Source organism: Terribacillus sp. JSM ZJ617 (assembly GCF_044383785.1).
In the GTDB taxonomy this organism is placed as follows: domain Bacteria; phylum Bacillota; class Bacilli; order Bacillales; family Amphibacillaceae; genus Terribacillus.
This window is the reverse complement of record NZ_JBISEQ010000002.1, coordinates 403,201-460,871: the sequence shown is the minus strand read 5'-3', so window position 1 is coordinate 460,871 and position 57,671 is coordinate 403,201. Positions and strand designations below refer to the sequence as shown.

The 57,671-nt window shown below is 43.9% G+C and carries 55 protein-coding genes and 1 other RNA gene (2 of these 56 only partly in view); 39 read left to right on the top strand and 17 right to left on the bottom strand.

The features are described from left to right. From ACH6C1_RS08495 to ACH6C1_RS08460, 8 genes are all read left to right on the top strand, one after another. On the top strand, nucleotides 1-1,273 hold the 3' portion of the coding sequence (locus tag ACH6C1_RS08495; RefSeq protein WP_374076332.1) for a phytoene desaturase family protein. It extends 197 nt beyond the left edge of the window; only the last 1,273 of its 1,470 coding nucleotides appear in the window; the start codon falls outside the window, past its left edge; it ends in the stop codon at nucleotides 1,271-1,273. Nucleotides 1,274-1,296: 23 nt separating this feature from the next. Next, nucleotides 1,297-2,337 (top strand): type 2 isopentenyl-diphosphate Delta-isomerase, encoded by a 1,041-nt coding sequence (gene fni / locus ACH6C1_RS08490; protein ID WP_374076329.1) that lies wholly within the window; start codon nucleotides 1,297-1,299, stop codon nucleotides 2,335-2,337. 80 nt (nucleotides 2,338-2,417) lie between these two features. After that, a complete protein-coding gene (locus ACH6C1_RS08485; protein WP_366249796.1) occupies nucleotides 2,418-2,843 on the top strand; it encodes a CotD family spore coat protein in 426 nt (141 codons plus the stop codon). A gap of 80 nt (nucleotides 2,844-2,923) precedes the next feature. After that, nucleotides 2,924-3,493, top strand: coding sequence for an SLOG family protein (locus ACH6C1_RS08480; protein ID WP_374076327.1), 570 nt, complete (start codon nucleotides 2,924-2,926; stop codon nucleotides 3,491-3,493). Nucleotides 3,494-3,568: 75 nt separating this feature from the next. Continuing rightward, complete coding sequence (gene gpsB / locus ACH6C1_RS08475) at nucleotides 3,569-3,943, top strand: cell division regulator GpsB (protein ID WP_095222700.1); 375 nt, start codon at nucleotides 3,569-3,571, stop codon at nucleotides 3,941-3,943. 62 nt (nucleotides 3,944-4,005) lie between these two features. Then, nucleotides 4,006-4,379: RNase P RNA component class B (gene rnpB, locus ACH6C1_RS08470), an RNA gene on the top strand. A 94-nt stretch (nucleotides 4,380-4,473) separates the two neighbouring features. Then, nucleotides 4,474-5,607, top strand: coding sequence for a THUMP domain-containing class I SAM-dependent RNA methyltransferase (locus tag ACH6C1_RS08465; protein ID WP_095222812.1), 1,134 nt, complete (start codon nucleotides 4,474-4,476; stop codon nucleotides 5,605-5,607). 17 nt (nucleotides 5,608-5,624) lie between these two features. Further along, complete coding sequence (locus ACH6C1_RS08460; protein ID WP_374076324.1) at nucleotides 5,625-7,115, top strand: carboxypeptidase M32; 1,491 nt, start codon at nucleotides 5,625-5,627, stop codon at nucleotides 7,113-7,115. A 32-nt stretch (nucleotides 7,116-7,147) separates the two neighbouring features. Here ACH6C1_RS08460 and ACH6C1_RS08455 read toward each other — a convergent pair whose 3' ends face one another. Beyond that, entirely contained in the window at nucleotides 7,148-7,678 is a 531-nt protein-coding gene (locus tag ACH6C1_RS08455; protein ID WP_095222702.1) for a hypothetical protein, read from the bottom strand. A 191-nt stretch (nucleotides 7,679-7,869) separates the two neighbouring features. Between ACH6C1_RS08455 and ACH6C1_RS08450 the strand changes: the two genes are divergently transcribed. Then, entirely contained in the window at nucleotides 7,870-8,151 is a 282-nt protein-coding gene (locus tag ACH6C1_RS08450) for a DUF6123 family protein (protein WP_095222703.1), read from the top strand. Here ACH6C1_RS08450 and ACH6C1_RS08445 read toward each other — a convergent pair. The 3 genes from ACH6C1_RS08445 to ACH6C1_RS08435 form a co-directional block, all read right to left on the bottom strand. After that, nucleotides 8,145-8,537: a ribonuclease HI family protein gene (locus ACH6C1_RS08445; protein ID WP_366249791.1), complete on the bottom strand. Its 393-nt coding sequence runs from the start codon at nucleotides 8,535-8,537 to the stop codon at nucleotides 8,145-8,147. The two genes, ACH6C1_RS08450 and ACH6C1_RS08445, sit on opposite strands and share 7 nt — an antisense overlap. Nucleotides 8,538-8,549: 12 nt before the next feature. Then, on the bottom strand, nucleotides 8,550-9,233 hold the full coding sequence (locus ACH6C1_RS08440; protein ID WP_095222705.1) for a queuosine precursor transporter: 684 nt from the start codon (nucleotides 9,231-9,233) through the stop codon (nucleotides 8,550-8,552). A gap of 129 nt (nucleotides 9,234-9,362) precedes the next feature. Beyond that, entirely contained in the window at nucleotides 9,363-9,563 is a 201-nt protein-coding gene (locus ACH6C1_RS08435) for a cold-shock protein (RefSeq protein WP_038560820.1), read from the bottom strand. 382 nt (nucleotides 9,564-9,945) lie between these two features. Here ACH6C1_RS08435 and ACH6C1_RS08430 point away from each other — a divergent pair, with 382 nt between their 5' ends. The 9 genes from ACH6C1_RS08430 (at nucleotide 9,946) to ACH6C1_RS08390 (ending at nucleotide 18,986) form a co-directional block, all read left to right on the top strand. Further along, on the top strand, nucleotides 9,946-10,809 hold the full coding sequence (locus tag ACH6C1_RS08430) for a DUF72 domain-containing protein (protein ID WP_374076320.1): 864 nt from the start codon (nucleotides 9,946-9,948) through the stop codon (nucleotides 10,807-10,809). Nucleotides 10,810-10,812: 3 nt separating this feature from the next. Continuing rightward, nucleotides 10,813-11,427 carry an HD domain-containing protein gene (locus ACH6C1_RS08425; RefSeq protein WP_374076318.1) on the top strand — a complete coding sequence of 205 codons (615 nt, stop codon included), beginning with the start codon at nucleotides 10,813-10,815 and terminating at the stop codon, nucleotides 11,425-11,427. 14 nt (nucleotides 11,428-11,441) lie between these two features. Then, nucleotides 11,442-12,398 carry a thymidylate synthase gene (locus ACH6C1_RS08420; RefSeq protein WP_374076316.1) on the top strand — a complete coding sequence of 319 codons (957 nt, stop codon included), beginning with the start codon at nucleotides 11,442-11,444 and terminating at the stop codon, nucleotides 12,396-12,398. A 12-nt stretch (nucleotides 12,399-12,410) separates the two neighbouring features. Next, nucleotides 12,411-12,905: a dihydrofolate reductase gene (locus tag ACH6C1_RS08415; protein ID WP_374076314.1), complete on the top strand. Its 495-nt coding sequence runs from the start codon at nucleotides 12,411-12,413 to the stop codon at nucleotides 12,903-12,905. Between the two features lie 111 nt (nucleotides 12,906-13,016). Then, complete coding sequence (locus tag ACH6C1_RS08410; protein WP_374076312.1) at nucleotides 13,017-13,232, top strand: YozE family protein; 216 nt, start codon at nucleotides 13,017-13,019, stop codon at nucleotides 13,230-13,232. A gap of 130 nt (nucleotides 13,233-13,362) precedes the next feature. Next, nucleotides 13,363-13,959 (top strand): glycerol-3-phosphate 1-O-acyltransferase PlsY, encoded by a 597-nt coding sequence (gene plsY / locus ACH6C1_RS08405; protein WP_374076310.1) that lies wholly within the window; start codon nucleotides 13,363-13,365, stop codon nucleotides 13,957-13,959. Nucleotides 13,960-13,965: 6 nt separating this feature from the next. Then, on the top strand, nucleotides 13,966-15,567 hold the full coding sequence (locus ACH6C1_RS08400; RefSeq protein ID WP_374076308.1) for a GNAT family N-acetyltransferase: 1,602 nt from the start codon (nucleotides 13,966-13,968) through the stop codon (nucleotides 15,565-15,567). After that, entirely contained in the window at nucleotides 15,567-17,399 is a 1,833-nt protein-coding gene (locus ACH6C1_RS08395) for an LTA synthase family protein (protein ID WP_374076306.1), read from the top strand. The genes ACH6C1_RS08400 and ACH6C1_RS08395 overlap by 1 nt, the downstream gene beginning before the upstream one ends. A 186-nt stretch (nucleotides 17,400-17,585) precedes the next feature. After that, entirely contained in the window at nucleotides 17,586-18,986 is a 1,401-nt protein-coding gene (locus ACH6C1_RS08390; protein WP_374076304.1) for an L-cystine transporter, read from the top strand. A 45-nt stretch (nucleotides 18,987-19,031) separates the two neighbouring features. Here the strand turns inward: ACH6C1_RS08390 and ACH6C1_RS08385 are convergent, their stop codons facing one another. After that, nucleotides 19,032-19,364 (bottom strand): YolD-like family protein, encoded by a 333-nt coding sequence (locus ACH6C1_RS08385; protein WP_374076302.1) that lies wholly within the window; start codon nucleotides 19,362-19,364, stop codon nucleotides 19,032-19,034. A 113-nt stretch (nucleotides 19,365-19,477) separates the two neighbouring features. Between ACH6C1_RS08385 and ACH6C1_RS08380 the strand changes: the two genes are divergently transcribed. The 11 genes from ACH6C1_RS08380 to ACH6C1_RS08330 all read left to right on the top strand — a co-directional run bounded on the left by ACH6C1_RS08380 (nucleotide 19,478) and on the right by ACH6C1_RS08330 (nucleotide 29,635). Then, entirely contained in the window at nucleotides 19,478-19,696 is a 219-nt protein-coding gene (locus ACH6C1_RS08380) for a WYL domain-containing protein (protein ID WP_095222715.1), read from the top strand. Nucleotides 19,697-19,769: 73 nt separating this feature from the next. Further along, complete coding sequence (locus ACH6C1_RS08375; RefSeq protein WP_374076300.1) at nucleotides 19,770-20,507, top strand: YqcI/YcgG family protein; 738 nt, start codon at nucleotides 19,770-19,772, stop codon at nucleotides 20,505-20,507. A 71-nt stretch (nucleotides 20,508-20,578) separates the two neighbouring features. Beyond that, complete coding sequence (locus tag ACH6C1_RS08370) at nucleotides 20,579-21,730, top strand: exonuclease SbcCD subunit D (protein WP_374076298.1); 1,152 nt, start codon at nucleotides 20,579-20,581, stop codon at nucleotides 21,728-21,730. Between the two features lies 1 nt (nucleotide 21,731). Beyond that, on the top strand, nucleotides 21,732-24,839 hold the full coding sequence (locus ACH6C1_RS08365) for an AAA family ATPase (RefSeq protein WP_374076296.1): 3,108 nt from the start codon (nucleotides 21,732-21,734) through the stop codon (nucleotides 24,837-24,839). 13 nt (nucleotides 24,840-24,852) lie between these two features. Continuing rightward, nucleotides 24,853-25,101 carry a DUF2584 family protein gene (locus tag ACH6C1_RS08360; RefSeq protein ID WP_095222719.1) on the top strand — a complete coding sequence of 83 codons (249 nt, stop codon included), beginning with the start codon at nucleotides 24,853-24,855 and terminating at the stop codon, nucleotides 25,099-25,101. Nucleotides 25,102-25,269: 168 nt separating this feature from the next. Further along, the gene (gene vrrA / locus ACH6C1_RS08355; protein ID WP_374076294.1) at nucleotides 25,270-25,818 is read left to right on the top strand and encodes a VrrA/YqfQ family protein; all 549 of its coding nucleotides are present in this window, start codon (nucleotides 25,270-25,272) and stop codon (nucleotides 25,816-25,818) included. A gap of 67 nt (nucleotides 25,819-25,885) precedes the next feature. Continuing rightward, nucleotides 25,886-26,839 carry a peptide-methionine (S)-S-oxide reductase MsrA gene (gene msrA / locus ACH6C1_RS08350; protein WP_374076292.1) on the top strand — a complete coding sequence of 318 codons (954 nt, stop codon included), beginning with the start codon at nucleotides 25,886-25,888 and terminating at the stop codon, nucleotides 26,837-26,839. A gap of 76 nt (nucleotides 26,840-26,915) precedes the next feature. Further along, on the top strand, nucleotides 26,916-27,674 hold the full coding sequence (locus tag ACH6C1_RS08345) for a TerC family protein (protein WP_374076290.1): 759 nt from the start codon (nucleotides 26,916-26,918) through the stop codon (nucleotides 27,672-27,674). A 5-nt stretch (nucleotides 27,675-27,679) separates the two neighbouring features. Further along, on the top strand, nucleotides 27,680-28,750 hold the full coding sequence (locus ACH6C1_RS08340; RefSeq protein WP_095222723.1) for an AbrB family transcriptional regulator: 1,071 nt from the start codon (nucleotides 27,680-27,682) through the stop codon (nucleotides 28,748-28,750). Next, nucleotides 28,750-28,953: a DUF6501 family protein gene (locus ACH6C1_RS08335; protein WP_095222724.1), complete on the top strand. Its 204-nt coding sequence runs from the start codon at nucleotides 28,750-28,752 to the stop codon at nucleotides 28,951-28,953. Before ACH6C1_RS08340 ends, ACH6C1_RS08335 begins: the two co-directional genes overlap by 1 nt. 130 nt (nucleotides 28,954-29,083) lie before the next feature. Then, nucleotides 29,084-29,635: a histidine phosphatase family protein gene (locus ACH6C1_RS08330; RefSeq protein ID WP_374076288.1), complete on the top strand. Its 552-nt coding sequence runs from the start codon at nucleotides 29,084-29,086 to the stop codon at nucleotides 29,633-29,635. Here ACH6C1_RS08330 and ACH6C1_RS08325 read toward each other — a convergent pair. Continuing rightward, nucleotides 29,632-30,819, bottom strand: a complete 1,188-nt coding sequence (locus ACH6C1_RS08325) for a M14 family metallopeptidase (RefSeq protein ID WP_374076286.1) — start codon at nucleotides 30,817-30,819, stop codon at nucleotides 29,632-29,634. The two genes, ACH6C1_RS08330 and ACH6C1_RS08325, sit on opposite strands and share 4 nt — an antisense overlap. A 232-nt stretch (nucleotides 30,820-31,051) precedes the next feature. On the opposite strand from ACH6C1_RS08325, the gene ACH6C1_RS08320 reads away from it, so the two are divergent. Together ACH6C1_RS08320 and ACH6C1_RS08315 are read left to right on the top strand one after the other, a co-directional pair. Then, nucleotides 31,052-31,291, top strand: coding sequence for a ferredoxin family protein (locus ACH6C1_RS08320; protein WP_093728423.1), 240 nt, complete (start codon nucleotides 31,052-31,054; stop codon nucleotides 31,289-31,291). 87 nt (nucleotides 31,292-31,378) lie between these two features. Then, on the top strand, nucleotides 31,379-32,890 hold the full coding sequence (locus tag ACH6C1_RS08315; RefSeq protein WP_374076283.1) for an FAD-dependent oxidoreductase: 1,512 nt from the start codon (nucleotides 31,379-31,381) through the stop codon (nucleotides 32,888-32,890). Nucleotides 32,891-32,924: 34 nt separating this feature from the next. Here ACH6C1_RS08315 and ACH6C1_RS08310 read toward each other — a convergent pair whose 3' ends face one another. Beyond that, nucleotides 32,925-33,197, bottom strand: coding sequence for an acylphosphatase (locus ACH6C1_RS08310; RefSeq protein ID WP_176465708.1), 273 nt, complete (start codon nucleotides 33,195-33,197; stop codon nucleotides 32,925-32,927). 114 nt (nucleotides 33,198-33,311) lie between these two features. Between ACH6C1_RS08310 and ACH6C1_RS08305 the strand changes: the two genes are divergently transcribed. The 4 genes from ACH6C1_RS08305 to ACH6C1_RS08290 all read left to right on the top strand — a co-directional run bounded on the left by ACH6C1_RS08305 (nucleotide 33,312) and on the right by ACH6C1_RS08290 (nucleotide 38,436). Further along, nucleotides 33,312-34,829 carry an FAD-dependent oxidoreductase gene (locus ACH6C1_RS08305; protein ID WP_374076281.1) on the top strand — a complete coding sequence of 506 codons (1,518 nt, stop codon included), beginning with the start codon at nucleotides 33,312-33,314 and terminating at the stop codon, nucleotides 34,827-34,829. Nucleotides 34,830-34,949: 120 nt separating this feature from the next. Further along, entirely contained in the window at nucleotides 34,950-36,098 is a 1,149-nt protein-coding gene (locus tag ACH6C1_RS08300) for an NAD-dependent epimerase/dehydratase family protein (protein ID WP_095222730.1), read from the top strand. 9 nt (nucleotides 36,099-36,107) lie between these two features. After that, nucleotides 36,108-37,262, top strand: coding sequence for a glycosyltransferase family 4 protein (locus tag ACH6C1_RS08295; protein ID WP_374076278.1), 1,155 nt, complete (start codon nucleotides 36,108-36,110; stop codon nucleotides 37,260-37,262). 202 nt (nucleotides 37,263-37,464) lie between these two features. Continuing rightward, complete coding sequence (locus ACH6C1_RS08290) at nucleotides 37,465-38,436, top strand: NAD(P)H-quinone oxidoreductase (protein ID WP_374076276.1); 972 nt, start codon at nucleotides 37,465-37,467, stop codon at nucleotides 38,434-38,436. A 532-nt stretch (nucleotides 38,437-38,968) separates the two neighbouring features. On the opposite strand, the gene ACH6C1_RS08285 is transcribed toward ACH6C1_RS08290, so the two are convergent. The 6 genes from ACH6C1_RS08285 to ACH6C1_RS08260 form a co-directional block, all read right to left on the bottom strand. After that, a complete protein-coding gene (locus ACH6C1_RS08285; RefSeq protein ID WP_374077174.1) occupies nucleotides 38,969-40,192 on the bottom strand; it encodes an exo-beta-N-acetylmuramidase NamZ family protein in 1,224 nt (407 codons plus the stop codon). Nucleotides 40,193-40,234: 42 nt separating this feature from the next. Beyond that, a complete protein-coding gene (locus ACH6C1_RS08280; protein WP_374076274.1) occupies nucleotides 40,235-42,154 on the bottom strand; it encodes a glycoside hydrolase family 3 protein in 1,920 nt (639 codons plus the stop codon). Between the two features lie 784 nt (nucleotides 42,155-42,938). After that, nucleotides 42,939-44,573 (bottom strand): ribosomal protection-like ABC-F family protein, encoded by a 1,635-nt coding sequence (gene abc-f, locus ACH6C1_RS08275; protein ID WP_374076272.1) that lies wholly within the window; start codon nucleotides 44,571-44,573, stop codon nucleotides 42,939-42,941. Between the two features lie 267 nt (nucleotides 44,574-44,840). Then, a complete protein-coding gene (locus tag ACH6C1_RS08270; protein ID WP_374076270.1) occupies nucleotides 44,841-46,259 on the bottom strand; it encodes an amidohydrolase in 1,419 nt (472 codons plus the stop codon). Continuing rightward, the gene (locus tag ACH6C1_RS08265; RefSeq protein ID WP_366249761.1) at nucleotides 46,252-46,986 is read right to left on the bottom strand and encodes a small-conductance mechanosensitive channel; all 735 of its coding nucleotides are present in this window, start codon (nucleotides 46,984-46,986) and stop codon (nucleotides 46,252-46,254) included. The genes ACH6C1_RS08270 and ACH6C1_RS08265 overlap by 8 nt, the downstream gene beginning before the upstream one ends. Before the next feature lie 19 nt (nucleotides 46,987-47,005). Continuing rightward, a complete protein-coding gene (locus ACH6C1_RS08260) occupies nucleotides 47,006-47,710 on the bottom strand; it encodes a DUF5058 family protein (protein WP_366249760.1) in 705 nt (234 codons plus the stop codon). A gap of 421 nt (nucleotides 47,711-48,131) precedes the next feature. Here ACH6C1_RS08260 and spoVB point away from each other — a divergent pair, with 421 nt between their 5' ends. Together spoVB and ACH6C1_RS08250 are read left to right on the top strand one after the other, a co-directional pair. Then, nucleotides 48,132-49,658: a stage V sporulation protein B gene (gene spoVB / locus ACH6C1_RS08255; RefSeq protein WP_374076268.1), complete on the top strand. Its 1,527-nt coding sequence runs from the start codon at nucleotides 48,132-48,134 to the stop codon at nucleotides 49,656-49,658. A 66-nt stretch (nucleotides 49,659-49,724) separates the two neighbouring features. Next, nucleotides 49,725-50,945, top strand: coding sequence for a DHH family phosphoesterase (locus ACH6C1_RS08250; protein WP_374076266.1), 1,221 nt, complete (start codon nucleotides 49,725-49,727; stop codon nucleotides 50,943-50,945). Between the two features lie 39 nt (nucleotides 50,946-50,984). On the opposite strand, the gene ACH6C1_RS08245 is transcribed toward ACH6C1_RS08250, so the two are convergent. Continuing rightward, nucleotides 50,985-51,134: a hypothetical protein gene (locus ACH6C1_RS08245; RefSeq protein ID WP_176465710.1), complete on the bottom strand. Its 150-nt coding sequence runs from the start codon at nucleotides 51,132-51,134 to the stop codon at nucleotides 50,985-50,987. Between the two features lie 200 nt (nucleotides 51,135-51,334). Here ACH6C1_RS08245 and brnQ point away from each other — a divergent pair, with 200 nt between their 5' ends. Continuing rightward, on the top strand, nucleotides 51,335-52,684 hold the full coding sequence (gene brnQ, locus ACH6C1_RS08240) for a branched-chain amino acid transport system II carrier protein (RefSeq protein ID WP_374076264.1): 1,350 nt from the start codon (nucleotides 51,335-51,337) through the stop codon (nucleotides 52,682-52,684). Nucleotides 52,685-52,757: 73 nt separating this feature from the next. Here brnQ and ACH6C1_RS08235 read toward each other — a convergent pair whose 3' ends face one another. After that, entirely contained in the window at nucleotides 52,758-53,885 is a 1,128-nt protein-coding gene (locus tag ACH6C1_RS08235; protein ID WP_374076262.1) for an HD domain-containing phosphohydrolase, read from the bottom strand. Nucleotides 53,886-54,124: 239 nt separating this feature from the next. Between ACH6C1_RS08235 and ACH6C1_RS08230 the strand changes: the two genes are divergently transcribed. Continuing rightward, the gene (locus ACH6C1_RS08230) at nucleotides 54,125-54,967 is read left to right on the top strand and encodes an aldo/keto reductase (protein WP_374076260.1); all 843 of its coding nucleotides are present in this window, start codon (nucleotides 54,125-54,127) and stop codon (nucleotides 54,965-54,967) included. Nucleotides 54,968-55,002: 35 nt separating this feature from the next. Here the strand turns inward: ACH6C1_RS08230 and ACH6C1_RS08225 are convergent, their stop codons facing one another. Further along, nucleotides 55,003-57,150 carry a type IA DNA topoisomerase gene (locus ACH6C1_RS08225; RefSeq protein ID WP_374077172.1) on the bottom strand — a complete coding sequence of 716 codons (2,148 nt, stop codon included), beginning with the start codon at nucleotides 57,148-57,150 and terminating at the stop codon, nucleotides 55,003-55,005. A gap of 99 nt (nucleotides 57,151-57,249) precedes the next feature. Continuing rightward, a protein-coding gene (locus ACH6C1_RS08220) for a CBS domain-containing protein (RefSeq protein WP_095222742.1) crosses the window boundary here: on the bottom strand, nucleotides 57,250-57,671 show its 3' portion. It continues 40 nt past the right edge of the window; the window shows 422 of its 462 coding nt (coding positions 41-462); its start codon lies beyond the right edge, outside the window; the stop codon is at nucleotides 57,250-57,252.

Genomic DNA, 57,671 nt, shown 5'->3' with positions numbered 1-57,671 from the left:
ATTCCATGATACAGGACGGGACAGCCGAGATTATTTGTCCTTCTACCCAATCACACCAATTGGGAAGAATTTTTTTCCTGATGGGAGTATTGTCGAGCTGACCGCAGACGTCGAGAAGATGCAGGAACAGCTTGCCGTCTATAGTAAGGCTGACGCAAGGGCTTATCCTGCTTTTCTTGCCGAAAGCAAGAGGCTGTTTCAAATTTCTGAGAGGGCATTTCTTCATAAACCTCTATTTCTACTGAAGGAAAAACTGCAGCCGGAGCTTTTGCGCAATTTTGCTAAAATTCGCCCGATACAATCGTTTCAATCTTTATTAAAACAATACTTCCGGCATCCGAATACATTACGTCTGTTCGGCAGATATGCGACATATGTCGGGTCCTCTCCTAATCAAGCACCATCCATCTTTGCCATGCTGGCATTCCTGGAAGCGGGGGAAGGAGTGTATGGCATTAAAGGCGGCACATACAAACTCGTGGAAGCATTTGAAAAGCTGGCTGTGGAATTAGGTGTTCACATTGAAAAAGAAACCGACGTGACCAGTATACAGACAAGCCGAGGCACCGTGACAGGGGTTACGACTACCAAAGGTGACTATGCTTGTGATACGCTTATCGGAAACGGAGATGCCCTAAGCTTGTACAGCGGACTATTGGATGAGTCTGAGCGGCCGCATTTCCCTGATCATAAAATAAAGAAGTTCGAACCTTCCTTGTCGGGCTTTACGATGCTATTAGGTGTTAAAAAGTGCTACGCTGCATTAGCTCATCATAATGTTTTCTTTCCTTCCGATTATGAGAAAGAATTTTCTTCGATCTTTAAGAAGAAGCAGTATGTCGAAGAGCCAACACTTTATATTTGTTTTTCGGGAGCAAGTGAACCCCAACTGGCACCTGCCAATATGAGCAATTTGTTCATTCTTGCAAATGCACCATATCTTACTGGCATGAACCAGCTGCAAGAGAAAGAATGGTATAAAAAACAGCTTATCCGGCAGCTTGAAGAGAAGGGTCTGATTGCTTTATCGGAAAGTATAATCTTTGAAGAGCTCCAGACACCAGCTGATTTAGCGGTGCGGACTCGCGCTTTTCGGGGGGCTATCTATGGGATGAGTTCGAACAAATTCCAGCAAGCCTTTTTCCGGATACCGAATAAAGATACTCATATTAAAGGTCTTTGGTTTGCTGGTGGTTCGACACATCCTGGAGGCGGTACACCAATGGTCACTTTGAGCGGGAAATTGACAGCACAAGCAATATTACAGGGATAGGTTTTGAGCCAGGGGGAAACAGGATGAAAGAAAGATCAATACATAACCGTAAGGATGAACATATACATATTACGTTGAATGAACAAGTGCAAGGAAAAGGAATTTCAACCGGATTTGAATCTTACCGATTCGAGCATCAAGCTCTTCCTGAAATCAGCTTCAATACTATTGATACTAGCACCACATTTCTTCGAAAACAGGTGAAAGTACCTTTTCTGATCAGCAGTATGACCGGCGGCACGCCCCGTGCACATGAGATAAACCGGAATTTAGCAAGAGCTGCTGAAGAAAAAGGCTGGGCATTAGGGCTTGGTTCCAGTCGAGTGGCGCTGGAAAATAAGACAGCTGCTGAGAGTTTTCAGCTGCGGGAAGAAGCGCCGACCATTCCGATCTTCGCAAATATCGGTGCTGTCCAGCTGAATTACGGCTATGGACCTGAGGAATGCAGTCAAATCGTAAGTTTGACAGGTGCAGATGCTATCGTGCTCCATCTTAATAGCATGCAGGAAATTTTCCAAGATGAAGGGGATACAGACTTCAGCGGTCTTCTGCTAAAAATCGCAAGAGTGGCTGATACATTATCTGTACCAGTCGGCATCAAGGAAGTGGGCTTTGGGATCGCTCCTGATACATGCAGCCTGCTGATTGAATCAGGCGTACAATTCATTGATACAGCGGGAGCAGGAGGGACTTCTTGGATCGAAGTGGAGAAATATCGTTCTCAGAATCCAATAAAGCAAAGAGCTGCGTCAGCATTTCTTGATTGGGGTCTTCCGACGGCTACATGCATCGAGCAGCTGAGCAGATTGCCAAAAGCCCCTGACTGCCTGATTGCAAGCGGAGGAATCACGACTGGCGTTGATGCAGCTAAAGCGATAGCTTTAGGAGCTGATATGGCAGGCTACGGTCGTTCCATCTTACCAGAAGCTGTGGATTCGAAAGAGGCACTGCTGGAACGATTCGAGCAGCTGGAACTTGAGCTTAGGATCAGCATGTTCGGAATCGGGGCTCAAAACTTGGAGTCATTAAGAAATACGGACAGGTTAATCAGTCGAAACGCCTGAAATATAGGTTTTTGTCATAGTACATGTTCTTTCGCCCTTTCATATGTTATAGAGAATCCAATACAGAAAGGGGAAAGAACATGCGTAAAAGACATTGCTGTCCTCCTCCGCGCCCAGTACATTGTGGTCCAGTGCACTGCGGAACGAAGACTATTGTCGATCCTGTCATCAACAATGTACAACACACTTACTCTGAAGAGGTAATTGAGCATATACACCCAGTTCATACTACAGTGGTGAACCATCATAAGGTGAAGAACGTCCATATGTATCCGCATACGACTTCTTTTGCCAATGAAAAATCGATGGAGCAGACACATCTCAGCCCTACTCATAATAGTCCGCCAAGACCGAACCCTTGTCATGACTGTGGTCCAATGCCGATGCCAGCACCTATGCCAATGCCGCAGCAGGTTAGCCCGCAAATGTACCAGCCGCAGCCGCAACCTCAGCAGCAGCCGCAAATGGCACCGAAACCTAAACCAACTCAGAAAAAGTGGTACTAATAGCCGTATTAGAGCTGGCGTCAGCCAGCTCTTTTATGTTTAGATAGAAACAGTGAAAAGAAGAGGAGCGCATGTCCCAGATGAAGAATTTATATGTGACTGGATACAAGCACTACGAAATGGGAATCTTTAAGATGAGTGATCCTCGTGTGCATTATATCAAGCAAACCATACGGGACAAGCTGATCGGTCTGATTGAAACTGGATTGGAATGGGTGCTTCTGTCCGGCCAGACGGGTGTGGAGCTTTGGGCAGCCCAGGTTGTACTTGATCTGAAGGAAGAGGAATATGATATACAGCTTGCTGTCATCCCGCCTTTTGATAATCAGGACGCACGCTGGTCAGAAGATTTGCAGGAAGAGTACCAGGAACTGATCATGCTTGCTGATTTCTATCAGCCGATATATGAAGGTGATTATAAGGGACCTTACCAATTCAAAGCACGAGATAAATGGATGCTGTCCAAAACGGAGGGTGCACTTGTCATGTATGACGAAAATCAGACAGGCAGTATCGACTTCTTCCTCAAAGAAGCACGCAGCTATCAAGAAGCGCATGATTATGAGCTCTACTATATAACTGCGCTGGATTTGCAGGACACACTTGAGAAGGAACAGATGAATGATCCTACATATTGGGATCAGACATGAGAAGAAAATTGACAATCTCAACTGATTTTGAAAGAATGGACTTATATACAATTGTATAAATGAGGTGACTTGTGTATGGCTTTGGCAAACATCCAACTGACACAAAAAGATATCTTTGAAAAGAATTTTAAAACAGGTATGCGTGGTTATAACCAAGATGAAGTCGATGAGTATTTGGACAAAATCATTCAGGATTACGAAACATTCCAAAAAGAAATCGATCGACTGAAAAGCGAAAACGAACGTCTGAGACAGCAGCAGTCCTCAAACGACACTGTGAGATCAACCAGATCTGTACAGCAGCCGAAAGAACAAGCTCCACAGCCGGCTGCTCCAGTACGTGAGCGAGAGACTCAGACAAATCATCAAGTGAATTATGACATCCTTAAACGTCTGTCCAATTTGGAGAAGGCCGTTTTCGGAAAAAAATTCGCTGAGAATGATGTTTGATGCTGGGCGGTCTTGACTATTGACGTCGAACCGCGTACAATAGGTTAGCAACTTAAAAATGAATGTTTGAGTAATCGCTGCAGTGATGCAGAGGAAAGTCCATGCTCACACAGGCTGAGATGCTTGTAGTGTTCGTGCTTGGCGAATTCATAAGCCAAGGTAGCAGCAATGCTAACGGCAGGCAGAAAGCCTAAGTCTTCGGATATGGCTGACATGTCTTGAAAGTGCCACAGTGACGTAGTCAGCTTGGAAACTTGCTGAGTGGAACGAGGTAAACCCCACGAGTGAGCAACCCAAATGTTGGTAGGGGCACCCTTGATTATGGGAATTCAACCTAAAAAGGGACAAGTGATGAGCTTGTAGATAGATGATTACTGCCGTTGTACGAGGCTGACCACCGCTCGCAGTGCATCGGTACAGAACATGGCTTACAGAACATTCATTTGGTCCACTGTATACAACAAACAGCCCTTTCTAACTGGTTTCAGCTAGAGAGGGCTTTTTAATACATAAAAGCGAGGTTTTACATGATGAAAAGGCAAGTGACCCTGATTGCCACTGCGGCGATGGGATTGGAGTCTGTCGTTGCACGCGAAGTGAAGCAGCTGGGCTATGAAGATGTTCAAGTAGACAATGGCAAAGTAATATTCCAGGCAGATCCGTCCGCCATTGCACGCTGCAATCTGTGGCTGCGGACAGCTGATCGTATCAAAGTTCTTGTTGGGGAATTCAAAGCGACTACTTTTGATGAGCTTTTTGAACAGACGAAGGCATTGCCTTGGGAAACGTACATACAGGAAAATGGAGAATTCCCGGTTATCGGAAAAAGCGTCAAATCGACGTTATATAGCGTCCCGGATTGTCAGCGTATCGTAAAGAAGGCTGTTGTAGAGAGGCTGAAGCAAAAGCACGGTATTGCTTCCTGGCTGGAGGAGTCCGGTCCAAGACACCGGATTGAAGTGGCTATCTTGAAGGATACGGTTAGCCTTACACTGGACACTAGCGGGACGGGCTTGCATAAACGTGGCTATCGCGTCGGGCAAGGCGAAGCTCCTATCAAGGAAACACTCGCAGCCGCAATGGTGCTATTGACGAATTGGCGTCCGGAATTCCCGCTTCACGACCCGTTTTGCGGAAGCGGTACGATTGCTATCGAAGCAGCACTGATAGGGCAGAACATTGCACCTGGATTTAACCGTGAATTTGATGCCGAAAACTGGCATTGGGTGAAATCTGACCTTTGGGAAAAGGCACTGGAAGAAGCCGAGGACTTAGCCAATTATGATCAGGAACTCCATATTTCCGGTTCGGATATCGATCATAAAATGGTGGAAATCGCAAAGGCAAACAGTATTGAGTCAGGCCTTGGGGAATTAGTCAACTGGAGACAGATGCAGGTGGCAGATTGGAATCCGAAGCAGGATAATGGCTACATGATAACGAATCCGCCTTATGGGGAAAGAATGGGAGATCGCCCTGAGGTGGAAAAAGCCTACAAAGAGCTCGGCTCTATCATGAAGGATAACCCTTCATGGAGCGGTTATATCTTGACATCCCATGAAGGTTTCGAAACATTCTACGGCAAGCAGGCAACGAAGAAACGCAAGCTTTTCAATGGTTTTATCAAAACCGACTATTATCAGTATTTCGGTAAACATATCTAAATAAGGGAGCGGATAGTATGTCAGATGCAACACAGCAGTATTGGGACTTGATCAAGGAACAAAAAGCGTATGAAGAAGCAATAGCCCTCATGCATTGGGACTTGCGGACAAAAGCACCGAAAGCTGGTATGGAATATCGGGCTGAAGCGATCAGCTATTTATCACAGCAGTCGCATCGTCTATCCACATCTGACAAACTGAAAGAACTGATAGACGAACTGAAGCCGATCGCAGAGGATGAAATACTGGTCAAATCATTAGCTGAGAGTGAAAAAGAATACGATCGAAACAAGAAAATTCCTGAAGCAGAATTTAAAGCGTATATCATGCTTCAGTCCAAAGCCGAATCTGTTTGGGGAGAAGCAAGGGAAAAAGGTGATTTCAATTTGCTTCAGCCATATCTGGAGGAACTGGTTGCCTACAAAAAGAAATTCGCTTCTTATTGGAATGCTGAACAGCATCCTTATGACGTTCTGCTGGATATGTATGAGCCTGGCGTGACAATGGAGACGCTGGATGAAGTGTTCCCAGCATTGCGTAAAGCCCTTACAAATCTGCTTGAACAAATCAAACAGTCAAAGGTGAAACCAGACACTAGTGTGCTGCAGACACATTTCTCGAAGGATCAGCAAAAAGCTTTTACTATTTCTGTTCTGGAAAAAATGGGCTATGACTTTGAAGCCGGAAGACTGGATGATACAATTCATCCATTTGAAATCACATTGAATCCGAAAGATGTCCGTATCACGACGCGTTATGATGAAGAAGATTTCCGGATGGCTGTCTTCGGTACGATTCATGAAGGCGGTCATGCGCTGTACGAACAGAACATAGCGGAAACATTAGCTTCGACACCTTTAGCGAGCGGAACGAGCATGGGAATTCATGAATCTCAGTCTTTATTCTGGGAAAACTTCGTCGCACGCAGCGAGGCATTCTGGAAAGGCCATTTTGAGGAATTCAAAACTTATGCGCCTGCATCACTGCAGGAGATTGATTTTGAGACATTCTATCAGGCAGTGAATGAGGTAAAAGCTTCATTCATCCGGATTGAGGCAGACGAATTGACGTACGCATTGCATATCATGATCCGTTATGAACTGGAGAAAGCACTATTCAAAGATGAGATCGAGGTGAAAGATCTGCCTGAAATCTGGAACAGTAAAATGGAAGAGTACCTTGGTATTGTGCCAGAAAGCGATTCCCAAGGTGTGCTGCAGGATATTCACTGGTCAGGAGGGGATTTCGGTTATTTCCCTTCATACGCATTAGGTTATATGTACGCAGCGCAGTTCCATGCCAAGATGCAGGAGTCTTTGGATACGGACAGACTGATTGAAAAAGGGGACTTCGCTCCGATCAAAGAATGGTTAACGGAACAAATCCATCAATACGGTAAAGCTAAGAAACCTTTGGAATTGCTGCAGGATGTAACGGGTGAAGGATTGAATGCCAATCATCTTGTAAGCTATCTGACTGAGAAATACAGTAAAATCTATCAATTATAAAAAAACGATGCAGAGTGATCTGCATCGTTTTTTTAGCTTAGAGCTGTTGCCATATCCGGCACTTGCAATCCAGCATCTTTATAGAGTTCTTCTAAGTCGGACTGGAAAGTGTCGAATTGTTTCTGAGCTGCATCTAAGTTAGGCTCTGTTTGAGAAGCATCGATTGCTTTACTAACTTCCTCGAAGTATGCTTTCAAAGACTCAAGTGAAGCAGTGAAGGCTTCTTTCTCTTCATCTGGAAGATTGCTTTCCAGCTTGTAATCCGCAAGCTTTGCAGCACCTTCATCAGCTGCTTTTTTAGCAGCTTCAGCAGACGTTTTGATAACATCGTCTGCTGACTCTTCGTCAGCTAGTGCAGTTTGGTAAGCTGCAATCGGTGCATAGTTAGGACTGAAATCTGCTGTGAAATCCATTTGTGTACGCAGAAGTTCCTTTTTGACATCGGTCGTTTCTGTTTTTTCTGAACCGCTGTCTGACTTACTTTGTGAATCAGCATTTGAACAACCTGTTGCAAAGATGGCTACGATAGCCGTTAACGCAAGCAAATACATAAGCTTTTTCACGCTAACATCCCCTTTCTAATTGGCTTTATTAGTTTAATGCTAACTTTTTGAATTGTAAATACTTAGTAGAAATGTTGCGCAAGTTAGAAAAATCTAACAAATCCAATAAAACGGAATTATCATAAAATCATTGAAACCGGAAACAAGAATGCTATAATAATAGTCGGATTCTGATAAAGGGGTTTTGAGAGTTGACGAAACATAGCTTGGCCTATTTTCTGGACGATTTATGGGCAAAAGGATTCAAACTGACTGACGAAGACGTACAATTCATTTATTTTGGCAAAAATTATGCCAATGCTCCTGATTGGAAGGTTATTTTTGCTGTGCAAATGACGTTGCGCTTCCAGCATGCCTTTGACGGCAGCTTCTATCTTAGTGTGCTCGATTTAATAGGGGAAGATAAGATACATACAAAAAAACAAGCAGAAGATCTGCTTGCGAGAAAAGGATTTCAGCTTCAATATCATTGATTCTGCCGAATCGCTTCCCGCGCAAGCTGATCAGCTGCTTTGTTTTGTTTTTCTGGTATCCATTTAATGAAGAAATAAGGAAACTGCCGACTAAGCTGCATGATCTGCTCCAATAGTGGCTGGAATTCCTTGTTCTTCGTATGTTCCTTATCGATTGCTTGTACTGCCGCTTGGGAATCCGAGCGTAAGGAGATGATATCGTCGGGGTAATCGCTCTGACAGATTTCCAGTGCTCTGATGATGGCCCAAAACTCCGCTTGATGATTTGTCATCATACCGAGCGGTACGCTGTAAGTCTGGCGTGTTCCATCATTTATAATTACGATACCTGCACCGCTTTGCCCTGGATTACCACTAGTGGCACCATCCGTATATACCTCGATCAATATCCATTCCCCCTAATCGTTGATTTGCCTGTACATACGTTTTGCGCCGTAAAGAAACGGTGTCGAAATGATGCTGACCACGAATTTCAACAAATACGTCGAGATGAATATCTCCATCCATACCGATCCTTCATATGTCCCTGCAAATGCAATTGTGCAAAAGACGAGCGTATCCAGCAGCTGACTGAGCATCGTACTTCCATTGTTTCGCACCCAAAGAAATTTATCATCTGGCAGCATTCGCTTGAGCAATGCATACAGCCAGACATCAACATATTGGCTGATGCCGTATGCAATCAGGCTCCCAAGTGCGACTCGAGGTAGGAATCCGAAAATCGTGCTGAGAGATGAATGCGCAATGTCGCTTGGCGCCGGGTCGAATACAAGAACAACCTGCATGATGATCGTCATGATGATAAGGGTAGCAAAGCCTAGACCGACAGCTTTTCTGGCTATTTTCTTACCATAATTCTCGTTCAGTATATCTGAAGCCAAGAAGATGGTTCCATATATGATGTTTCCCATTGTTGCTGTTAAACCAAACAGCTCGATTGTCTTCGTCACCTGAATATTTGCCAGTACTGTAGCCATACCGACCCATACGAACAAACCGAGACGTCCGAACAGCCGATACATGATTAACAGCAGGACAAAATTTATAATCGAAAAGACAATCCATAGTAAATCGTTATTCAATGCTGCTCCTCCTAGTGAAAAAACTATAGACAATGGAAGAGTATACGCGCTTTTCCAAACGGATGCAACTTATGGAAGGAAGTGTATACAGAAAAGCGGCAATCCATTGGATTGCCGCTTACGATTATATTAGACTTTTTCTACGTTAGCTGCTTGAGGGCCTCTTTCTCCTTCGATTACTTCAAAGGATACTTCCTGACCTTCTTCAAGATTCTTGAAGCCTTCTTCCTGGATGGCGGAGTAATGTACAAACACATCGTTACCGTCCTCTACTTGAATGAATCCGTAACCTTTTTCAGCGTTGAACCACTTTACAATACCGTTTGGCATATTCCTTATCCTCCTAAAAGACGTTTCACAGAAAACGCATGTAATAATACAAATAAGACGTGCATGAATTGAAAAAGGCAGTCTGTTAGAAGGGCGGAATTTCTTAGCTCTTCTAACAAGCTGCCATCGTTCTTATTCCGCTCATCTTGTTTGCTTGACACAAATATAGCTTATTTTGAAAAATGCGTCAAGTACGGAAAAATGGGGTTATATTGGGAAAGTAATCGCTTTCTGATTTGATTTGAAAGGTTATATTATGTCTTCTTTCGTCAATTTGCGATAGTTAATGTATTTTCATGACAAGGCATTGCTCTTCGTTGATGGCTTGATACGATTACATTACAATATAATAAATCGTATATTGTCGGAAGGAGGAGAAGGTTTGACAATACAAGTCGGTGTGACCGGTTGGGGAGATCACGATAAATTATATCCGGATACGAAAACCAGGCAGCAGAAATTGAAAACATATGCAACCCATTTTGATGTTGTCGAAGTGGATTCTTCCTTTTACGCCATTCAGTCTGTCAGTAATTATACGAAATGGGCAGAAGAAACACCGGATCATTTTTCCTTTATCATAAAAGCGCACCAGGACATGACTGGCCAGAGTCGGAAAAAGATGACACGGGCAGAAGCTGCATCACTATTTGATGATTTTCTGACATCGATCCAGCCCATTATGGAAGCAGATAAGCTAGCTGCGGTCCTTTTCCAGTTTCCTCCGTGGTTCCAAGTGGAAAAGACAAGTATCGATCGGCTCCGGTTTATTCGTGAGCTGATGAAAGGACTGCCAGTAGCGATTGAATTTCGAAATCAGTCTTGGTATGCGGACGAATACAGGGATAGGACACTTCATCTGTTGCGTGAGCTAGAATTCATACATACAGTTTGCGATGAACCACAGGCAGGGAGCGGTTCTGTTCCGGCTGTTTCCGAAGCTACAAATGATCAGCTGACGCTAGTACGTTTTCATGGGCGGAATGTGCATGGCTGGAATCAAAACGGTCGCGAGGACTGGCGAAAGGTCCGCTTTCTTTATCGATACAATCAAGCTGAATTGAAGGAGTGGCGGGATACGGCATTAAAGCTGGAGCATTCCAGTACACGTGTCATCTTATTGTTCAATAATAATTCCGGCGGTGATGCCAGTGATAATGCCAAGGAGATGATGCAGCTCCTTGGTCAGAAGCTGCCGGATCCTCCGCCAGAACAGCTGAACCTATTTGACCAGGAAGGGCGATGAACGATGGAACAGAAAAGACAATTGGAAGAAATGGAGCGTTATGCATATACCATTTTCCGCAAAGATGCGACAGGGCACGACTTTTATCATATGAAGCGGGTAGCTAAGATGGGAAGGAAAATAGCTTTTGAAGAGGGCGCAGATCCGTTCCTGACAGAGGCAATCGGCTGGATGCACGATATTGGGGACCACAAACTGTTTGATGAGCCAGCTGATGCTGTGGCTGAGGCCCAAGGTTTTCTCCGGCGTATCGGATTGGATGAAAACACGATTAAAGATATATTCCAGGCATGCCGCAATATTTCCTTCAGTAAAGGACGTACTCCTGATACATTGGAAGGTAAGATCATTCAGGATGCTGACCGTCTTGATGCTATAGGAGCTATCGGGATCGCCCGTACGTTCGCGTTTGGCGGGGCAGCGAGCCGCCTTATCCATTGGCCGAATGATCCGAAGCATTCGAGCGTTCAGCATTTTTATGATAAACTGTTAAAATTGAAAGAAACACTGCACACGAAAACAGCATTGCATATGGCTGAATCGAGACATGCTTACATGCAGGACTTCCTGAACCGATTTTTTGAGGAATGGGAGATGCCGTGTGATGATATACGATAAAGGAATGATATTATATGACAACCTCTGAACAAGCTTATCTGGATCTATGCCGGTATGTTCTGGAAAATGGCACTAAAAAAGAAGATCGCACAGGCACAGGCACTGTTTCCGTTTTCGGCTACCAGATGCGCTTTGACCTGCAAAAAGGTTTTCCGTTGCTTACAACAAAAAAAGTCCCTTTCCGGCTGATTGCCAGTGAGCTGCTTTGGTTCCTAAAGGGCGATACGAATATCCGCTATTTGTTAGAGCATAACAATAACATCTGGAATGAATGGGCGTTTAAGAATTGGGTGGAAAGTGACGCATATGACGGACCGGATATGGCCGATTTTGGCCGCAGATCTCTGCAGGACGGTGACTTCAGGAAAACATACGAAACGCAAATGGAACAATTCAAACAGCTGATTCTGACTGATGATGCTTTCAGCGAACGATTTGGCCATCTTGGGGACGTATATGGGAAGCAGTGGCGAAACTGGAAGACTTCACAAGGTGAAAGCATCGATCAATTGCAAGACATAATTGAAACGATAAAGAAAAATCCAGACTCAAGAAGATTGATAGTTTCTGCATGGAATCCAGAGGATGTCCCATCGATGGCGCTGCCACCCTGTCATACGATGTTCCAGTTCTATGTAGCGGACAATAAGCTTTCTTGCCAGCTGTACCAGCGCAGCGGCGACATTTTCCTTGGCATCCCATTCAATATTGCAAGCTATAGTCTGCTGACGCATTTAATTGCCAAAGAGTGCGGGTTGGAAGTCGGAGAATTCATCCATACAATTGGAGATGCGCATTTATATACGAATCATCTTGAGCAAGTGAAGACACAGCTTGACCGTACACCAAAACCATTGCCGGCATTGCAGATTAAAGATAGCTTCAGCTCAGTATTCGATGCTTCTATGGACGACTTAGAAATCATTGGATATGAACCGCATCCTGCCATTAAAGCGCCAGTTGCCGTATAAGGAGGGACTAGCATGATTTCATTATTATTTGCGATGGATCAAAACCGGGGTATCGGGTATAAAAATGACCTTCCGTGGCGGCTGCCAAGGGATTTGCGATTCTTCAAGGAGAAGACGACCGGTCAAATTATCGTTATGGGGAGAAAGACACTCGATTCCATGAATGGTGCGCTGCCGAATCGGACGAATGTTGTGCTTACGAGGGATGAATCATTTCATTCGGATGGTGTCACAGTTTTGCATGATGTGGCTGACATAAATGAACTGGCGGAAAAGCACGCTGAAAAAGAGATTTTTGTTATCGGTGGAAGTGAGATTTTTTCCCAGACGTTGGAGATCGCTGATCGTATTTATATGACGTATATAGAGGAAAGCTTTCCGGCAGATACACACTTTCCTGACTTTCCGGTGGATGAGTGGCAGGAAATCTCTCGGGAAAAAGGTACCAAGGACGAACGCAATCCTTACGATTATTACTTTATACAATATGATCGGGTGAGGCACTAAATGCTGCATGTATTTTTGCCGCCTGTTTTTTTCTTCTTATTGATTGTGCTGACAATTTATTACCCAGTGTGGAGGAAGAAGAACGAAGTACAACCGAAAGAAGGTGAATGAATGCGTTCTTTTTATCATTTTATGATGACATATCGAGGACGGAAGAAGCCAACGGATGAGAGCCAGTTGGCAGACTGGATGTTTGGGGATCATAATTTTCCTAAGCACAGCTCGTCTTATGACGAAATCAGTGAATACTTGGAATGGAACAGCCCTTTCCATGGAGCGCTGCAGGTTTTCGATCGTCTATGGCGGGCTTACGAAACAACAGAATAAATGAAATAAATGCCTGTATCAGCAGATACAGGCATTTATTATGCCATATTTAGGTAGAAATTTGTCAAATGTCATTGAAAGTTCAGATATTTATTTATACTATGGAACTAATGCAAGGTGGTGTAAGTTTATGGAAGCCGTAGGGCTCGCTTTAATAACAATCATATTAGCGTATCTGCTCGGCTCACTGAATGGAGCCTATTATATGATGAAATGGAAGCATGGAATCGATATCCGCACGACTGGAAGCGGGAATGCAGGAGCAACGAACGCTGGCAGAGCAATGGGTAAGCAAGGTTTCTTTTGGGTGCTTGTGTTCGATATAGCCAAAGGAATGCTAGCTGTAGTGCTCATCAAATGGAGCGGCCAGACTGAAATTATTGCAGGTTTCAGTGTGATTGCAGCAGTGCTGGGTCATATATTCCCGATTCAGCTTCGTTTTAAAGGCGGAAAAGGAATAGCAGTGTCCCTTGGGGCACTTGTCATTTTCTCTTACCAGGCAATCTTACTGCTGATTGCTGCTTTTCTAGTTATCTATCTTTTTGTTAAAAAATTCAGTATCTCAGGATTACTTGCCTATGCCTCTACAGCCATGCTGCTTCCATTTTTACGATTGGACATGACAACTATTGCTGTTTGCGTTGTAGTGACCGTCCTTATCCTGGCAGCCCATCATACACATCTGAAAGCTGCTTGGAGCTATTTGCTATTACGTAACGAAAGGTGACATACGATGAATTCGACACAATTAAAGTACAAGATTGCTACCGAGCCGTGGGAATTTGAACAGGTGCATGCGCTTAATTATCGTACCTTCACAGAGGAAATTCCACAGCACGAAACCAATCAGGAGCGTAAAAGAATAGATAGGTTCAATCAGGAAAATACATACATTATCGGCCTGGATGGGGAAACGGTCGTTGCAATGATAGCCATCCGTTCAGTCAGGCCTTTTTCGCTTGATGAAAAAATAGAGGGACTGGATGACTATCTGCCTCCTCATAATGCCAAATGTGAGATCAGATTACTGGCAGTCGAAAAAGCCTATCGTGACAGTTTCGTATTTTTCAGGCTAGCAGAAGCGCTTATTCAATATTGTCTCGAAAATGGATTTGATATGGCCGTTATTTCTGGCGTCTTACGGCAGCAGAAGCTGTACAAGCATATGGGATTCGTAGCTTTCGGGCCGTTGACTGGATCAGGAGATGCACAGTTCCAGCCGATGTATGTGACGGAAGAATTGTTCCAGCGCAAAGCACGGGCTTTTCAGCGCATTCTCTTGCAAAGTCGAGATCCAATAAGTTTCTTGCCAGGTCCTGTTCCAATGGCAGATCAAGTAAAAAAAGTAATGGGTGAAACAGCATGTTCGCATCGTGCACCTGCGTTTCTTGATAACCTTCATCAGCTGCAAGGGCGACTAAGAAGTCTTACTCAGGCAGCGCATGTCCAGATATTGCTGGGAACCGGAACACTAGGAAACGATGCCGTGGCAGCTCAGTTACGCATATTGGATCAGCAGGGGCTGATTCTCGTTAATGGAGAGTTCGGCTCAAGGCTGACAGATCATGCACAACGGGCAGGTTTGCGTTTCAACACAGTGGAAATTCCTTGGGGTGAAGGCTTTGATTATGAACATATATTGGCAGAGGCAAGAGCATGTGATGCCGCCTGGATATGGGCTGTCCATGTAGAGACCTCAACAGGTGTGCTGCAAGACATAGATCAGCTGAAGTACATAGCAAAGAAAACAGACAGCAAGCTGGTTCTGGACTGCTGCAGTTCCCTTGGCAACGTACCAATCGATTTGCGAGATGTGTTCCTGGCAACTGCCGGAAGCGGGAAGGGACTGGCCTCTTATGCCGGTTTGGCGTTCGTCTTTTATCATCATACAATTGAAGTAACCACGAGCATTCCTCGTTATTTGGATCTGGGTCTTTACCATACATATGACAGTGCCCCGTTCACGCATTCATCTAACTTGATCAGCGCTTTATCCGCGGCAATCGATCAATGGGAAGATGCAAAACTGCTGCAGCAGGTCAGCGAATTGACAAAAAAACTGATCAAGCTTTGTAAAATGAAGGGACTGAGGCTTTTAGCTGAAGTAGCGTGGGCCCCGGGGATTGTTACTATCGTTCTGCCAAAGGAGCAGCGTGCAGATATCGTCGGTCGGGAACTCGCAAAGAAAGGCTATTTGATCAGCTGTAATAGCAGTTACCTGATCGAACGTAATTGGGTTCAAATCTCCGTCATGGGACATCATAAGGAGAAGGATTTGGAGCGTGTGACAGATGCGCTTGCCGTTCTGATCGGAAAGAAGGAAACATTCGTCTGATGAATTTTTTTACTTCCGCTAAAGGATTCTGTTCGGCAGGAGCAGTTCTCCTATTAAGTAAAATGTACCTTATTTGTCTCATCTATTTCGATTTGCCTCTATATGAGCCACTTGATTACATCCGGTTGTTCCTGTCCTGTATGTCGTCGATTGCCGTATTGACTGTCTTGCTGTATCTTTTTGCCAGAAAACTACGTGCTGGTGCGTTCTTACTATTGCATATCATCGTATCAGGAATTTTGTACGGAAATCTATTGTATTTTCGATTTTATATCGACTTTGTGACACTCCCTATTCTTTTCCAGTTCAAAAACGTCGGGGGACTTAGTCAAAGTACTGCTGAATTGATGGACCCTCTGGATTTAATTCTTTTCGCAGATGCTGTGATTCTTCTTTTATGGTGGATCTTTAAACGGCCGCTTCCTGCAGCTTTTAAATGGAGCCGAAAGGGCGTCTTCGCTATATGTGCGGCATTATTAATTTGTGTTAATGTGGGGTTCTCCTATATTGGAGGAGATCAGCATGATGGAAGTTATAACCGCTCAGCAATGGTGAGTACACTGGGACCTGTCTATTATCACGGGTATGATATTTACCAAACTGCGCGCGCAGAGCTCAGCAGTACGTTCGCGACAGAGCAGGATTATAGGAAGGCTGCAGCGTATTTGGAGGCTGCCGATACAGATGTAACATCAGAATATTTTGGTGCTGCAAAAGGAAAGAACGTCATCTTAGTTAATTTGGAATCCACACAGCAATTTGTCATCGGAAGAAAAGTAAAGGGAGAGGAAATCACGCCGTTCCTGAACAGCTTAACGAAGGAAAGTTTCTATTTTGACCAGATATATCATCAGACTGCCCAAGGGAAGACCTCAGATGCAGAGTTTATGTTCGACCAGTCTTTCTATCCGTTAGCTAGCGGTTCTGTTTATGTGAGGCGAGCGGAGAATGAGTTTATCGCCATGCCGGAAATCCTTGAAAAATCCGGCTATCACAGCGCTTCTTTCCACGGCAATGTCGGCAGTTTCTGGAATCGGGAAGAAGCATACGATGCTTTCGGCTATGACGATTTCTTCTCAAAGGATTATTATCAAGTCTCCGAAGAAAATTCCGTTAATTATGGTATAAAGGATGAGGCCTTTCTCCAACAATCAATGCCTTATCTCGAAGAACTGAAACAGCCTTTTTACAGCAAGTTCCTGCTGCTAACGAACCATTTTCCATTTCTTTTGGATGAAGAGGATATATTATTAGATGAAGCAAACACAGGTTTGGATGTCGTGGACCGCTACTTCCAGACAGTTAGGTATGAGGATGAAGCACTTAAGGAATTTTTTGCTGAACTGAAGCGAAGCGGCTTATACGAGGATTCCATCATTGTGCTCGTTGGTGATCATTATGGTATATCAGAAAACTATTATGATGGCATAGCAGCTTATCTAAACGAGAATCTATCAACACCGGAGGAACTCGACTTACAGCGGGTTCCGCTAATCATTCACGTACCAGGGCAGGAGGGAGAAACCTTCCATATCCCTGGAGGACAAATTGATATTCAGCCGACGATCCTGCATCTGCTTGGTGTTGATACTGCTGTTTATCCGAATTTTGGCCAAGATCTGCTGGCACCTGATCGTGATCCGTTCGTTGTGTTCCGAGATGGTGATTTTGTTTCCGAAAAAGTTATTTACACAAAACAGCTTTGCTATGACAAAGCATCTGCAGAACAAACAGAAATGGACAAATGCTCTCCATACTTCGAGAAACGGAATCAAGATTTATATTATTCAGATGCTATCCTGAATGGTGATCTTCTTCGTTTCGCCAATTGATAAAATCCGGTTCCGGTTGGGGAACCGGATTTTTGTTGAGTGAATTCATATATGTGTTACAGCATCCAATACGTTACTGCCATTTTAGTAACACAGATTCATATTTACATAATCTTTCCATCATGTTATTGTGTATAAGGTCAATTCATACTTAGTTGATTGGAATTATATATTTTAATAAGGAGGATGATTTGTGTGGACTTATTCACTTTTGTGAACATTATTATTCTTATTGCCTTAATCGGCGTACTCTTTTACATGCAAAAGAAGCATGTTTCCTTTTCCAAACGGGTACTGACCGGGTTGGGTCTCGGTATTGTGTATGGAGTGGTACTGCAGTTAGTTTATGACCCAGCCTCTGAAACCATCGTCATGACGAATGATTGGTTTGGTTTGGTGGGAAGCGGTTATGTGAAGCTTTTACAGATGATCGTCATGCCGCTTGTTTTCATCTCGATTGTAGCTGCTTTTACGAGACTGGAGAAGTCTTCTAATCTTGGGAAAATAAGCGGACTTGTCATCGGCACACTTATGGTGACAACAGCAATTGCTGCAGCAATCGGAATTGCAGCTGCTGCAGGTTTTGACCTGAAAGCGATTGATGTAACAGCTGGCGATGCAGAAATAACACGTGGTGAAGATTTGGAAACAAGTCTGACGGAAGTCGAAAGCACGACTGTTCCGCAGAAGATATTGGAATTCCTGCCTGCTAATCCGTTCTTGGATTTGACAGGAGCAAGACCAACTTCCACGATTGCAGTCGTTATTTTTGCGGCATTTGTAGGAGTAGCTTACCTTGGGATTAAGAGAAAGACTCCTGAGCATGCAGCTTTCTTCAAAAAGATGATTGAAGCTCTGCATAGTCTTGTCATGCGTATTGTCACACTGGTATTGCGTCTAACGCCATATGGCATACTTGCTTTGATGGCAAAGACGGTAGCAGGCAGTGATTTTAACGCAATCGCTACATTGGGTAAATTTGTTATTGCTTCTTATGTGGCGCTGATTGCCATGTTCGTTGTTCATCTTATTGTGCTGGCTGTACTAGGACTAAGTCCAAAGCAGTATCTAAAAAAGGTCTTTCCAGTGTTGGCTTTTGCCTTCACTTCCCGTACGAGTGCCGGCACTCTTCCGCTGAACGTGGAAGCACAGCGAAATAAATTAGGTGTACCAGAATCTATTGCCAACTTCTCGGCCTCATTTGGGATCACAATCGGACAAAATGGATGTGCTGGAATATATCCAGCTATGCTCGCGGTTATGATCGCTCCATCTCAAGGTATCAATCCTTTATCACCGTCGTTCATTGCAACCTTGATAATAGTTGTTATGATCAGTTCATTCGGTGTAGCTGGAGTAGGCGGAGGAGCAACATTTGCCTCTTTGATCGTTCTTTCTACGATGAATTTGCCAGTGGCTTTAGCCGGCGTACTAATTTCAATTGAGCCGTTAATTGACATGGGCCGTACGGCACTCAATGTCAGCGGATCAATGGTATCAGGTCTCGTAACCAGCCGGACACTTGGCGAATTGGACACAAAAACATATGCTTCTGATGAAACACCAGCGGAAAGCATGGCACGTTAAGCTGACCACTATGAAAAAAGCCGCCTCAACCGAGAGCGGCTTTTTTTAATGAAGCGTAATATCTATAATATGGTCGAATGGAATGCGGAGAGGGTACAAGCTATCCTTTGTGTCCAGAAGCAAATATTGCCCAGACTGCTTCAGTCCTGTAACGACGCCTGATGCATGTTCTGCATCGCGCCCTTTTCTGTACATCATACTGACTTTTGTTTTGCCAACCTGGATAGAGCGCATCTTCTGTTCCAGTTCTTCCAACTGCTGTTCATCTATGATTGGGGGCATTTTTTTTTCAATTTCCCGTCCCATTTGCTGCAGCATCTCTACATGCTCGGGTAGCATCAGGGATGTCCATTTGATTTTCCCGCGATCATTCACCATACGTCATTCCTCCTGCAAACAGTATAGTCGAACATGTGTTCTTTTTCAAGTGACACAGAACATAAGTTCGTATATAATATGTGTATGAACTTATACAGAAGGCAGGGGTCGTAATGGATAGAATTGCATTGGCAAAATTCGTAGAGCAGCAGGTCACAATGATTTATATGGCGAAGGATGGCTCCTTAACGAAGCGTCAAGTAAAAATCGAGCGAATCAATGAGTCCTCCCTAACAGGGTATTGTTATTTGCGTAAGCAGCTGCGTACCTTCCGGATGGATCGAATACTAGCTATCCAGCCACAGCGTAAATTATGGCGGATGTCTTCATAATTCCTGTCAGTCACCTGCTATCTCCATCCTGAATAAAGTACTAGGGATTAAGCCAGGAAAAGGAGAACCAGTGATGACGATCATGTTTGACAGCTATGATGCTGACAATCACCCCAAGACTTCTTGGCAGCAAGAAGCACTTTTCACTTTTCATGATAAATTATCCGACCAGCATTCCCATTTCCCCTGCATACCAGCCACAGTCGGTCATAGGACTGGTCAATTCCGTTATGGCTTTGCCGCTGACCCGACGACAGCAACTGCAGCTGAACAGCTGGCAGATTTTCTGTGCGCATACGGACGGCAAGCAAAGAAATTAGGTTCTTATACTTCCCTGATTATTTTCTTTGATACAACAAAGCAGCAGGAGCTTCACCTCGATGTGCCTGCTTATTTTGAAATTTTTTGGGACCTGCTCAGCAAGACGGCCGCTTATGATTCACAGAGCTGGCCAGTTCATATTCCCAAAGACCCGGAAGATGTATTATGGGAATATTGTTTCGGAGGGGAGCAATATTTCATGTTTTGTGCCACTCCAGCACATTCCAGTAAGAAAAGCCGGCATTTTCCGTGTATGATGCTGGCCATTACGCCAAGGTGGGCGCTGGAGACATTCGAATCAAAACCGAAAGCTGCAGCTGCCATCAAACAGAAAATCCGGGAAAGGATCCTCGATTACGATTCTAGCGATATTCATCCTGATTTGAATGCATACGGCAATGAGGATAATCTTGAATGGAAGCAGTACTTCCTCCATGATGACAATACCTCGCCTTCCAAATGCCCTTTTCATAGAAGAAAGCAAGACTAGCAGTTTCCTGCCGGTTCTTCCCATACCACCCTTTTCTAAATCGTGCTAGAATAATAGCAGGAGGAATTCGTATGAAACTATTGCATACCGCTGATTGGCATCTTGGCAAGATCGTCAACAGCGTACATATGACAGAAGATCAAGCTCTCATCCTGGAGCAGATCAAAACGATAATCGATAGAGAACAGCCTGATGCAGTCATTGTAGCAGGCGATTTATATGATCGGGCCATTCCGCCCCGCGATGCAGTGGAATTGCTGAATAACACATGGAATTGGTTGATCGGAGATAAGGAAATACCAGTATTGTCCATCAGTGGAAACCATGACAGCCCGGATCGTCTCGATTTCGGCAGTCAGCTGTTCAAGGCAAGTAAGTTGTACATCGAAACGAAGCTGCGGCCTGGAATGACTCCGGTCACACTGGAAGATGCACATGGTCCCGTGCATTTTCATCTAATTCCCTATACAGAGCCTGCTGACGTACGTGCATTCTTCGGAGATGAAACTATCACAACCCATCAACGTGCGATGGAAAAGATCATTTCCTATATTACTGATACGTATGACATGACGGAACGGCACGTTTTTGTTGGACATGCTTTCCTTGCAGGCGGTATGGAATCCGACTCTGAGGAACGGCTTTCGATGATCGGCGGGAGTCCGTATGTGGATGCAGCTCTTTTCCAACCATTCACGTATGCAGCATTTGGGCATTTGCATCAGGCGCAGCGGATCGGCAGTGATCATATACGCTACAGCGGATCACCGCTTAAATATTCGTTTTCAGAGGCAAACCATAAGAAATCAGTGACAATGGTGGAGCTTGATGCTGACGGATTCCAATCTTTTGAAAAGATCGATCTCACACCTGAGCGGGACATGCGTATTGTAGAAGGATACTTTGATGAACTGATGGAAGGAACGGCAGGAAACCCGGACGATTATCTGCATATACGCCTCTTGGATGATGGGCAGCTGCTGGACCCTATGGGGAAACTGCGCAAACTTTATCCAAATATCCTTCGATTGGAGCGCAAGGCAAAAGCAGGCGTAAGCTCCATGTCCGACATCAAACAAATCAAGGAAAAGCAGCGTATGTCGCATATGCAGCTATTTGCTGCCTTTTATGAGGAAATGAAAGGTGAAGAAATACCGGAACACCGTCAGACTCATATGGAAGCAATCATCCAACGTCTGGTTGAGCAAGAGAGGAGAAGCTGATATGCGTGCCATTACATTGAATATGACCGCTTTCGGTCCTTACCACAAACCGCAGACGATAGATTTCCGGGAGCTTGGGTCAGAATCCATCTTCTTGATCACAGGTCCGACTGGTGCAGGAAAGACGACAATCTTCGATGCAATATGTTACAGCTTGTATGGACGTGCCAGCGGAAGTGATCGTGATCAAGATTCCCTTCGCAGCCACTTCGCAGCACCGGGTGAAACGACGGAGGTACGCTACCGTTTCGCACTTCGCGGTACGGAGTATGAGGTTATCCGTTACCCGAAACAGCAGAAAAAGAAAGAGCGCGGTGACGGCTTTACAGATGATCCGGCAAGAGCGGAGTTTTATGAGTGGAAAGATGGAGAGCAGGTGCTGATCAGCTCCAGAATCAAGGAAGTGAACGAGGCAATCGAAGAGAAGATCGGTCTCGATTATGAACAATTCCGTAAAATGATTATGATTCCGCAAGGAGAATTCCGAAAGCTCATCTCTGAGAACAGTAAAGAAAGGGAAGAAATTCTACAGCGCATCTTCCGCACATACTTCTATGAACGCATGACGGAGGCTCTGAAGGACGAAGCCAAACAGCTCAAGGAAAGTTTGCAGCAGACAGAATGGAAAGAACAGCAGCAAATCAGCAAAATCGAGTGGCGTACACAGGAGCCCGCTGAGACAGACAGTGTACCAGATACGATGAAGAAGCTGCAGATAGAACTTGATGCTATAAAAGCTGCTGTCACACAGGGAGAGCAGGAGCTTGAAAAGCATAAAAATATCTGGCAGGAACGGCAGCAGCAATATTACGAAGCAAAGCAGCTCCTTGATACGTTCAAACAGCTGGAGCAAGCACTTGTCCAAAAAGAACGACTCGATCACAAGCTGCCGGAGATCAAACAAAAACAGCAGCGCCTTCGGGATATGGAACGAGCAAATCGTCTGGTACCTTATGAGCAGCAGCTCGCGACTCGCAAACAGGAGTGGCAGCGCCAGGCAAAAGCGCAGCAGGAAACGAAGGAAAGAAAAGATCAGTTAGAACAGCAGTACCTCGCTATCTCCACTTCCTACACAAAAGCAAAAGAGCTTGAACCGCAGCGAAGAAGCCGGCAGGAACAGCTGCAAAAGCAGAAGCAGCAGCTTGAGCAGTGGAAGGACTATGAAAAACGCAAACTGGAGTTAACACGAATTCAGAAGATGCTTGAAGATAAGCAGCAGCGTTTGCTCAAGTTAAAACAGTCACACACAGATAAGAAGAATCAGCAACATATACTGGAACAAGATTTAAGCCAGGAAGCGGCACTGATTCAAGCATTCTATGAGGATCAAGGAATACTAGAGAAACTTGATCGGCAACTGGAGGAAGCAGCTCGATTGAAGGATGCGGTCCGTCAGTTACAGGAAATGCGCACTATTTATCAGCAGACCAAAAATCTTCTGCAGGAAAAAGAGCATCATGTGCAGCAGCTGCGGCAGGAGATTTCGGAGATCGAAGAAGCGCAAGCGGCCCATCACGCTGCACATCTTGCCGGACAGCTGGCATCTGGAGAACCTTGTCCAGTCTGCGGATCCATCGAACATCCTTCACCGGCTCAAACAACAACGCATCTTCAATCATTTGAGATGCTGAAACAAAAGAGATTGATGCTCGAAGATGCCCAGCGTGCATATGATGAAATACAGAAAAAATATGTGGAAGCAAAATCGAATGGGCAGGCCATCCGGCAGGTGACAGATGAGCTTTATCGGAACATCACAGGAGAAGCAACATACGATCAGACAAAACTGGATGAGCTGGAACATGATATACTCTCGAAAAAGGACAAAACAACAGCCTCCCTTCGTTCGAAGCAAGAAGAGCGTAAGAAGCTGGAACAAAAGAGACAGATACTGGAGAAGCTTAAACAAACGTTTGAACAAGAGCTGAAGGCCGCTGAAGAGCTCCAAAACAATCTACGCACCCTTGAGGAAACATACACTCGCACCGAGGCAGAAGTAAGTTATCAACGTAAACAGCTGCCTGACGTCCTTCAGAACCATTCTGAATGGGAACACCAGATCAAACTTGAGGAAGCTGCAATTGAAGCTGCTATCAGCGAATGGGAAGCTCTGCAGCACCAGTACGAGGAAATCACCATAAGCAGACAGCAAATAGCAGCGGCTTTGGAATCAACTGCAAAATTTGCAGCAGATTTGGAGCAAACGTACTTCCGGGAGGAAAAAGCATTCCTCGCTAAGCTTGAAGATGCAGGATTTAATGATACGGAAGCTTTCAGGCAAGCCAGCGGTTCGGAGCTTGACGTAAGAAAGCTTCAGGAAGAATTGGAGCAGCATGAACAGCAGCGACGCAGTGTTTCTGAACAAATCGACTCTTTGCGTAAGCAAACCAATCAGAAGGAAAAGCCAGATTTGATTTTGTTCGAGCAAGCAGTGTCAGAAGCAGAGCAAATCTTTGAAGCGAAAAATAGCAGTCTGAATATGGCAAGAAGCTATGCCTCCCATCATGAAGATATCATGACTTCCCTGATACGGCTTCAGGAAGAAGCGGCAGATCAAAAAGCACAGTATTACGATATTGGCGAACTAGCTAATTTGGCAAAAGGAGATAACAGCCTGCGACTTTCCTTTGAGCGCTATGTGCTGACAAGCTTCTTGGATGAAATCATCCTGCAGGCGAATATACGATTAGAAGAAATGACAGATCACCGCTATCAGCTGAAACGAAGCGGCCAGATCGCAAAACGCGGCGCTCAAAGCGGTTTGGATCTTGAAGTGATTGATCATCACACTGGACAGGAACGTCCAGTCAAGACATTATCCGGCGGTGAAGGCTTTAAAGCAGCATTATCGCTTGCTCTCGGCATGTCTGATGTTGTTCAAGCACATGCAGGCGGTGTTGAACTCGAAACCCTATTCATTGATGAAGGATTCGGAACACTGGATGAAGTATCGCTCGAGCAGGCAATTGACAGCCTGAAAGGTTTGCAGGCGAGCAATCGTGTACTCGGCATCATCTCTCACGTACCACAGCTGAAAGAAGAGATTCATACGAAACTGCAGATTGATACTTCGCCGACAGGTTCGTCAGCGAAATTCATTTTCCAATAAGGAGGAGACAACTTTGGGAACTCCCATCAATTTTGAAACAGTCCTTCGTACAGAAGGAAAAGAAAAACGCATTGACAGCAAAGAAAATATTTTTCAGCTGAAACTTCAGGGTTATCATTTATTTCCCCTGCATCAGCCGATCGATATCAAGCGAGCGAAAGATACAGATGAAATTGGCAAAGCAATCATTGTCGAATTGACGTTGAAAGAGGAACAAACTATTTGTACGTATCAGCTAGTTTCGTTATCAAGCGTCAATTAACGACATAAAATTCTACTTTAAAAGTAGATAGAGGGAGAATCTTGCGCTTGCCCGGGAAATAGAGGGCCAAAGAGGGAAATATATTGCCTGCATCCAGAATAGAATGGAACAAAAGACTTCTTGCTTGCGTAGACTGGTAGAAATATTGACGCGAGAAGAGGTATGAGAATGGCAAGAAATCCATTTGGTCCTTCCGTCTTCGGGCGACGAGGCCAGCCACAGCCACCTGTAAGGAGGAATCCATTTCTTCCTCAACCGAGAGTCGCACCGCAGCAGCCACAGCGCCCACCAGGCGGCTTACCTGGTATTCTGCAAAAGATTCTGAACCGTGGAAGCAAAGGCGCACAAACAACGGCCAGAGCAGCTCTTCCTGCAACGAGCAGTTCTTCTGGAGGAGTATCGTTACTTGACATGCTGAATCATACACAAAGCGCATTAAAGGCGGCTGAGTCCTTCATGCCGATGGTACAGGAATATGGACCGATGGTGAAGAACTTGCCTTCCATGCTCAAGATGATGAAAGCTTTGAAGGATATCAACTTTGATGATGACGAGGATGAAGCGTCTGGGACAGAAGTCAATAATGAGGGTAAGGATAAAAGCGAGGATGATAGCAAGAAGACATTGTCCTCCATCCAAAAGGAAGAAAAAGAACCATCTAAACAGAAACTGACGAAGAACGAATCCGGAGAGTCCCTCCCGAAAATGTATATTTAAGCGTGCTACTTGATTTTTTTCCGCAAAAGAGGAAAATATATAGCATACGATGAAGGAGGGATTTATTATGGCATTACAACACGCTACCTTTGCAGGAGGCTGTTTTTGGTGCATGGTTGAACCATTTACGGAGCGACCTGGTATCGAAGCAGTAGTTTCCGGTTACACTGGCGGCGACAAACCGAATCCCACATACGAGGAAGTGTGCTCGAACACAACTGGTCATGTCGAGGCCGTTCAAATTACTTTCGATCCAGATATATTCCCTTATGAGAAACTGGTAGAAACATTTTGGCAGCAGATCGACCCTACAGATGCTGGGGGGCAGTTCCATGACCGTGGCGAATCTTACAAAACAGCGATCTTTTACCACGATGAACAACAGCGGCAAGTGGCAGAGGCATCCAAAGCGAAGCTGCAGGAGAGCGGACGTTTCCAGAAGGATATCGTAACCCCGATTCTGCCTGCCAAGCCGTTTTATCCGGCAGAAGAGAAACATCAGGATTATTACAAGAAGAACAGGTACCATTACAAGATGTACAAGCGTGGTTCCGGTCGGGAGGACTTCATCAAGCAAAACTGGGGTCCTAAAAAAGATAAAGCGAAGCTGAAAGAAATGTTGACTCCGATCCAATATCACGTTACGCAAGAGAATGGAACAGAGCGTCCTTTCGAAAACGAATATTGGAATAATACCAAAGAAGGAATCTACGTGGATATCGTATCCGGCAAAGCATTGTTTTCTTCCAAGGACCAATATGACGCCGGCTGCGGTTGGCCAAGCTTTACAAGACCGCTCGATTCTTACGAAGTGAAAGAGAATATGGATCTTTCACATGGTATGGTGCGGACCGAAGTAAGGGCAGCTGAAAGTGATTCGCATCTTGGTCATGTGTTCGATGATGGTCCGAGAGCTACAGGCGGCCTGCGCTACTGCATGAACTCTGCAGCAATGAAATTCATTTCTGTCGATGAAATGGAAAAAGAAGGTTATGGAGAGTATTTATATCTCTTCAAGTAAATAAATACAGTAACAGCTTTGCTCTTGTTCGCTATATGAAGGAACAAGAGCATTGTTTTGGACGAGGAGTATGAGAATGGATTCTACATTATGGATTGAATACGGCTGGATTCTTCTAGTATTGATTGGACTGGAAGGATTGCTTGCAGCTGATAATGCGCTTGTGATGGCGCTAATTGTAAAACATTTACCTGCTGAACAGCAGCGTAAAGCTTTATTGTATGGCCTGGGAGGGGCATTCATCTTCCGTTTCGCTTCCCTTTTCTTTGTCAGCTTCTTAGTGAATATTTGGCAGATCCAGGCTTTAGGTGCTCTTTATCTACTATATATTTGTATATCGAACCTTATCAAATTAAAGAAAAACGGCAGCGGGGAAGATGCCGAGAGTCCGTTCAGCAAGAAAAACTCTGGATTTTGGATGACAGTACTGAAAGTGGAATTAGCGGATATTGCTTTCGCGGTAGACTCTATCCTTACTGCAGTTGCACTCGCGGCTTCCTTATCGGCTACACCACTTCCTCACATCGGCGGAATGGATGGCGGTCAATTCCTTGTAGTATTGGCAGGAGGCATGATCGGTCTGATCTTAATCAGAATAGCTGCGTCTTATATTGTTAAAATCCTGGACAAGCGTCCTGGACTCGAAGCAGCTGCGTATTTGATCATCGGCTGGGTAGCAATCAAATTGGCTATCCACACATTGGCACATCCTGCATTGAAGATCATATCGGAGCATTTCCCTGACTCTGCTGGCTGGAATGCTACATTCTGGATCGTAATGGCTGTTATTGCCATCGGCGGCTGGTTTTATAAACCTAAAAGCGATAGGGCCTGACTTCCATGGGGGAAAACGGTCAATTACGTTCCATCCTGAAGTCTTATCTGATCGCCTTGATAGGTGGCGGCCTTTTCACTTTGCTGCATTTGCCGCTTCCATGGATACTTGGGCCGGTAACAGGCCTCTTGCTTTCCAAGATCATCTGGAATAACAAGACAGCTGCTTCACAGCGGCTTCGTAAAGTGAGCTATTGGCTGCTCGGTATCCAGATTGGTAACACATTTACGGTGCATACATTCCATAACGTACAGCCATATCTAATAATCTATACACTTTTGACATTACTATTGATTGCAATTTGCATGGTCAATGCATATATGGTCAGTAAATGGGTGAACGTCGATATGAAAACAAGCATGCTCGGCAGTATACCAGGGGGTTTGTCTGCCGTATCGGCACTAAGCGAATCCATGAAGGCTAATACGGGTCTCGTAACGATATTCCAGACGATTCGCCTAGTCAGCATCCTTTTCATCATTCCGTTCGCTGCTACACATCTCTTCATGGACACTGGGAGTCAAGGAGCCGTACAGCTGCCCCAGACAGAGCAAGGAGCTTGGTGGACAATCGGGTTATATGTCCTCATGTACATAGTTGCCCGTCTGACAAACAGATTTATACCGTCATCACTTGTTATCGTTCCGATGCTGCTTACAGCTATACTGCAAGTAAGCGGGATGCATTTATATCAGTTTCCGCATCTGTTTTTCGTCGCGGCACAGTTGACAATTGGCGTATATTTAGGTCATTCTATTTCTATAAGAGATTTAAAAAAAGCTGGCAGACTTTGTCTCTATTATACCGGTCTGTCTATACTGCTTATTTTACTTTGCTTTGGACTAGGGTTTTTGTTCAGCAAGTTCACATCATTGAACATGGCTACTTCTGTACTCAGCATGGCGCCTGGAGGCCTCGTCGAGATGGCGCTGACAGCACAGACGACTGGCGGAGACCCATCCATTGTCAGCTCCTTGCAGACGATAAGGCTGCTTTTAGTAGTACTTGTTTTACCGCTGCTGCTGCAATGGACGCTACCAAAGCTCGAGAAACATCAACGAAAGGAAGAAACATGATGATCCATAAACATTGGCAAGATACAAAAACAATCAAACAAGTGGAATGTGTCCACACAGATGCAAAAAAATATGTCGTGAATACGACACTTACACCTGGAAAAATATATGATGTTAAAAATGAAACAGAAGAATTCATTTTTATTATCGACAATACAAATCGCGTCGGTGCTTTTCGGAAAGATTATTTCAAAGAAGTGTAATAAATGAACAAGGTAAAGGCTAACCTAGTAGAGGTTAGCCTTTTTTGTTGGCTAGCATTTTCCTATGCTTGTAATTGTCCGATTGTTAACCGATAATAAGGCTAAGCATAGCTAGAAGGAGATGGGGCTTGTGAAAAGGATTATTCTTGTTCGTCATTGCAATGCACAAGGACAGCATAAAGACTCGCCGCTAACGTATGAAGGAATAAATGAAGCCCGATCGCTTGCTGCTTTTTTGAAACGGCTGGACTATCCGATCCAGCGTGTCCTCTCCAGCCCCTTCTTCCGGGCCGTCGAGACAATTAAACCTTTTGCCGATGCAGCAGATATACCGATAGAGCTCGACCGGCGGCTGCAGGAGCGAATCTTAAGTGAAGAACCTGTTGATGATTGGCTGGAAGTATTGGAAGAGTCGTTTGCCGACTTTGATCTGCGCCTTCCGGGCGGTGAATCATCAAATGATGCCAGAATCCGGGTGCGCGCCCTGATCGATGAACTGGAAGCTGAAGAGCATCTGGAAACTGTAGTCCTGGTCACACATGGGAATCTTCTGGCAATCCTTTTGAAGGAATTCCAGACTGATATCGGATTTTCTCATTGGAAAGGCTTTTCTAATCCGGATGTATTTCTGGTGCAGCGCACTGGCGGCAGTTATATGGTCGAACGAATCTGGAATGCCTAAATGCTATCACTTGTAAGTATGACCATTAAAATGGTGCACAGCTTTTCATAAATTGTATCGACTTGTTCTAGGGGCAGGGGATTTTGTCCTTTGCCCAGTTCAATCGTAAAGCCAGGGCGTTGATATGATCCAATGAACCAATCTTTAAATCCAGCATAGTTATCGAGTTCCTTTACTGCTTTGTATCCGCTTAGATGTTCCATCTGAGCGACTAGCTTTTCCGCAGAAGGCGGCTCTTTCTCCTCGAAGCTCCAGTAGATTTCCTCTCCTTGCGTGTGCAGCGCCACAACTGAATCAAAATCTTCTTTGCGGACGAGCTCATACATCCCAATCGATTCCGGTTCAGTCAAAGGCGTAAGCCCCGGAAAATCACGAGAACCAGGTAGTTTTGGTTTCCGCAGCTGCTCGTATTCCCACTTGGCAGGATACTGCTTATTCAAATCAACACCTGTTATATTTGCCTTCCACCCTTGAAAATCACAAGAGCCCTCATTCAAGAATTGGACAAGTTCTTCATAGTCATAGGCAGCTTTACTTCCATGAATGACAAGATCAGCACCATCCGGGTTTACCATAGGTACAACTGAAAGCGTCACTTCTCGATATAACTTGCTTGCAGGGTAACCGAAAAGCTTTTTGTCATGTGTGACAGCGAGCAAGTATTCATTTACGAACCTCATGAGAGCCAAGGAAGTGATCCACTCATTGCCATGAAAACTTGCATTTATATGAATCTTTTTCTTCCCTTTGCCAATTTGAAGTTCCGTTACTGGTTTTCCCAGTACCGATTTGTATACTGTACGCATGCGGATATACGGAAAAAGCTGATGAAGCGCTCTTATATCATGAAGACAAGTAGCATAATCATACTGGTGGCGGAAGCATGTTACCGGATAGGTCACTTGCTGCGGGAGTATGAGCTCAGTACCTGCAGGGAAGCGGGAAGCGTTATACAATAGTTGAACCAGTTTTAGCGGAAGCTTATAAGCAGATGCTAAGGCAGCATCTGTCATCTCCTTATCGAGAGTGTATGACTTTGGAGCATAGCCAGGAACCTGGATAGGCTGCTGTGATTTTACATGCGTGGACAGAAACGGATTTGCAGCGAACAGGACATACGTCGGGAGGTGGAACAGTGTTGCCACCGTACTTAATTGACAGCTTTCCTGCAGTGTTATCTCCATATGGATCGCCTCCTTTGCTACAGTGTATGTCAAGTATGAAGTTTTTAGGCAGAACAAGCAAGCTGTCAAATATTGAGTACGCCCGTTGTTATTATCGAATATTGTTGTTATAATTTGAATCGATAGGGTATAAATACATATAGTTCGTTGTATTTTGCGAAGTCGCAGTATACCTGGATAAAAACCGTGTCGAATGACCGGTTCATTTATAGTAGTAGAGGAGGCTGTACACATGGCTTTTGTCATTACTTCCCCATGTGAAGCGGAAAAGGCAGGCGAATGCATGGAAGTTTGCCCGGTTGACTGTATCGCGGAAGGTAAAGATATGTTCTATATCGATCCTGACATCTGCATCGATTGTGGTGCATGTGAAGCGGTATGCCCAGTTGAAGCGATCTTCATGGAAGATGAGGTACCAGCGGAAGAAACGAAGTATATTGAAATCAACCGCAAGTTCTTCCAGGAAAACTAAGCAGATCCACTGCCAATAGGCAGTGGATTTTTTTGTTTATCTTTTCCTCAAATAGGTTAAGTGTAACAAAAAAGGAGTTGTCACTATATGTCGACTGGCAAGCATGAATCTTATTGGATCGAAACAAGCAGTTTTCCGAACTATGAGAAGCTGCAAGAGGATACGGAAACAGAGGTTTGCGTAGTCGGCGGAGGCATCGCAGGAATCACTACTGCTTACTTACTTACAAAAAAAGGCTATAAAGTCACTTTAATTGAGGCATTGAAACTCGGGCATGGTACAACAGGCTATACGACAGCCAAATTGACAGCTCAGCATGATTTAATCTATGATCAGCTGATCAGCAAATTTGGCGAAGAAACTGCTCGAATTCATTTTGAAGCAGCAATGGAAACAATTGATTTTGTAAGGGAAACAGAAAAGGATTTACAGGCAGATTTTCAAATAAGCCAGGAACCCGCTTATGTCTTCACTGATGAAAAGAAAAATGTCCGCCAAATTGAAAAGGAATGGCAAGCATATGAGAAGCTAGGCATACCAGGTGCATTGGTAGACGAAATAGCACTGCCGCTTTCCGTACAAAAAGCGGTAAGGATGGATAATCAAGCACAATTCCATCCGCTTCTTTTCCTCCAAGCGATGGCTGAATACATCAGCTCACATGGCGGGCATATTTATGAAGACACTCGTGCCGAAACAATCGAAGAAGGTGAACCAGCTACTGTCAAGCTGAAGGGTGGCGGGAGTGTAACAACCAAGCATGTGGTAATAGCTACTCACTTCCCGTTTTATGATTTCAAAGGAGGTTACTTTGCACGTTTGGATATTGCTAGATCTTACATCGTTGCAGGTAAAAGCCCGCATACCTATCCAGGCGGCATGTATATATCCATTGACAGTCCATCAAGATCTGTCCGAAGTGCAAAGGACAAGAGCGGGAATACATTATGGCTGGTCGGTGGCGATGGGCATCGAACCGGTAAAGGAAATAATATGAAAGAACATTATAGTAATCTCCGCAATTGGGGCAGATCGGAATTCGATATAGGTGAATTTGATTATAACTGGTCCGCAGAGGATTTCATGAGTCTGGATAGTCTTTTCTATATCGGCCGTATAACGAAACGCACTCAAAATCTTTATGTTGCCACCGCATTCCGCAAATGGGGTATGTCCGGGGGCATCACCGCAGCGAAGGAAATCACTTCTTTGATTGAAAACGGCAAAAGTATCTATAACGATATTTACGATCCGGCACGGCAGGACGGGATCAAAGGCATCGGTACATTAGCTAAAAATATGGTGGAAGTAAGTAAAGAGCTCGTATCCGGAAAACTTGAGAAAACAGAAAAGACCAGCGAAGAACTGAGTCGTGGAGAAGCAGGGAAAATACGACAAAACGGCAAGCTGGTTGGTATCTATAAAGATAATGATGGTACTGTCCATAAAGTGGACACTACTTGTACTCATATGGGTTGTGAAGTGCATTGGAACAATGCAGAAACAACCTGGGATTGCCCTTGCCACGGTTCTCGCTTCAGAGCAAGCGGGGAAGTTATTGAAGGACCAGCAGTAAAGGACTTGAAAAAGGTAGATTAAAAAAACGCCTGGCTATATGCCGGGCGTTTTTCATTTACCTTACTTCAAAACGTCTGAAGCCTTGTTGTTTTTCTAAGTATTTCAAATCGACTTGTTTCACTTTTATAAAGTTATTCGGACCTTTGCGGATCTGCTGGATGAATTGTTCTACTTTTTCTGGATCACCTTCAGCATCAACTCTAACAGTACCATCTGCCTCGTTCCGGACAAAACCCACTAACTCAAGATTTCGGGCGATTTCAGCGGCAGCAAGCCGGAAACCAACACCTTGAACTTTACCTCCAACTACCATCTGTACGCATTTCATACCTATACCGCCTCCTTGCAAAACGTCTTCCCTGATAGCGTATACAAAAAACATCTGATTAACACATCATTTCTTTGGCAAAAATGGTGCTATCACTACAGATGGAGGATAATCATGACACATAATAAAAGCTATTGGCGGGAGAAGACAGAGATACCGCAGTTTGAGACACTCCGTTACGATACAGAAAGTGAAATCGTCATTGTCGGCGGAGGTATTACCGGTATTGTCACAGGATACATGCTTGCAAAGGAAGGGCGGCAAGTGACTATTCTGGAGGCTGACAGTCTCTATAGCGGAACTACAGGCTATACGACCGCAAAGCTGACTGCTCAGCATGGGTTGATCTACGATGAATATATCCAGCATTTTAATAAGGATACAGCTAAGACACATTATGAAGCGTGCATGGATGCTATCAGATTTGTAAAAGAGACGACTTCCGCGCACAGTATCGACTGCCATCTGGTAGAACAGGACGCTTATATCTATACAAAGGATAAACAAAACATCAATAAGCTGGAGAAGGAATACGACGCATATCAGAAGCTTGGTATACAGGGAGAACTGACTGATTCGATTCCGCTTGGTTTTGATGTAGAGAAGGCATTGATCATGAAAGAACAGTACCAATATCATCCGCTGGAATTCCTTAACGGTTTACTTCAAGTATTTCTTGATAATGGAGGTAAGGTATATACAGATACTCCAATTGACACTATCGAAGAGGGACAGGAACCTGTTGTGGTTACAAAGAGCGGATTGAAGGTAAACTGCAAAAAGGTAGTCGTTGCTTCGCATTTTCCTTTTTACGACGGAAAAGGCTTCTACTTTGCCAGACTGTATCAGGATAGATCTTACGTAGTGGCAGCTAAGCCAAAAACGTCTTATCCTGGCGGCATGTATATCAATGCAGATACTCCTTCCAGATCCGTGCGCAGCATTGAAACCGAAGAGCACGGCACCTTGCTTCTCATAGGCGGGGAATCCCATCGGACAGGTGAAGGTCATCCTGAGGAAACATATTATAAGGAACTCGCGGACTTTGCTGCTTATCTGGATACAGAGACTCCAATCTATATGTGGTCGGCCCAGGATATCGTCACATTGGACAATCTGCCATACATCGGTCATATCAGCAAAGGCAACGATAATATCTTTGTCGCTACTGGATATCGTAAATGGGGTATGACTAGCAGTATCGTTGCAGGTCTTGAAATCAGTTCACTTATTACGGCAGGCAGCAGCCGCTACAAAAATATTTATCAGCCATCGAGGTTTCAGGCTGACCCGGATTTGGGTAGTGTAACTAAGAATGTTATGGAAGTTGCGAAGGAATTTGTGCTAGGTAAACTGGAACAGCCATATGAATATGTCCCGAATCTGAAGCGGGGCGAAGCGACCAAAGTGCGGTTTAATGGCCTGCTGCTTGGTGTCTATAAGGACGAAAACGGAGAAATCCACCAAGTCGATACAACTTGTACCCATATGAAGTGTGAAGTCAATTGGAATAGTGCTGAATCCAGCTGGGATTGTCCTTGTCATGGTTCACGTTTTTCTGGAACAGGTGATGTCCTCGAAGGACCGGCGAAAAAGCCGTTGAAAAAATTGGATCGCGGGCTGAACAGTTAACAACTTATTTACACATTCTCAAATCTTCCTTAACACCATATTGTTTTTCATTGCAGCATCGTTAGCATATAATTGTTAACGAACGTACCAAGAAATGTTGATGTCACAGGAGGATGAGTCATGAAAATTGTTGTAGCTGGTGGAGATGGTTTCTGCGGATGGCCGACAGCCCTTTATTTGTCCAAGCAAGGTCATGAAGTAGCAATCGTCGATAACTTAGTAAGACGTAAGTATGATGAAGAATTACGATCCAATTCCGTAACACCAATTTATTCCTTGGAAGAGCGCGTCGCAAAGTGGAAAGAGAAGACTGGCAAGGAAATCAAGACATACATAGGCGACTTGAATCATTATGATTTTCTAGCGGAAGTATTCCGTCAGACACAGCCTGACGCATTTGTCCACTTTGCGGAACAGCGCTCGGCACCGTACAGCATGATCGATCGTGAGCATGCAGTTTACACGCAGCAGAATAATGTGATCGGAAACTTGAATGTATTATATGCAATCAAGGAATTCGCTCCATCTTGTCATCTGATTAAGCTTGGTACGATGGGAGAGTACGGTACCCCTAATATCGATATTGAAGAGGGCTATATCGAAATTGAACATAAAGGCAGAAAGGATAAACTGCCATTCCCGAAACAGCCGGGTTCTTTTTATCACTTATCCAAGGTGCATGACAGCCATAACATCATGCTTGCTTGCAGGATCTGGGGCATTCGTGCAACAGACTTGAATCAAGGTGTCGTATATGGTCTTCATACAGAAGAGACGAAACTCGATCCGGTTCTTGCAAACCGTTTCGATTATGATGGTGTCTTTGGTACAGCTTTGAACAGATTCCTCATTCAATCAGCTACTGGCCATGACATCACTGTATATGGAAGCGGCGGACAGACACGTGGCTTCTTGAATATCACAGATACAATCCGCTGTGTGGAAATTGCAGCAGAGAATCCAGCAGATGCAGGGGAATTCCGGGTATTCAACCAATTCACAGAAAGCTTCTCTGTGAAAGAACTTGCTGAGAAGGTGCAGAAAGTCAGCCGGGAGAAGGGTCTTGATCCACAGATCAAATCTATCGAAAATCCTAGAGTGGAAGCAGAAGAGCATTACTATAATGCGGTGAATACGAAGCTCCGTGATCTTGGTCTTGAACCGAATCTGCTAACAGATGACGTGCTTCGTGAAATTCTGGAGACGGCTCTTGAACATAAAGATCGCGTCATCAAAGAAAATGTTCTCCCTACGGTTACGTGGAAATAGGAGTACACATTGAAAATCGTCATTATCACCGAGACATTTCTGCCATCGACTGACGGTGTCGTCACCCGGCTCACCGAAGCGATCAAGTTCCTGCGCAGCCAGAATCATGAAGTCGTCGTCATCGCTCCGGAATTAGGTGTTACCGAGTACGAAGGCGCTCTTGTGGAAGGGGTTGGAACGGTAACGATGCCATTTTACCGTTCCAAGAAATTCTCCTTGCCGACTAGGCGAATTAAATCCTTGCTGGAGAAGCATCAGCCGGATCTCGTACATGTGGCGAACCCAGCCCTGGTCGGGGTAGCGGGAATACATTATGCACATAAGAAAGGACTGCCGCTTTTGGCGTCTTATCATACACATGTACCGAAATACCTTGATTATTACAAGTTGTATAAACCTTTAAAGCCATTATTCTGGTGGCATTTCCGTAGGTTGCATAATACAGCTGACATTAATCTGTGTACGTCTGCTGCCATCAAGCAGGAGCTTGACGAACACGGCTTCGAGAGGATGCATGTGTTGCGCAGAGGCGTCGATATAGAGAAACGGCATCCGAATTTTTATTCAGAACGTATGCGTGAGCGGCTTTTGCAAGGAGATCATAGTAAGAAACTGCTTATCTTTGTCGGCAGACTGGCAATTGAAAAGGAAATCCATAAGATTCGTCCATTGCTGGATGAACGGGATGACTTAGCATTAGCTATTATCGGGGACGGTCCTGCTCGTAAAGAATTGGAGAAGATATTTGCAGGAACAAACACGCTGTTCACAGGCTTTCTACATGGAGAAGAGCTATCACAGGCGTTTGCTTCTGCGGATGCTTTTCTGTTCCCGTCTGTTACCGAGACACTCGGTCTGGTTATACTAGAAGCTATGGCATCCGGTATTCCAGTCATTGCTGCTAAAAGCGGACCGACACTGGAGCAAATCGAGGAAGGCAAGACAGGATTCCTCTTTGAAAATGAGGATGTAGCCAGCATGAGTAAAGCGGTTGGCAGACTCGATAATCAGGAATTAGCAGCTATAATGAAGCAGAATGTGCGAATAGAAGCTGAGAAGCACTCCTGGACGAATGCTTCCAGTGAATTATTCGATTACTATTTAGAGACTATTCAAGCAAGATCGCCCGTATATCAAGCAGTGCACAACCCGAGCTCCAGATAACGGAGCCGGGTTTTTGCATGTTTAAGCTTTTTATCATATGGTTAACAATAAGAAAAAGCACACGAAATGAGGTGCAGCAGCATGAAATTCTTCAAAGGTCTGCTAATCGGGCTCTTGTTCGCCCTTCCATTCTGGATAGTGCTGATTTATTTACTTTTTTTCCGTAAAGGATAAAAATAAAGGCAGAAAGGGAGTCTTAACTATGAAAGCAATCACATTACAAGGTTTCGGAGGCCCAGAAAAGTTAAAACTGGAGGAATCTGTTAAACCAAAAATAAAACCGGACGAAATTCTTGTCGCTGTAAAGGCTTCAGCAATTAACCGTGCCGATATAGAAAAGCGCAAAGGAAACTATCCATCCAGTGATTTCGATCCTATTTTAGGCTTGGAAATTGCCGGTGTCGTAGAAGAAGCAGGAGAGGAAGCATACGGATGGGAAAAGGGAGACCGCATCTTTGGACTCATTCCATCCGGCGGCTATGCTGAATACGCTGTACTTAACAGTAAGCTGGCAATGCCAATTCCAGAGCATCTAAGCTATGAAGAGGCAGCGGCGGTCCCGGAAGTCTTCCTGACAGCTTATCAGACCCTACATTGGCTCGGAGAGCTTAAACAGGGTGAAACCGTCTTGATCCATGCTGGTGCAAGTGGTGTTGGAACTGCTGCCATACAATTGGCGAAGCAAGCAGGTGCAACAGTTGCAGTTACAGCTGGATCACAGGAAAAACTGGATTTCTGTAAAGAGCTTGGCGCTGACATCACAATTAACTACAAAGAAGAAGATTTTGCTGAGAAGCTTGCCGATACAGGCGCTGATATTATTCTAGACTTCATTGGAGCAACATACTGGAATCAGAATATCAAAACACTTAAAACTGACGGCAGATTGATCTTAATTGGATTCTTAGGTGGTACGGAGCTAGAGAATGTATCAATAATGCCGTTGCTTGCAAAGCGCTTACATGTAAAAGGAACATTATTAAGCACAAGAAGCATTGATTACAAAGCCAGACTGACAGCTGATCTAATTGATAATGTATTGCCATTGTTAGAATCTAAAGCAATCAAGCCGATTGTCGATAAAGTATTTCCGTTAGCAGAAGTCTCGGATTCTCATGAATATATGGAAAGCAATAAGAATACAGGAAAAATCGTATTACACGTGGCAGATTAATAAGAAAAACGGATTGTGCAGCAAAACTGTTTGCACAGTCCATTTTTTCGATTTTGTCTCACTATCTTAAGAATACTTGGGATTTGAGATAAGATACAGCGTTTTTCATTTACTTCCGATAATATATATTATGTAAACTAAGTTATTTTAAAATAACGAGTACCAATTGTTCACTTACTTCTACTTTCTATTTACGCCTTCTTTTTAACTATCCATGATTTGTAGTTGTAGGTTCACCTGTGCTTATTATAAATTTTTCTCGCATTGCTACCGAGTTTTATTCCTTGATGTCCTTTAATTTCGGCTGTCGATAGCTACTATGTTACCAGATGCTTTAAACGGCATAGTTTTTCATTCTAACCTTATCTGCAGCAATATTTATAGTGTATCCTATTTTGTTTTTAATGGTGTTCCTGTTGATCCCATCTCTTTTGTTAATTACGCTTGCAAAGTTCATTTCAGCTGCGTTACTCAAATTCGATTGATATACTAAAAAAGGGTGAATCATAATGATTCCACCCTTTTGAAACAATTACTTATAAATTAAGTACTCTTTTCGAACCTTCTTAAATTCATATAGATCTTTCTGATATTTTTTCGTGATTTCTCTAACGGATGCTCCTTCCAGAATCATTGTTCTGACCCAATCGTTTCCAATTAATTTATCAAAGAAGTTGTTTGAAAGGAATTCGAAATCGTCTGGATACATGTCATGAATTGTTTTAATGATGTGAAGTCCTGTAGTTACCGCATCGAATTCAGCGCGGTCTGTTACATAAATTTCAACACCATGGCTGAGTTTTCCGGCATGTTTTGAAGATGTCGGTGTAAAGGATGCGGCCCTGAATGTCACGCCTGGCAGACTGAGTGAGTTCAATTCTGCAGCAAGATTTGTACTGTTGATAAAAGGTGCGCCGATCAGTTCAAATGGCTTGGTTGTTCCCCGCCCTTCTGAGAGGTTTGTTCCTTCAATCAGACCGGTTGCAGGATAAACAAATGTTGTTGAAACTGTCGGCATATTTGGTGACGGCAGGACAAATGGAAGTCCTGTGTCTTCGAAATCCATGGATCGCTTCCAGCCTTTCATTTTGACGACTCTCAAATCTGCTCCAATATTGAATTCTTCGTTGAAGAAGGAAGCAAGCTCTCCGACTGTCATACCGTGCTTTGTTGGAATTGGATACATCCCTACAAAGGAAGAGAAATCAGGCTCGAGTACAGGACCATCAACTGAAAGTCCGCCTAGAGGATTCGGACGGTCAAGCACGACAATGGGAATGTTGTTTTCTTTTGCTGCTTCCATGGCATAAGCCATCGTGTAGATGTATGTGTAATACCGTGTGCCGACGTCCTGGATATCAAAGACAAGCACTTCTACGTTTTTGAGCATTTCAGGTGTTGGTTTTCTTGTTTGTCCGTAGAGGCTGTATACAGGGAGCCCTGTTTTTTCGTCTATATACGATTCAACATATTCTCCTGCCTGAGCATCACCGCGTACGCCATGCTCAGGACCGAATAACGCTGTCAGTTCAATATCCGGATCTTCATGCAGCAAATCAACAATGCTGTTCATTTTTGAGTCGATACCGGTCGGATTGGTAATTAAGCCAACTTTTTTGTCTTTTAAAAGTTCTTTCTGATCATCTAAAAGGACCTCAACACCAGGCGTTACTTTACTATCTTTCTTCCTCTTATGGGCAGCAACCTCTTTTTCCGCAGGAAAAGCACTTAAAGCAAGCGTCAGAATCATTACCATCAACAATACTCTTTTCAATGGAACTCCTCCCCTTTATTCGGATTATTTAAGCAGCTTCCCTGAACGAATATCGAGTCCATAACCATATGGATAAAGAACCTCTTCAGGTTGAGTGACAGATGGAATATCTACTGGTAATATACCTTTTGGCTTTGATTCACCAAAAATCGTTTTAATGCCGGCAGGAATGTTCGGCTGTCTATAGGCACCATTTGAATAGCCTTTAAAACCATAGACCGCAAGCACAGCTTTTGCTTCTTCAAAATTTCCGACATCATAAGGATTGCGCAGACTCATTAACACGAACTTTTTATTCTTTGCTTCAGCATCTTTCATGACAGCTCTTGGAAAAGCTGTTGCCCATTTGCTTGAATCCTGGATACTGTCATCAATGACGCCATCATTTACAGCGGGGTCATTTTTCACAACATAGGAACCGGTAATAACATAGTCTGCTTCATCAACCATGGCTGCCACCTCTTCATTGAAGGACTTTTCCGAGAAAGCATAGCCAGTAACTTCAACATCTTTCTTCCTGCCTTTTAATTCGTTTATGCTTCTTGTCATCGCTTTTACTTGATCATCAAATGGAGCAAGCACGAGAACCTTCTCACTTTTTTTGGGTTTGAAAGGGAGTGTTTTGTCTTCGTTTTTCAAAAGCGTAACAGCATCCTCCGCCATTTTCTTTTCTTGCTTCAAATGCTCCTTGTTGCCTACTACTTTTAATGAGTTAGTTACTTTTTCTTCAATTGGCATTTTGTCAGGATCCAAAATACCGCGTTTTTCTTTCAATTTTAGAATTCTCTCAACCGATGCATTTACTTGCTCCATCGGGAGTTCTCCGGATTCGATTGCTTCTATTACTGCGTCATAAACGGAAGCCAAATTCTTTTCCATTTCCAAAGAGTTCACTTGTGCAGGCATCAACGCAATATCTACACCTGATTTTAAAGCTAATACGACGGCTTCTTCCTGGCCGAAGTTATCTGAAATCGCTTTCATATTAAGGGCATCTGTGACAATGACACCTTCAAATCCCATTTCCTCGCGCAGCAATCCTGTCAACACTTTTTTGGAAAGTGTGGCTGGAACCAAAATCTCCTGACCGTCTTTTTTGCTGATATACGTTGTATCATCAAAAGCAGGAAATTGAACGTGAGCTGTCATAATCATATCTACACCTTCATCAATTGCATTCTGAAAAGGCAGAAGCTCTACAGCTTGTAATCTATCCTTGTCATGTGTAACAAGCGGCAAACCGTAATGACTGTCAGTAGCGGTATCGCCATGTCCTGGAAAATGCTTTGCCGTTGCAGCAACATTTTGTCGTTGCAGTCCTTGTATAGTCTCAATGCCTAACTTTGAGACAAGCTCTGGATTAGAGCTGTATGAACGGACACCGATTACAGGATTATCAGGATTGTTGTTTACATCCAATGAGGGGCCGAAGTTTACATTTACACCAAGAGACGATAATTCTTCCCCAATGATTTTGCCAGTTTGATAGGCATATTTCTCACTTCGTGTTGCACCTAACGCCATGTTGCCTGGCAGATTCGTTCCCGTTTGCAGACGTGTCACGATTCCGCCTTCCTGATCAATGGTTATGAAAAGCGGTATTTCCGGGCTTGCATTTTGCAAGCCATCTATCAAACGGACTGTTTGTTCAGTATCTACGACGTTTTCAGCAAATAGGATAACTCCTCCTAAATGATATTTCTGAATGATGCTTCCCACTTCATCGTTCATCTCTGTAAAACCTGTTGCTTTGCTTTCCCCTTGCTTTTGCCAGTTGCGGAAATCCGGCATAAGCATTTGACCCACTTTTTCTTCAACCGACATTCCTTCAACAATTGCCTTCACATCTGTTTCAGCCTTCACATCTGTAGGTTTGATTCCAACTAAAGCCGTAACTGAAATCGCAGCAACTAAAGCGGCTGCCGCCCATTTCTTTTTGAACATATCCCCATCCCCTTATTTATTATTTGATACCAAAGCTTTATAAATAGCTTTCACTACATAGTAAAGCGAGTAAGTCCGATGGTTATATCGCCATTCTTTACAAGATTGAGCACTTAAAGGATTTTCTTTGTTTTGCGGGAAAAAGAGGCAGCGAACGAGCCATCGTCCAGTTTACATTTCTATCAAGCTTGCAATTAGATACTTAATAGTAAGGCAGTTGTACCTTAATAAATGCGGAGTAATTTCTGTTGGGCCTTCACTGCTTTATTTGAAGCACAAAACCAACGTATTTTTTCTTTTATTATCATAAATTACCTTTATAAAGAATATTGGTTCTTATAAATAAGAATTGGGCTGATATTTAGCTGAGTGCTTCAATGAAGTAGGAAGGATTAAATATAATTAATATTCCGAAAACTATGAGGGGGAATCGACAGTATGCTATATTCTAAAACTAAGTGGTAGTATTTTCTGTTATTATGACCTCCATATCTATTTTTTTCCCAAGTTTAACATACTCCATCAGAAGATGGTTCAATATTAGAATTTCTTTTAAATTCAGGAAAACTTGACTATTACCTTTTATATAGGACTGAAGGTTTACATACATAAATACTCCCGTTTACATTTGTTAATTAGTGTTTTGAACATGCAGAGTTTATGTGAAGAGATCAATCAAAACTGACCACTTGCGCTTTTAATAGCTGGTGGTACCTCTTTGTTTACAGAAGGTAGCAGGAAAGAAGAGTCATGTTTTTGAATACACGACTCTTCTATTTTTCATCTAATTCTTCAGTTGTCTAATTCTTTTTATCAGTTGATTAAAACGCTCATCCAAATCCTTGTATGCTGTATCTCCAGGTGCCAGCAAACTCAGCTTCCCTAATACTTCCTGCTGTTCATTTTCAAGCTGCATCAGAAGAATATCATCTTCTGTTTCTGATTTAGCTGCTGTTGTACCGAGATTCTTGCTTATCTTCCCTCCCTGTATGATTAACTGTGTATCTGTCACTTTCTCTCTGAAATAGCGGTCATGGGAGATAACGAGAAGTGTCCCGCTGTAAGCTGTGAGGGTTTGTTCCAATTGTTCCCTGGATGGAAGATCCATATGGTTTGTTGGTTCATCTAGCAAAAGTACATCCTTATCTGCCAGGATATGCTGCATAAGCTTCAATTTCACACGCTCTCCCATACTCATTCCTTCTATCGGAAGCGTCCAGCTTTCTTTATCGAACCCAAGATTCAGAAGCAGCGTTTGTACCTTTCCCCTCTCATCAAATGTTTCCTTGTGAAAGATCTCTCCAGGTGACTTATTCAGGGGCAGATCATATACATCCTGTGAGAGATAACCGATCTTAGCTGTTGGCGAAATCCATATTTCTCCTGCATATGGTTCATTTTCGGTTATCATCCGGAAAAAAGTTGATTTTCCGCAGCCGTTTGGTCCTTGCAAACCGATTTTTTCCCCATGCTTGATAGTGAAATTGGCATCTTGAAAAAGTATCTTATCATCATATTGCTTCGTTACATTTATACATTCCAGAAATCGTTTCCCCCTTTTACGGGCTGTGCTTAGTTCGAAGGATACGCCATGATCAGGTACAGCTGCTTCGATCTTCTCTTTTTCCAATTCCTTTTCCAGTCGCTTTTGCTTTGATTTCACAGCCTTATCCATTCGTTTTGCTTTTTTACGATAATATTCCTTGGCGCCTTCTTGTTTGGTAGATTGTGCATGTGCTTTTGTACTCCAATTTTGCAGGGAAGCAATTTGACTCTCTACTTGCTGGATGCGTTTCTGCTGCTTTTCATAGGCATGCTGCTGTGCCGCTTTTTCTTTTTTTCTATGATCTGTATAAGCAGTATAATTTCCTGCAAAAGTATGAAGCCTCTGCCCTTCTATAGACCATATCTTTGTAGCCACTTGATCTAGTAAATAGCGATCATGAGAAACGATCAGAATTGTTTTGTTGGTTTTTTTGATTTCTTCCACAAGCAAGTTCACACTGTCTTCATCTAAATGATTAGTTGGTTCATCAAGGAGCAATACGTCTGCCCTGCTGGAAAGGCCGTTCGCAAGTCTTGCTTTCAGCTTCTCTCCTCCACTCATATTATGGTAAGAAGTGGATGGAACTCGCCATTTGCCTAGCAGTACAGCTGCTTCAGACTGAACTGATTCAGAAGAATAAATTTCTCTTTCCTGTTCCACTAATTCTATCCCTAGCGAATCTGCCTTCCATATTGAACCTTCTGTCACAGGCTTACTTCCTGCCATAAGCTGCAATAATGTACTTTTACCTGCGCCATTCCTTCCGGTTATACCAATCACATCACCTTGGTGTACTGTAGCATTTGCTTGCTGTACGATAAGACGTTCACCATACTTGTAGGTCATTTGCTGTACTTTGATTAATTCTTTCATAAGTAATCGCTCCTTGACATAGGAGGACAGAAAAAAATCCTCCCAAAATAAATTGGAAGGATTAGCCGTACCAGAAATACACATACGTCCTTGGAGAGGTATACGTTTCCGTTCAGTTTGAAAATGGGCAGACTAATCCTATTTTATACGCGTTGAAAATGACTTTTCAATTCGTTAAAAACAAGATTAATCAATCATCGGCCACCCATCATCCTCTCGTGTTTGTTGGTTACAGTATATCAAAAGTGAAATGGAAGTCAATTACAATTAGATTAATTGCTCTTTTCGTTCTGTTCCCGGGGCTAATACAGTCTCATCTAGACCAGCTTGATAAGGCTTATCGACAGTGGCTTCTGCGAATTCCGCTTTCGCCTGCTCAACGAGTGCCGGTTCCGTCAAAAGATCATATGCGGTCAAAGCCATGATTCTTGCAGCATAATGCATGCCCTTCAGGCCGATGCTCGTTCCGAATACTGCCGTAGCTTGCCAAGCGTGTACTTGGGTGCCAATCGGCCCGCAAGTCGTACCGATACTGGCAAGTGGTGTGATCCAGCTTACATCGGCGACATCTGTCGATCCAGGCATCGTCGTATCTTTCATCGTCATGTTATAAAAATTCTTGGTCGGCAGTATGTCATTAGAATCAAGGCCTAACTGACGACGGGATTCCTCAATGAGTTTCGGATCCATTGATTTACGCAGAATAGCAGCATAAGCAACTTCATCCGAAGTGAAGCTTTCCATCGGGTAATCCTCCATATTGCGATAATTCAGCGTATCCAATGTATCATTTGTCAGCATATGATAACAATTCGCTAAAAGTTCATGCGAAGTTGAGGTGCCAGTAATCAATGCTGCTCCTTTTGCTATATCATGCATTCGCATCAGCATATCTTCTACCTGATCCCGGTTCTCGCCTCGAAGGTAATACCATACTTCGGCTTCATCCGGAACGATATTCGGCGCTTGGCCTCCGTTGGTGATAGCATAATGGATACGGGTGCCATCCACTAGATGCTCACGCAGGTAATTGGCACCGATATTCATGATTTCCACAGCATCAAGCGCACTTCGTCCGGCGTGCGGTGCGCCTGCTGCGTGCGCCGGTATACCATGGAAACGGAACTTGATTGAGATCATTGCTTGGGTACTATAATTCTGGACGACGTTGCTCGTTCCTGGATGCCAGGTAAGACAGCAATCCAAGTCGTCGAATACACCTTCTCTTGCCATGAATGTCTTGCCAGAGAGCACCTCTTCTGCTGGACAGCCATAATAGCGGATTGTACCGTTCACCTTTCCTTCATCGATAAGCTGCTTCAGCCCAAGCACGGCCTCTACACCAGCTGTTCCGAGCAAATGATGGCCGCACGCGTGACCTGGTCCGTTTTCACTGACAGGATCCTTATATGGCTTGCTTGATTGGGACAAACCTGGCAAAGCGTCAAATTCACCTAATATGCCGATGATAGGATGGCCGCTCCCGTATTCCGCATAAAAAGCAGTTTGCAAACCGCCGATGTTACCTGTAATGCGGAAACCTGCATCAGCCAGCACACCCTTCTGCGCTGCACTCGCATAAGTCTCTTCATAAGCGATTTGAGGATGCTGCCATATATCAAGTGCTAAACTTCCTGTGACGTGCTCTAACTCCTCCAGATTACGAACCAGCTCTTTTTTACTCATGAACCATCTCTCCTTTATTGTTAGATTTAGATGCTTGCTTGTTTTCCAAAAGTACACAGATAATGACTGTCAGGAACATACAGACTAAGCCTTTAAAGAAGATAGGGATTGGGAGCTGTGTCATCAGGATCCCGAAAACGATGCCGATCACACCGAAAAGCGGTTTTCTCATAGCCAATTGAGCAATCATGCCTCCAAAGATAGCAGGAATGATATAGGCAAATGCAGCCTGAACGGATTCGGGGATGACGGATAGGATATACGATCCTCCTAAAATGACGGGAATAAGCACGGCGATATTCATAAAGCTGGCTGCCGCTATAGCAAGAGTTGCTGCTACCTCTCCTTTTCTCGTACCTGGTTCCGCGCCAATCACTTGCTGAGCTGCAGCCGCGGACGGCAGACACATGTTAGCGATGTTACCTGTTAGGAAACTAAGGTACGTCCCAGAGACCCCGAGTGTTGCGTAGTAACTGACCGGCTCCACTACCCAGGCAAATCCAACTAAGGCGATATATGCGAGAAAGGCTGCGAATATGGCCTGCCATCCAGGATGATAGCCCTCGACAAAAGATAGGTAAAGCGGCAATGCTGCTGATAATACGATCACACAGCCAATTGTGAGTCTGCCCCAGAAATGGGCATTTACATGAAAAGCATCAAATGATTGCTGCTGTGTTTCCATCAGCTGTTCCTGTACTATGACCTGTTCTGCTGTTTTAGCCATTTTCCTTTCCCTCCCTTTCTTAACCTATAAAGTAGCCGACGGTCAGTCCGCCGATGATAGCAAAGCCTAATGCCCATTCTTTCAGCCAGTTCAGATGAAACTTATTAGCTAGCAATAAGGTGCCGATTGTTATCAGAATGCTTGTCAGGATGATCAAGGTATGCCCGCTGCTCTTCACTGCCTCATTTGCAGCGAAGTAACCGAACGCGCCCAACATGGCTGCGGTTGAGATAATAACCATCTTCTTGGTACCATTTTTACGTGCTGTTATCTTCTTTTGGAAAGAGCCTAACGACTTCGTAAAGAAAAACGTGACGATTAACCACCCTGTGCCGCCAATGCACAATGTCCAAGCGATGGTTGTGAACGCCTCAGGACCGAAGTTTGCCGATCCCAGCTCTGTGCCATAAGCTGTCGAAGCCATTTGGGCACCGAGTGATTCGGTAGCGGAGGATCCGATAATTGCACTGCGCATCATCGTAAGCGGATTCCCGATCAACGTCATCAGTGAAACGGCAATGATAATATTGCCTAAAGCAGGACCAATTGCTGCAATAGCACCTGTCTTCATCGCACTCCGGGCCTCTCGATCTGTCATACCAACACTGGCTTTCACCTGAAACGCAGATCGCATGAATACGACTCCTTGAAAAATAACGATAGATACGACTAGCAGACAGAACACCCACAGAATACCGCTGTTCATGATCTCAGATATCTGCAATTTTTCGCCTCCTTAAATATAATTAATAATTCTGATTATTATGATAATTGTGCAGCCCTTTCCTGTCAAAACCTTTATGAAAAACAGGCCTATCTGAGTAAGGATACAGAAGAATCAATACGGAATCATACCTACCACTTGTCAGTTTCTTTATCAAGAGACATCCGATAAGTAACAAGCTCCGTTGGTCAGTTCGGCTAACATCTTTGGTGCTGGCTCTCATGCGTTAAAAGCAATAAAAAAGAGCTTATCTGAACCTAGCCCGGAATTGGCCTAGATTGTGTAGCCCTAAATTAAACATTAGATCGATTAATAGGTACTTACCTTTACATAGCTTACTTAATTGGATCTGTACTCCTCTATTCATAAATAGCATCTTACTTACATACATCTAAACTATGGACAAGTTGAGGTGACAAATGTGGGTAAACAATCATTATTGAAAGGTACGATCATCCTTGCGGTTGCTGCTTGCTACAGTAAGCTGATCGGATTCATAAACGGAATCGTTTTGTCACGGCTTCTGGGACCAGAAGGAATCGGACTCGCGATGATGGCTATGCCGATAACCGGTCTGCTGATTGCAATTACAGGCTTCGGACTGGAAGTAGCGGTTGCCAACCTGGTGGCAGAGAATAATGCGACGAATAATCGGACAAGACTGCGGCATGTCCTTTCCCTTTCCTTTCTGATAACGGGGACATTGGGAGTTATCACATCCTTGCTGCTGCTTGGACTGGTCCACTATGTTCCAGGACTTTTATTTGCAGATGAACGTGCCATATACACATTCACAGCTATCATCCCAATTATACCGATTGTCGCGATTTCTTCTATCTTGAAAGGCTATTTTCATGGCAAACAGTATATGTCACCTGGAGCGTTTGCATCTATCCTGGAGCAGAGTGTGCAGCTTGTAGTTACGTATATGCTCGTTCAATACTTGCTCCCTTACGGTTTAGGTGTTGCTGCTGCAGGTGCTGTGATCAGCATGGTCATTGGCGAAGCAATCTCTTTAGGAGTATTGATCGTAGCGTTCAACAGGCAAAAGGAATTCAAATGGCGTTTCTTTCATATTATCCGGGATCTCGTCCGTGACGGTAAACAGCATTCAAGAGACTTGATTCGTGTCGCATTGCCCAACACCGGCAGTCATTTGGTCAATAGCTTTGCCGGAGTTCTATTACCAATAATTATTACCCATAGCTTTCTGACAGCCGGGCTTACAGCAGAAACAGCTACCGAAACGTATGGGCTCTTAATGGGCTATGTCATGCCGCTAGTATTCGTACCGACGTTCATCACCCATTCCTTATCGACCAATCTGCTCCCTTCTATCAGCGACTTATATGCACGTCGTCAATTTCATCAGATGTACAGCAACATCAACCAAGTGATAAACGTTACAATGATGATTTGTATTCCGTGGGCGCTGTTTCTTTACTTTTTCGCGACCGAATTGACAGGTTTGTTTTATCACTCTGAAGAAGCTGGACTGCTTATTCAGAAAATGATCTTCTGTTTCATGCTCAGTTATTTGCAGATTCCGCTGCAGGCAGTTCTTATTGGTATAGGGAAAAGCAGTGTCGTGCTTTACAATAATTTAATTGCGGCGCTTGCCAGCTTGCTGATGATCTACTTCGTTGCTTCTCAGCCAAGCATGGGTGTGAATGGAGTCATACTCGGGCTTAACTTAGGAGAGGTGCTCGGGACAATACTCCACTTTGCGAGTCTTTACCAGGCTGTGCGCTTTCCTTTTAGTTTTGCCAGGTTTTATAAGCTGCTTATTGCCATCGTTTGTATGGCATCATGTGCGATCTTCCTTTATATGACACTGGACACGTATATCTCTAATGGTTACGTACTGCTCAGCAGTGTATTGCTTGTCTCTGCCACTTTTTATTTGCTCCTACTTCACCGATTCAGACTGTTCAAACAAGAACTGTAATAGAATCATGCTTGAAGCCGATAATTCCGCTGGGTTATACTTATACTAGTAATTGAGGTGAAGACATTGTATAAACTATTGACACATAATGACCTGGACGGTGTCGGCTGCGGTATTTTAGCCACACTTGCTTTTGGTGAGGATGTTGAAATCCGCTATAATTCCATCAGCAGTCTGAACGAAGAAGTAAAGAGATTCCTGGCTGATGAAACACAGCATGAGAAAGAACTATGGGTGACGGATTTGGCTGTGAATGAAGAAAATGAAGCTGCTATCAGCGATTTCATCCAATCAGGCGGAAAAGCCCGACTTGTGGACCATCACAAAACAAGTGAGCACTTGAATGCCCACGATTGGGCATGGATTGCGACAAAGGAAGAAGATGGAACACTTACGTCAGCGACAAGTATGCTGTATGACGTTCTTGTTAAAGAAGGATATCTGGAAAAAACAAAGGCAGTAAGCGAATTTGTCGAGCTTGTCCGCCAGTATGATACATGGGAATGGGAGAAACGGAATAATGAAGCTGCCAAGCAGCTGAATGCACTGCTCTTCCTGCAAAGCATAGAAGAATTTGCTGATGAGATGATTCAACGGCTGCAGCATAATGATACATTCGTCTTCAGCGACTTGGAGGAGAAGCTGCTTCAAGTACAAGATGCACAAACAGCTCGTTATATTCGTAAGAAAAGAAAACAAGTTGTACCTGTTAAGATAGATACATATCTGGCTGGGGTCGTTCATGCCGAATCTTATCTCTCCGAATTGGGTAACGACTTAGGTAAAACGTTCCCGCATCTTGATTTGATCGTTATGATCATGATGGGGACAAAACGACTGAGTCTGAGGACTATCCATGACGATGTAGACGTATCGGCTATTGCGGGTAATTACGGTGGAGGCGGCCACCAGAAAGCTTCCGGAGCTTCATTGACTGATGAAGCATTTGAATTGTTCGTAAAGAATGCCTTCGACCTGCAGACATTGCGACCAGATGCCACAGAGAATAGATTCAACGTACCTGAGAACGATCTTGGGACGCTGTATGTCAATGAGCAGAATGACAAGTTCCTCATTGTGCAGCAAAACCGTAAATATTATATTATGAAAAATCAGCAGCCTGCTAAAATCGGTTTCGATTCCTTCGAGGAAGCTGAAAAGCATCTGAAACGGGAAGAACTCGCTTTCCTCGTTACAGATCATCGCTATGTAAGATACCTGAGTGAGCGTGTGAAGAAACAGGATTTGATTGTGGACCAACCGGTTCAAAGAAATCAAGAAAGCTGAAAAAAGGCGGAAAACACCGATGTGTTTTTCGCCTTTTCTTTATGCTTTCTCCGCACTTGCAATAGCTTGTTCTATCAGAAGGATATCATCATGAATTAGACTGCGAATTTGCGGTTCAGGACATCGTTTAAACTCGTCTTCAAGTCTTTTTAGTTCGGCGTAGAATATATCCATTTCTGTAAAGTCCACGATTACTGCCTCCAAATGGCTTTTTTACTTATATATGCCGAATGCAGCAGATAATATACATCTTATGTAATATTATTTATAGTTGTTGCCACAAAAGAACTATGGTAGAATCTCTAACAGGGTTTAAATATTCTAATTATTTTTCTCTTTTAAATTATCTGATTAATTAGAAATCGTAGTTCATCTTGGAGGTAAACACTGTGAAAAAATCTATTCCGTTTTCTTATGTTATCGTAACAGGGTTCATGTTATTTGCATTATTTTTTGGTGCAGGCAATTTAATCTTTCCTGCTTTGCTCGGTCAAAGTTCCGGAACGAATGTATTAACCGCAAATCTAGGGTTCATTGTCACCGGCGTAGGCTTGCCGCTGCTAGGGATATTGGCTTTTGGTTTCTCTGGTAAGAATGATTTGCAGGATTTAGCCAGCCGGGTTCATCCTGTATTCGGCTATGTGTTCACAATCGTTCTGTATTTATCTATTGGTCCGCTTTTTGCATTGCCGCGTACAGGTACTGTATCATATGAAATTGGCATTCAGCCATTCTTAACTGGTGATCCCGGACCATGGCCATTGATTATATATTCGATCTTATTCTTCGGAATTACTTGTTTCTTCTCTTTGAAACCAGCCAAGATTGTCGATATAGTCGGTAAATACTTGACACCTGCTTTGCTGATTGCCATAGCAGTATTGATCATTACTGTACTTGTCAATCCGATAGGCAGTCCTCAGGAACCAACGGAAGCATACAGCAGCAACGCTTTCTTCAAAGGATTCCAGGAAGGCTACTTGACAATGGATACATTGGCAGCGTTCGTCTTTGGTATCATAGTCATCAATTCCGTGAAAAATATCGGAGTCACCGATCGTAAAGCCATTCTCGGATTTACATGGAAAGCCGGCTTAATAGCAGCAGCACTTCTTGCTTTGATCTACACTTCCATTTCCTACCTTGGTGCAACCAGTGTAGCTGGAATTGGCTTACTGGATAACGGCGGTGCCGTACTGGCGGGAGTTTCTGAAGTGTACTATGGAAGACTTGGTAATGTTTTGCTTGGATTGATAGTACTAGGCGCCTGTTTGACGACAAGTATCGGTTTGGTTACTGCTTGCAGCAGTTACTTCAGCCGTCTGCTTCCTAACGTTTCTTATTCAGTTATCGCTATAGTGCTTTCTTTATTTAGTACAGTCGTTGCAAATGCTGGTTTGGCTAACATCATCACCTTCAGCGTACCAGTATTGACTATCATTTATCCGCTGGCAATCGTCTTGATTTTCCTGACTTTCCTGCATGATGCTTTTGGTGGAAGCAAAGCTGTTTACTTAATCAGTTTGCTTTTCACTTTCGCTGTCAGCTTGATGGAAGGACTGAATGCTGCGAAACTTCCTATACCAGGAGTACAGAACTTCCTAACAGATAATCTGCCAATGTACAGTCTTGGTCTTGGCTGGTTAATACCAGCAATTGTTGGAGCACTTATCGGGTACGTGATTTACCTAGTCACTAAACCAAGTCAAAATGAAATCAGAAAAGCGGATGCAAAATAATATGACATTGCATCAGTAAGAATGGAATAAATGAAAACCGCCTGGAACTTATCCAGGCGGTTTTTTTTGACTATTACATATCATCTGTATTTGGGAATAATTGAAGATCATAAGAACAATTTTCAAGAATCTCGATAAATATATCGACGATATCCGTATCGAAAAGACTGCCTTTGCAGCGAATCAATTCAGCTGCGGCATCCCGGACTGACATACCTTCACTGTAGGTGCGATCAGTAGTCATTGCGTCAAACGCATCTGCCACGCCGACGATGCGGGCAAATAAAGGTATCTCTTCCCCTTTTAACTGCTTTGGATATCCGCTGCCATCCATCCTTTCATGATGGAGCATCGCTGTATCAATCGATTTCTGAAAGAAGCGGTTCGGCTGGATGGCGGACAGTATACGGGCGCCTATTTCGGTATGCGTCTTCATAAGCTCGTACTCGCTTTCGGTAAGTCCAGTTGTCTTCCGCAGAATTCGATCTTCAATACCGATTTTCCCTATATCGTGTAAGATAGCAGCCTGGTATAGCTCGAAGCACATTTGGGCATCGAGCTTCATTCTTTTTCCGATCAGCCAGGCATAGCGGGCTACTCTCTCTGAATGTCCTTTTGTAAGCGGGTCACGCGCATCCAGTGCTTCTGCAAGCATACGAATCATACTGACAAACATCTTATACAGTTCATCGTACATTTGACTGTTATACATAGCTAAGGCTGACTGCTCCGCCAATATCACAGCAAGCTCCCTGTCTCGAGTATCGAAGTGGCTTCCGTTTTCTTTATCCATAAGTTGAATGGCGCCTAAAACTTGCCCTTTTGCCTGAAGTGGAACAGTAAGTATGGTGGTAGCAAGGCTGGGATATGCTACAGAGCTGTCGATAACACTTTCCGTATCTGTTATCACTTCTGCCTTGCCAGTCATCATCACTTTTCCAACGATGCCTTCCCCAACTGATACGGTTTGCTTTGGCAATGAATCAATCGGAATTCCGTAAGACGCTTTTGCCACTATCAGGTTCTTCTCTTTTTCAAGCACCCATAACAATGCCCCTTTTGCTTCCGTGATCATTACCATTTGATCGAGTATCCCCTGAGAAATATCTTGCAAATCGATTGCAGCATTCAATTCTTTAAGGGCTTCTAGCAGTTTTGATAATTCTTTCACTTTTGACTCAAGCTTCGTAATAGTTGTCAAAACGCTTCCTCATTTCCCCGAACTCATACTTCCGACATGGTACGTTCTTCCTGATATTCCGTATTTTTAAGTATAAGCGAACAACTGGTTAATTAGAAGCTGTTTTCCTATTAAGCTGAAGCTTTAATCAATAATATTCTAAGTGCTCTCTATGTTGATTTCGTGCAAGGTGCTGACTTAGGACAATCTTTTCCATTTATGCTAGGCTGAAAATATAGAATTGGAAAGGAGAGTATAGAATGCAAAATCATATCCCTACCAAGAAACTGCACGATGGCACGATTCTTCCTGCTGTAGGCTTTGGTACATACAGCTTGAAAGGCAGTGGAGGTGTTCAGGCCATCCGCAGCGCTATCGATGCAGGCTATCGCTTATTGGACACGGCTTATAATTATGAAAATGAGGCAACTGTCGGACAGGCTATCAAGCAGCACGGTATTTCGCGTGATGAGATTTTGGTAACCTCCAAACTTCCAGGTCGGTATCATCAGCATGATAATGCGATTACGACGATACAGGAATCCCTTTACCGTGCAGGTCTCGATTATTATGACCTCTATCTGATTCATTGGCCGAACCCAAAACAAAATCATTATGTAGAAGCATGGCAGGCCTTGCTTGATGCTCGTAAATGGGGCTTGATCCGTTCTATCGGTGTTTGCAATTTCCTGCCGGAGCATTTAGAGAGACTTAAGGCAGAAACAGGGGAACTACCTGTTATCAATCAAATCGAACTGCATCCATTCTTCAACCAAGAGAAACAAAGACAATACCATGAAGAAAATGGCATCGTAACAGAATCATGGAGTCCGCTCGGCAGAAAAACGAATTTGCTGGAGCATTCATTGCTTGCTGAAATCGCCCAGAATCATGGCAGAAGTGTCTCACAGATTGTACTTCGCTGGCATTATCAGCTGGGAAGCATCGCTATACCTAAATCTGCTACCCCTAGCCGCCAGGTAGAGAATCTCGCTATCTTTGATTTTGAATTGGATCAAGCAGATATGGAGAAGATCAACAGCTTAACAGTTTCAGATGGACGTATCGCTGATCAGGATCCAGCGGTTTACGAAGAATTCTAAAAAGAACGATGTGTGGAATCCACACATCGCTCTTTTTATTTCTTCTCGAATTCCATTTTCCAGCTGTAATAGTCATTGTCTGGATTCTTTTCATAAGAAAGATAAGCCGAGAATTTCTTCCCGCGTTTGCTTGTCATACCTTTTACATGAGCTGTACCGCTTTTCAGAAGTGCTTTCACCATCGTCTTCGTTGGCTTCTTCCGCACTGCTGAAAGGAACTTATCATTCTTCCAAATGATGTAGCTGCATGTTTTCTTATAGTTTTTACAACCAAACCCTTTATACCCTTCTACAACATCACCGCCGCAAGCTGGGCACTTGCCGAGAACTTCATGGGTGATTGTTTGCTTCTCGATAGTCCGGATCGGTGCTGCTTCGTCTTGTTTCATTGTCTGCACTGCATCCTTCGTAAAGGAGAAAATCATCTCCAGGAAATCTTCCCGGCCGACTTTCGCATCCTCTATATCAGCTAGCGTCTTCTCGAGCCGTCCGGTAAAGTTCAAATCGAACAAAGGCTTAACCGGAAACGTTTCAACCAGCTTCTTGCCGGTATCGGTTACGTGCAGTTCTTTCCCTTTATTGCTAATATAGTGAATGTCTTTCAGCTTCTTGATTGTTTCTGCCCTTGTTGCTGCTGTCCCGATACTGAAACCGCGCAGCACTTCGACGACATCCTCTTCATCCTGTTTTCCTTTACCGCATGTTTCCATAACTCGCAACAACGTTCTTTCCGTATGAGGCTTCGGCGGCTGCGTCATATGGGAAGTGACGGTTGTTTCCCATGTGTCCACCAGCATGCCTTCCTGGACATCCGGCAGCAAGGTTTCCTTTGTTTGCTGTTTCTCGACCTTCTTCCAGCCATCTACAAGCTGAATACGGCCCTTTGAGATAAAACTGCCAGGTAGAGAGACATCAGCAATGATGGTTTCTAAAGTCGTCTCCTCATACACTGCGACAGGCATGAATTGCATGATAAATCGATTTTTAACCGCATTGTATACAAGCTCCTGATCAGGCGTAAGTCTCTTAGGCAGAACATATGTCGGTATGATAGCACTATGGCTGGATACCTTGCTATTATTGAACACCCGTTTCGAACGGCTGAATTTGATTTCCGATTCATATGGCAAACCTGCTGCTACTTTCTTCAATACGCCAGCAGCCTTGGATACCAGGCTTTCCTCCAAAGCTGTACTGGATGTCCGAGGGTACGTTATATACTTCTTCTCATATAGCGTTTGCGCCACTTTCAGCACCTTATCAGATGTCCATCCGCTGTATCTTGCTGTCATATATCCTTGCAAACCAGAGAGGTTAAACAGAGGCGGACAGAATTCCTTTTTCTCTTCCGTCTGTTTGTCCTTGATCTGTCCTTGTTTGCCTTGAATGCGCTGCAGGATATCCTGAAGCGGATCCCTCTCCTTGAACTTGTCCGTCTTCCCTTCCTTGTAAACACCTTCGTAGAATTTCTTGTCAGGTGTTCGGAAAGTTGCAAGCAACTTGAAATAAGGCTCTGGTTTGAACTCACTGATTTCCTTGTCACGATCATAGATGATTTTCAATGTCGGCAGCAGTACACGCCCGATATTTAAAACCTGTCCGCGGCCGCTCTGATAACGAAGTGTCGCTACCGAGGTAAGGTTGATTCCGATAACCCAATCAGCCCACTGACGGCCGATTCCAGCATCATAAAGTGGTCTGAGCTCTGTGTTCGGCCGGAGTGATTGAAGACCGCGAAGTACTTCCTGTTCGGTCCATTCATTCAACAGCAGCCGGTAAACGGGCTTGTCCGGTTTGATATAGTTGATGATGCTGTCACCAATCAGTTGCCCTTCCCGGTCGTAGTCACATGCGGATACAATTTTCTCTACATCTCTTCTTTGCATGAGACGCTTTACGATTGCTATCTGCTTCTTCGCACCAGGGTCGGCAGCGTCACGATTGCGCGGACTCGATTTGATTTTATATTGGAAAGCATCTGGTACAAATGGAAAATTATCCAGTTTCCATCTGGCCATAGCAGCGTCATAGTCTTTCGCATCAAACAGCTGCAGCAAATGACCGAATGCCCATGTGATGATATAACCAGGCCCCTCGTAAAACCCATCCTGTTTAGTTTTTATTTTCAATGCATCGGCGATATTCTTCGCAACCGAAGGCTTTTCCGCCAATATAACTATCATACTCATATATAGATAAAACTCCTTTGATCTATCAAGCTCATAACTTCTATTCTAACATAAAAAAGCACTGACTCTTTCTTTTGAGTCAGTGCTTTACCATCAAAGTGCGTTCAGTAAGTTAGAATGAATCGTACGCAGAACATCACCGCGGCTGATTACCCCAACAACTTGCTTTTGGTCATTCAGAACCGGTATCTTTTTAAACCGGTGTTTTGCCAGAATGTTCACGACTTCTTCCATTTCGTCCTCTTCATGGACGGTGACGATTCCTCGTTTTTTAGCAAGATTCAATATAGGATGATCTTTTAATTCATCAACAATTTTATCTATTTTCTCTGCTTTAAAGCTTACAGTCAGCAAATAGTTGAAGACGACTGTATCCTTCGGCTGAATCCCCCGCAGAATATCTCCGTCACTGACAACGCCTACAATACGCCGGTCTTTATCCAGTATCGGCATTCCGCTGATCCGCCGGTTAACAAACGTCTCTAAAACCTGCTTGACCGTATCGTTTTCGCCCG

Excerpts from the sequence above, each read along its gene's own strand:
- ACH6C1_RS08280 (WP_374076274.1), bottom strand. The coding sequence starts at position 42,154 with ATGTTCAAAAAGAAATGGGCGGCAGCCGCTTTAGTTGCTGCGATTTCA.
- ACH6C1_RS08460 (WP_374076324.1), top strand. The coding sequence starts at position 5,625 with ATGTCAGATGCAACACAGCAGTATTGGGACTTGATCAAGGAACAAAAA.
- ACH6C1_RS08325 (WP_374076286.1), bottom strand. The coding sequence starts at position 30,819 with ATGGAGATAACACTGCAGGAAAGCTGTCAATTAAGTACGGTGGCAACA.
- ACH6C1_RS08395 (WP_374076306.1), top strand. The coding sequence starts at position 15,567 with ATGAATTTTTTTACTTCCGCTAAAGGATTCTGTTCGGCAGGAGCAGTT.
- ACH6C1_RS08305 (WP_374076281.1), top strand. The coding sequence starts at position 33,312 with ATGACACATAATAAAAGCTATTGGCGGGAGAAGACAGAGATACCGCAG.
- plsY (WP_374076310.1), top strand. The coding sequence starts at position 13,363 with ATGGAAGCCGTAGGGCTCGCTTTAATAACAATCATATTAGCGTATCTG.
- ACH6C1_RS08385 (WP_374076302.1), bottom strand. The coding sequence starts at position 19,364 with ATGGTGAATGATCGCGGGAAAATCAAATGGACATCCCTGATGCTACCC.
- ACH6C1_RS08320 (WP_093728423.1), top strand. The coding sequence starts at position 31,052 with ATGGCTTTTGTCATTACTTCCCCATGTGAAGCGGAAAAGGCAGGCGAA.
- ACH6C1_RS08400 (WP_374076308.1), top strand. The coding sequence starts at position 13,966 with ATGAATTCGACACAATTAAAGTACAAGATTGCTACCGAGCCGTGGGAA.
- ACH6C1_RS08435 (WP_038560820.1), bottom strand. The coding sequence starts at position 9,563 with ATGCCAAACGGTATTGTAAAGTGGTTCAACGCTGAAAAAGGTTACGGA.
- ACH6C1_RS08425 (WP_374076318.1), top strand. The coding sequence starts at position 10,813 with ATGGAACAGAAAAGACAATTGGAAGAAATGGAGCGTTATGCATATACC.
- ACH6C1_RS08380 (WP_095222715.1), top strand. The coding sequence starts at position 19,478 with ATGGATAGAATTGCATTGGCAAAATTCGTAGAGCAGCAGGTCACAATG.
- ACH6C1_RS08375 (WP_374076300.1), top strand. The coding sequence starts at position 19,770 with ATGACGATCATGTTTGACAGCTATGATGCTGACAATCACCCCAAGACT.
- ACH6C1_RS08285 (WP_374077174.1), bottom strand. The coding sequence starts at position 40,192 with ATGGTAATGATTCTGACGCTTGCTTTAAGTGCTTTTCCTGCGGAAAAA.
- ACH6C1_RS08335 (WP_095222724.1), top strand. The coding sequence starts at position 28,750 with ATGATCCATAAACATTGGCAAGATACAAAAACAATCAAACAAGTGGAA.
- msrA (WP_374076292.1), top strand. The coding sequence starts at position 25,886 with ATGGCATTACAACACGCTACCTTTGCAGGAGGCTGTTTTTGGTGCATG.
- ACH6C1_RS08465 (WP_095222812.1), top strand. The coding sequence starts at position 4,474 with ATGAAAAGGCAAGTGACCCTGATTGCCACTGCGGCGATGGGATTGGAG.
- ACH6C1_RS08420 (WP_374076316.1), top strand. The coding sequence starts at position 11,442 with ATGACAACCTCTGAACAAGCTTATCTGGATCTATGCCGGTATGTTCTG.
- ACH6C1_RS08230 (WP_374076260.1), top strand. The coding sequence starts at position 54,125 with ATGCAAAATCATATCCCTACCAAGAAACTGCACGATGGCACGATTCTT.
- fni (WP_374076329.1), top strand. The coding sequence starts at position 1,297 with ATGAAAGAAAGATCAATACATAACCGTAAGGATGAACATATACATATT.
- gpsB (WP_095222700.1), top strand. The coding sequence starts at position 3,569 with ATGGCTTTGGCAAACATCCAACTGACACAAAAAGATATCTTTGAAAAG.
- ACH6C1_RS08365 (WP_374076296.1), top strand. The coding sequence starts at position 21,732 with ATGCGTGCCATTACATTGAATATGACCGCTTTCGGTCCTTACCACAAA.
- ACH6C1_RS08370 (WP_374076298.1), top strand. The coding sequence starts at position 20,579 with ATGAAACTATTGCATACCGCTGATTGGCATCTTGGCAAGATCGTCAAC.
- ACH6C1_RS08410 (WP_374076312.1), top strand. The coding sequence starts at position 13,017 with ATGCGTTCTTTTTATCATTTTATGATGACATATCGAGGACGGAAGAAG.
- ACH6C1_RS08225 (WP_374077172.1), bottom strand. The coding sequence starts at position 57,150 with ATGATAGTTATATTGGCGGAAAAGCCTTCGGTTGCGAAGAATATCGCC.
- ACH6C1_RS08485 (WP_366249796.1), top strand. The coding sequence starts at position 2,418 with ATGCGTAAAAGACATTGCTGTCCTCCTCCGCGCCCAGTACATTGTGGT.
- ACH6C1_RS08345 (WP_374076290.1), top strand. The coding sequence starts at position 26,916 with ATGGATTCTACATTATGGATTGAATACGGCTGGATTCTTCTAGTATTG.
- ACH6C1_RS08480 (WP_374076327.1), top strand. The coding sequence starts at position 2,924 with ATGAAGAATTTATATGTGACTGGATACAAGCACTACGAAATGGGAATC.
- ACH6C1_RS08290 (WP_374076276.1), top strand. The coding sequence starts at position 37,465 with ATGAAAGCAATCACATTACAAGGTTTCGGAGGCCCAGAAAAGTTAAAA.
- ACH6C1_RS08340 (WP_095222723.1), top strand. The coding sequence starts at position 27,680 with ATGGGGGAAAACGGTCAATTACGTTCCATCCTGAAGTCTTATCTGATC.
- ACH6C1_RS08270 (WP_374076270.1), bottom strand. The coding sequence starts at position 46,259 with ATGAGTAAAAAAGAGCTGGTTCGTAATCTGGAGGAGTTAGAGCACGTC.
- ACH6C1_RS08265 (WP_366249761.1), bottom strand. The coding sequence starts at position 46,986 with ATGGCTAAAACAGCAGAACAGGTCATAGTACAGGAACAGCTGATGGAA.
- ACH6C1_RS08310 (WP_176465708.1), bottom strand. The coding sequence starts at position 33,197 with ATGAAATGCGTACAGATGGTAGTTGGAGGTAAAGTTCAAGGTGTTGGT.
- ACH6C1_RS08300 (WP_095222730.1), top strand. The coding sequence starts at position 34,950 with ATGAAAATTGTTGTAGCTGGTGGAGATGGTTTCTGCGGATGGCCGACA.
- abc-f (WP_374076272.1), bottom strand. The coding sequence starts at position 44,573 with ATGAAAGAATTAATCAAAGTACAGCAAATGACCTACAAGTATGGTGAA.
- ACH6C1_RS08315 (WP_374076283.1), top strand. The coding sequence starts at position 31,379 with ATGTCGACTGGCAAGCATGAATCTTATTGGATCGAAACAAGCAGTTTT.
- vrrA (WP_374076294.1), top strand. The coding sequence starts at position 25,270 with ATGGCAAGAAATCCATTTGGTCCTTCCGTCTTCGGGCGACGAGGCCAG.
- ACH6C1_RS08390 (WP_374076304.1), top strand. The coding sequence starts at position 17,586 with ATGATTTGTGTGGACTTATTCACTTTTGTGAACATTATTATTCTTATT.
- ACH6C1_RS08415 (WP_374076314.1), top strand. The coding sequence starts at position 12,411 with ATGATTTCATTATTATTTGCGATGGATCAAAACCGGGGTATCGGGTAT.